This is a genomic window from Sphingopyxis indica (assembly GCF_900188185.1).
Lineage (GTDB): Bacteria > Pseudomonadota > Alphaproteobacteria > Sphingomonadales > Sphingomonadaceae > Sphingopyxis > Sphingopyxis indica.
In genome coordinates this window covers 1-55,441 of record NZ_FZPA01000013.1, presented here as the reverse complement: position 1 = coordinate 55,441, position 55,441 = coordinate 1, and the positions used below count along the sequence as shown (strand labels likewise).

The 55,441-nt window shown below is 64.8% G+C and carries 57 protein-coding genes (1 of these 57 cut by a window edge); 36 read left to right on the top strand and 21 right to left on the bottom strand.

Annotation, left to right across the window (positions count from 1 at the left end; genetic code table 11):
• The 5 genes from CHB69_RS15665 to CHB69_RS15645 all read left to right on the top strand — a co-directional run.
• Positions 1-2,339: the 3' portion of a heavy metal translocating P-type ATPase gene (locus tag CHB69_RS15665; RefSeq protein WP_089216915.1), read on the top strand. 196 nt of this gene lie to the left of the window's left edge; the window shows 2,339 of its 2,535 coding nt (coding positions 197-2,535); its start codon lies off the left edge, out of view; its stop codon occupies positions 2,337-2,339.
• Positions 2,336-2,830, top strand: coding sequence for a Cu(I)-responsive transcriptional regulator (cueR, locus tag CHB69_RS15660; RefSeq protein ID WP_058818172.1), 495 nt, complete (start codon positions 2,336-2,338; stop codon positions 2,828-2,830). The genes CHB69_RS15665 and cueR overlap by 4 nt, the downstream gene beginning before the upstream one ends.
• A gap of 269 nt (positions 2,831-3,099) precedes the next feature.
• Positions 3,100-4,266, top strand: a complete 1,167-nt coding sequence (locus CHB69_RS15655) for an efflux RND transporter periplasmic adaptor subunit (RefSeq protein WP_058818171.1) — start codon at positions 3,100-3,102, stop codon at positions 4,264-4,266.
• Positions 4,263-7,442 (top strand): efflux RND transporter permease subunit, encoded by a 3,180-nt coding sequence (locus tag CHB69_RS15650; RefSeq protein WP_058818170.1) that lies wholly within the window; start codon positions 4,263-4,265, stop codon positions 7,440-7,442. The genes CHB69_RS15655 and CHB69_RS15650 overlap by 4 nt, the downstream gene beginning before the upstream one ends.
• On the top strand, positions 7,439-8,887 hold the full coding sequence (locus tag CHB69_RS15645) for an efflux transporter outer membrane subunit (RefSeq protein ID WP_058818169.1): 1,449 nt from the start codon (positions 7,439-7,441) through the stop codon (positions 8,885-8,887). Before CHB69_RS15650 ends, CHB69_RS15645 begins: the two co-directional genes overlap by 4 nt.
• 76 nt (positions 8,888-8,963) lie before the next feature.
• On the opposite strand, the gene CHB69_RS15640 is transcribed toward CHB69_RS15645, so the two are convergent.
• Genes CHB69_RS15640 through CHB69_RS15630 form a run of 3 tightly spaced genes read right to left on the bottom strand, consistent with a single transcriptional unit; the run spans position 8,964 to position 13,196 of the window.
• Entirely contained in the window at positions 8,964-10,202 is a 1,239-nt protein-coding gene (locus CHB69_RS15640) for a hypothetical protein (protein ID WP_058818168.1), read from the bottom strand.
• Positions 10,203-10,218: 16 nt separating this feature from the next.
• The gene (locus CHB69_RS15635) at positions 10,219-12,108 is read right to left on the bottom strand and encodes an ORC-CDC6 family AAA ATPase (protein ID WP_058818167.1); all 1,890 of its coding nucleotides are present in this window, start codon (positions 12,106-12,108) and stop codon (positions 10,219-10,221) included.
• Positions 12,108-13,196, bottom strand: coding sequence for a phosphoribosyltransferase-like protein (locus tag CHB69_RS15630; RefSeq protein WP_058818166.1), 1,089 nt, complete (start codon positions 13,194-13,196; stop codon positions 12,108-12,110). Before CHB69_RS15630 ends, CHB69_RS15635 begins: the two co-directional genes overlap by 1 nt.
• A 408-nt stretch (positions 13,197-13,604) precedes the next feature.
• Between CHB69_RS15630 and CHB69_RS15625 the strand changes: the two genes are divergently transcribed.
• The 4 genes from CHB69_RS15625 (at position 13,605) to CHB69_RS15610 (ending at position 18,183) form a co-directional block, all read left to right on the top strand.
• Complete coding sequence (locus CHB69_RS15625; protein WP_231728228.1) at positions 13,605-14,231, top strand: riboflavin biosynthesis intermediates N-glycosidase; 627 nt, start codon at positions 13,605-13,607, stop codon at positions 14,229-14,231.
• Between the two features lie 39 nt (positions 14,232-14,270).
• Positions 14,271-16,154, top strand: a complete 1,884-nt coding sequence (locus CHB69_RS15620) for a hypothetical protein (RefSeq protein WP_058818164.1) — start codon at positions 14,271-14,273, stop codon at positions 16,152-16,154.
• Between the two features lie 73 nt (positions 16,155-16,227).
• Complete coding sequence (locus tag CHB69_RS15615) at positions 16,228-17,250, top strand: carbohydrate kinase family protein (protein WP_170935595.1); 1,023 nt, start codon at positions 16,228-16,230, stop codon at positions 17,248-17,250.
• Between the two features lie 309 nt (positions 17,251-17,559).
• On the top strand, positions 17,560-18,183 hold the full coding sequence (locus tag CHB69_RS15610) for a class I SAM-dependent methyltransferase (protein WP_058818162.1): 624 nt from the start codon (positions 17,560-17,562) through the stop codon (positions 18,181-18,183).
• Between the two features lie 85 nt (positions 18,184-18,268).
• On the opposite strand, the gene CHB69_RS15605 is transcribed toward CHB69_RS15610, so the two are convergent.
• From CHB69_RS15605 to CHB69_RS15585, 5 genes are read right to left on the bottom strand one after another with little or no spacing between them, the layout of a single operon-like run.
• Positions 18,269-19,606, bottom strand: a complete 1,338-nt coding sequence (locus tag CHB69_RS15605) for an MFS transporter (protein ID WP_058818161.1) — start codon at positions 19,604-19,606, stop codon at positions 18,269-18,271.
• 59 nt (positions 19,607-19,665) lie between these two features.
• A complete protein-coding gene (locus tag CHB69_RS15600; protein WP_058818160.1) occupies positions 19,666-20,283 on the bottom strand; it encodes a hypothetical protein in 618 nt (205 codons plus the stop codon).
• A gap of 17 nt (positions 20,284-20,300) precedes the next feature.
• Complete coding sequence (locus tag CHB69_RS15595; RefSeq protein ID WP_058818159.1) at positions 20,301-21,023, bottom strand: HupE/UreJ family protein; 723 nt, start codon at positions 21,021-21,023, stop codon at positions 20,301-20,303.
• 59 nt (positions 21,024-21,082) lie between these two features.
• Positions 21,083-24,328, bottom strand: coding sequence for an efflux RND transporter permease subunit (locus CHB69_RS15590; protein WP_058818158.1), 3,246 nt, complete (start codon positions 24,326-24,328; stop codon positions 21,083-21,085).
• The gene (locus CHB69_RS15585) at positions 24,318-25,565 is read right to left on the bottom strand and encodes an efflux RND transporter periplasmic adaptor subunit (RefSeq protein WP_058818157.1); all 1,248 of its coding nucleotides are present in this window, start codon (positions 25,563-25,565) and stop codon (positions 24,318-24,320) included. Before CHB69_RS15585 ends, CHB69_RS15590 begins: the two co-directional genes overlap by 11 nt.
• Positions 25,566-25,597: 32 nt before the next feature.
• Between CHB69_RS15585 and CHB69_RS20850 the strand changes: the two genes are divergently transcribed.
• Complete coding sequence (locus CHB69_RS20850) at positions 25,598-26,719, top strand: hypothetical protein (RefSeq protein WP_483881766.1); 1,122 nt, start codon at positions 25,598-25,600, stop codon at positions 26,717-26,719.
• A gap of 188 nt (positions 26,720-26,907) precedes the next feature.
• On the opposite strand, the gene CHB69_RS15575 is transcribed toward CHB69_RS20850, so the two are convergent.
• Positions 26,908-27,348: a hypothetical protein gene (locus tag CHB69_RS15575; protein WP_141134012.1), complete on the bottom strand. Its 441-nt coding sequence runs from the start codon at positions 27,346-27,348 to the stop codon at positions 26,908-26,910.
• Here CHB69_RS15575 and CHB69_RS20225 point away from each other — a divergent pair.
• Together CHB69_RS20225 and CHB69_RS15565 are read left to right on the top strand one after the other, a co-directional pair.
• A complete protein-coding gene (locus tag CHB69_RS20225; protein WP_156417109.1) occupies positions 27,341-27,784 on the top strand; it encodes a hypothetical protein in 444 nt (147 codons plus the stop codon). The two genes, CHB69_RS15575 and CHB69_RS20225, sit on opposite strands and share 8 nt — an antisense overlap.
• Before the next feature lie 292 nt (positions 27,785-28,076).
• Entirely contained in the window at positions 28,077-28,397 is a 321-nt protein-coding gene (locus tag CHB69_RS15565; RefSeq protein ID WP_058818153.1) for a DUF736 domain-containing protein, read from the top strand.
• A 76-nt stretch (positions 28,398-28,473) separates the two neighbouring features.
• Here the strand turns inward: CHB69_RS15565 and CHB69_RS15560 are convergent, their stop codons facing one another.
• Together CHB69_RS15560 and CHB69_RS15555 are read right to left on the bottom strand one after the other, a co-directional pair.
• Complete coding sequence (locus CHB69_RS15560) at positions 28,474-29,748, bottom strand: type II toxin-antitoxin system HipA family toxin (RefSeq protein ID WP_058818152.1); 1,275 nt, start codon at positions 29,746-29,748, stop codon at positions 28,474-28,476.
• Entirely contained in the window at positions 29,738-30,088 is a 351-nt protein-coding gene (locus CHB69_RS15555) for a helix-turn-helix domain-containing protein (protein ID WP_058818151.1), read from the bottom strand. The genes CHB69_RS15560 and CHB69_RS15555 overlap by 11 nt, the downstream gene beginning before the upstream one ends.
• 341 nt (positions 30,089-30,429) lie before the next feature.
• On the opposite strand from CHB69_RS15555, the gene CHB69_RS20220 reads away from it, so the two are divergent.
• The 13 genes from CHB69_RS20220 (at position 30,430) to CHB69_RS15495 (ending at position 39,723) form a co-directional block, all read left to right on the top strand.
• On the top strand, positions 30,430-30,594 hold the full coding sequence (locus tag CHB69_RS20220) for a hypothetical protein (RefSeq protein WP_170935594.1): 165 nt from the start codon (positions 30,430-30,432) through the stop codon (positions 30,592-30,594).
• Between the two features lie 123 nt (positions 30,595-30,717).
• Entirely contained in the window at positions 30,718-31,158 is a 441-nt protein-coding gene (locus CHB69_RS15550; protein ID WP_141134011.1) for a hypothetical protein, read from the top strand.
• A gap of 322 nt (positions 31,159-31,480) precedes the next feature.
• Entirely contained in the window at positions 31,481-31,795 is a 315-nt protein-coding gene (locus CHB69_RS15545; protein WP_058818212.1) for a DUF736 domain-containing protein, read from the top strand.
• A 113-nt stretch (positions 31,796-31,908) separates the two neighbouring features.
• Positions 31,909-32,214, top strand: coding sequence for a transcriptional regulator domain-containing protein (locus tag CHB69_RS20410; protein WP_058818149.1), 306 nt, complete (start codon positions 31,909-31,911; stop codon positions 32,212-32,214).
• On the top strand, positions 32,186-32,719 hold the full coding sequence (locus CHB69_RS15535; RefSeq protein ID WP_231728227.1) for a DUF2285 domain-containing protein: 534 nt from the start codon (positions 32,186-32,188) through the stop codon (positions 32,717-32,719). Before CHB69_RS20410 ends, CHB69_RS15535 begins: the two co-directional genes overlap by 29 nt.
• A 98-nt stretch (positions 32,720-32,817) precedes the next feature.
• Positions 32,818-33,069, top strand: a complete 252-nt coding sequence (locus CHB69_RS15530; RefSeq protein ID WP_053555711.1) for a helix-turn-helix transcriptional regulator — start codon at positions 32,818-32,820, stop codon at positions 33,067-33,069.
• Entirely contained in the window at positions 33,066-33,575 is a 510-nt protein-coding gene (locus CHB69_RS15525) for a DUF2840 domain-containing protein (RefSeq protein ID WP_058818148.1), read from the top strand. The genes CHB69_RS15530 and CHB69_RS15525 overlap by 4 nt, the downstream gene beginning before the upstream one ends.
• On the top strand, positions 33,572-34,141 hold the full coding sequence (locus tag CHB69_RS15520; protein WP_058818147.1) for a S26 family signal peptidase: 570 nt from the start codon (positions 33,572-33,574) through the stop codon (positions 34,139-34,141). The genes CHB69_RS15525 and CHB69_RS15520 overlap by 4 nt, the downstream gene beginning before the upstream one ends.
• 5 nt (positions 34,142-34,146) lie before the next feature.
• Complete coding sequence (locus CHB69_RS15515) at positions 34,147-34,479, top strand: DUF736 domain-containing protein (RefSeq protein ID WP_058818210.1); 333 nt, start codon at positions 34,147-34,149, stop codon at positions 34,477-34,479.
• A gap of 3 nt (positions 34,480-34,482) precedes the next feature.
• Positions 34,483-35,232: a lytic transglycosylase domain-containing protein gene (locus CHB69_RS15510; RefSeq protein WP_082660503.1), complete on the top strand. Its 750-nt coding sequence runs from the start codon at positions 34,483-34,485 to the stop codon at positions 35,230-35,232.
• 231 nt (positions 35,233-35,463) lie between these two features.
• A complete protein-coding gene (locus CHB69_RS15505; RefSeq protein ID WP_089216911.1) occupies positions 35,464-37,209 on the top strand; it encodes a relaxase/mobilization nuclease domain-containing protein in 1,746 nt (581 codons plus the stop codon).
• 28 nt (positions 37,210-37,237) lie between these two features.
• The gene (locus tag CHB69_RS15500) at positions 37,238-39,286 is read left to right on the top strand and encodes a conjugal transfer protein TraG (protein ID WP_089216910.1); all 2,049 of its coding nucleotides are present in this window, start codon (positions 37,238-37,240) and stop codon (positions 39,284-39,286) included.
• A complete protein-coding gene (locus tag CHB69_RS15495; RefSeq protein ID WP_058818144.1) occupies positions 39,283-39,723 on the top strand; it encodes a ribbon-helix-helix protein, CopG family in 441 nt (146 codons plus the stop codon). The genes CHB69_RS15500 and CHB69_RS15495 overlap by 4 nt, the downstream gene beginning before the upstream one ends.
• On the opposite strand, the gene CHB69_RS15490 is transcribed toward CHB69_RS15495, so the two are convergent.
• The 4 genes from CHB69_RS15490 to CHB69_RS15480 all read right to left on the bottom strand — a co-directional run bounded on the left by CHB69_RS15490 (position 39,699) and on the right by CHB69_RS15480 (position 42,071).
• Positions 39,699-40,505 carry a JAB domain-containing protein gene (locus CHB69_RS15490; protein ID WP_197411993.1) on the bottom strand — a complete coding sequence of 269 codons (807 nt, stop codon included), beginning with the start codon at positions 40,503-40,505 and terminating at the stop codon, positions 39,699-39,701. The genes CHB69_RS15495 and CHB69_RS15490 overlap by 25 nt on opposite strands.
• A 137-nt stretch (positions 40,506-40,642) precedes the next feature.
• Positions 40,643-41,116, bottom strand: a complete 474-nt coding sequence (locus tag CHB69_RS20570; protein WP_058818143.1) for a hypothetical protein — start codon at positions 41,114-41,116, stop codon at positions 40,643-40,645.
• Between the two features lie 41 nt (positions 41,117-41,157).
• Entirely contained in the window at positions 41,158-41,490 is a 333-nt protein-coding gene (locus CHB69_RS15485; protein ID WP_058818142.1) for a hypothetical protein, read from the bottom strand.
• A 62-nt stretch (positions 41,491-41,552) separates the two neighbouring features.
• Complete coding sequence (locus tag CHB69_RS15480; RefSeq protein ID WP_058818141.1) at positions 41,553-42,071, bottom strand: LuxR C-terminal-related transcriptional regulator; 519 nt, start codon at positions 42,069-42,071, stop codon at positions 41,553-41,555.
• 220 nt (positions 42,072-42,291) lie between these two features.
• Between CHB69_RS15480 and trbB the strand changes: the two genes are divergently transcribed.
• Genes trbB through CHB69_RS15425 form a run of 11 tightly spaced genes read left to right on the top strand, consistent with a single transcriptional unit; the run spans position 42,292 to position 51,520 of the window.
• Positions 42,292-43,272, top strand: a complete 981-nt coding sequence (trbB, locus tag CHB69_RS15475) for a P-type conjugative transfer ATPase TrbB (RefSeq protein WP_058818140.1) — start codon at positions 42,292-42,294, stop codon at positions 43,270-43,272.
• Positions 43,269-43,601: a TrbC/VirB2 family type IV secretion system protein gene (locus tag CHB69_RS15470; RefSeq protein ID WP_058818139.1), complete on the top strand. Its 333-nt coding sequence runs from the start codon at positions 43,269-43,271 to the stop codon at positions 43,599-43,601. The genes trbB and CHB69_RS15470 overlap by 4 nt, the downstream gene beginning before the upstream one ends.
• The gene (locus CHB69_RS15465) at positions 43,601-43,870 is read left to right on the top strand and encodes a VirB3 family type IV secretion system protein (protein ID WP_058818138.1); all 270 of its coding nucleotides are present in this window, start codon (positions 43,601-43,603) and stop codon (positions 43,868-43,870) included. The genes CHB69_RS15470 and CHB69_RS15465 overlap by 1 nt, the downstream gene beginning before the upstream one ends.
• Positions 43,867-46,302, top strand: coding sequence for a conjugal transfer protein TrbE (gene trbE / locus CHB69_RS15460; protein ID WP_058818137.1), 2,436 nt, complete (start codon positions 43,867-43,869; stop codon positions 46,300-46,302). Before CHB69_RS15465 ends, trbE begins: the two co-directional genes overlap by 4 nt.
• A 6-nt stretch (positions 46,303-46,308) precedes the next feature.
• Positions 46,309-47,025, top strand: coding sequence for a P-type conjugative transfer protein TrbJ (gene trbJ / locus CHB69_RS15455; protein WP_082660511.1), 717 nt, complete (start codon positions 46,309-46,311; stop codon positions 47,023-47,025).
• A complete protein-coding gene (gene trbK-alt / locus CHB69_RS20725) occupies positions 46,955-47,278 on the top strand; it encodes a putative entry exclusion protein TrbK-alt (protein ID WP_331458781.1) in 324 nt (107 codons plus the stop codon). The genes trbJ and trbK-alt overlap by 71 nt, the downstream gene beginning before the upstream one ends.
• Entirely contained in the window at positions 47,275-48,555 is a 1,281-nt protein-coding gene (trbL, locus tag CHB69_RS15445; RefSeq protein WP_058818135.1) for a P-type conjugative transfer protein TrbL, read from the top strand. The genes trbK-alt and trbL overlap by 4 nt, the downstream gene beginning before the upstream one ends.
• Before the next feature lie 4 nt (positions 48,556-48,559).
• Positions 48,560-49,243 (top strand): conjugal transfer protein TrbF, encoded by a 684-nt coding sequence (trbF, locus tag CHB69_RS15440; RefSeq protein ID WP_058818206.1) that lies wholly within the window; start codon positions 48,560-48,562, stop codon positions 49,241-49,243.
• Positions 49,244-49,260: 17 nt separating this feature from the next.
• Positions 49,261-50,076, top strand: a complete 816-nt coding sequence (trbG, locus tag CHB69_RS15435; protein WP_425442439.1) for a P-type conjugative transfer protein TrbG — start codon at positions 49,261-49,263, stop codon at positions 50,074-50,076.
• Positions 50,073-51,302 (top strand): TraB/TrbI/VirB10 family type IV secretion system protein, encoded by a 1,230-nt coding sequence (locus CHB69_RS15430; RefSeq protein WP_082660499.1) that lies wholly within the window; start codon positions 50,073-50,075, stop codon positions 51,300-51,302. Before trbG ends, CHB69_RS15430 begins: the two co-directional genes overlap by 4 nt.
• Positions 51,299-51,520, top strand: coding sequence for a DUF2274 domain-containing protein (locus CHB69_RS15425; protein WP_058818134.1), 222 nt, complete (start codon positions 51,299-51,301; stop codon positions 51,518-51,520). The genes CHB69_RS15430 and CHB69_RS15425 overlap by 4 nt, the downstream gene beginning before the upstream one ends.
• 27 nt (positions 51,521-51,547) lie before the next feature.
• Here CHB69_RS15425 and arsH read toward each other — a convergent pair whose 3' ends face one another.
• The 6 genes from arsH to CHB69_RS15395 form a co-directional block, all read right to left on the bottom strand.
• Positions 51,548-52,303 carry an arsenical resistance protein ArsH gene (gene arsH, locus CHB69_RS15420; protein ID WP_058818133.1) on the bottom strand — a complete coding sequence of 252 codons (756 nt, stop codon included), beginning with the start codon at positions 52,301-52,303 and terminating at the stop codon, positions 51,548-51,550.
• 5 nt (positions 52,304-52,308) lie between these two features.
• Complete coding sequence (gene arsB / locus CHB69_RS15415) at positions 52,309-53,373, bottom strand: ACR3 family arsenite efflux transporter (RefSeq protein ID WP_058818204.1); 1,065 nt, start codon at positions 53,371-53,373, stop codon at positions 52,309-52,311.
• A 10-nt stretch (positions 53,374-53,383) separates the two neighbouring features.
• A complete protein-coding gene (gene arsC / locus CHB69_RS15410; RefSeq protein ID WP_058818132.1) occupies positions 53,384-53,815 on the bottom strand; it encodes an arsenate reductase (glutaredoxin) in 432 nt (143 codons plus the stop codon).
• Positions 53,812-54,333 (bottom strand): arsenate reductase ArsC, encoded by a 522-nt coding sequence (locus CHB69_RS15405; protein ID WP_058818131.1) that lies wholly within the window; start codon positions 54,331-54,333, stop codon positions 53,812-53,814. The genes arsC and CHB69_RS15405 overlap by 4 nt, the downstream gene beginning before the upstream one ends.
• Positions 54,334-54,364: 31 nt before the next feature.
• Positions 54,365-54,694 carry an ArsR/SmtB family transcription factor gene (locus tag CHB69_RS15400; protein WP_058818130.1) on the bottom strand — a complete coding sequence of 110 codons (330 nt, stop codon included), beginning with the start codon at positions 54,692-54,694 and terminating at the stop codon, positions 54,365-54,367.
• A 133-nt stretch (positions 54,695-54,827) separates the two neighbouring features.
• Positions 54,828-55,441 (bottom strand): FTR1 family iron permease (locus CHB69_RS15395; protein WP_425442437.1); only part of this gene is annotated, 614 nt, incomplete at its 5' end.

The following is a 55,441-nucleotide window of genomic DNA, read 5'->3' as shown; positions in this document are numbered from 1 at the left end:
TGTCCGATCCCGGCGCCGTCGTGCAAGCGGTCGAGAGCGCCGGCTACGAGGTGCCCGAAACCGAAGCCGAAATCGGCGTTGCGGGCATGACCTGCGCGTCGTGCGTCGGGCATGTCGAGAAGGCCCTTTCGAAGGTGGCGGGAGTCACCGCCGCGACCGTCAATCTCGCGACCGAGAGGGCCAGCATCCGCTACCGCAGCGGCGCTGTCACGCTCGAGGATCTGGAAAGCGCGATCCGCGGTGCCGGCTATGAACTGCGCCGGGTCGTAGACGAAGGCAGCTCCATCGACCGGGAAGCCCTGGTGCGCGAGCAGGAACTGGACAGTCTACGCCGCTCGCTGCTTCTCGCGGCGGTGCTGGCGCTGCCGGTGTTCATCCTCGAGATGGGCTCGCACCTCGTCCCCGCCGTCCATGATTTCGTCATGACCCGCATCGGGATGCAGACGAGCTGGCTCATTCAGTTTGCACTGACCACCCTCATTCTTTTCGGCCCCGGGCTGCGCTTTTTCCAGAAGGGCATTCCCGCGATCCTGCGCGGCACCCCCGACATGAACTCGCTCGTCACGCTGGGGACGAGCGCCGCATGGGGCTATTCGCTGGTCGCAACCTTCGCCCCCCACGTCCTGCCGTCCGGCACCGCAAACGTCTATTATGAAGCCGCGGCGGTGATCGTCGCGCTGATCCTGCTCGGTCGCTATCTCGAGGCCAAGGCGAAGGGGCGAACATCGGAGGCGATCAAGCGGCTCGTCGGGCTGCAGGCGAAAACCGCGCGCGTCGTGCGCGATGGTGCGGCGCTGGAAGTTGCGCTCGCCGATGTTCGCGCCGGTGATATCGTTCAGGTGCGCCCGGGCGAACGCGTGCCGGTCGATGGCGAGGTTGTCGACGGGAGCTCCTGGGTCGATGAGTCGATGATCACCGGCGAGCCGGCTCCGGTCGCCAAGGCTGCCGGCGCGGCCGTCGTCGGCGGCACGATCAACAAGGCCGGCGCCTTCACCTTCCGCGCGACCAAAGTCGGCGGGGATACGGTGCTGGCTCAGATTATCCGCATGGTCGAGCAGGCGCAGGGATCGAAGTTGCCGATCCAGGCGATGGTCGACAAGGTCACCGCTTGGTTCGTGCCTGCGGTGATGGGAATTGCGGGGCTGACTTTCCTGATATGGCTGATCGTCGGCCCCGATCCGGCGCTGACCTTTGCGTTGGTGAATGCGGTGGCCGTGCTGATTATCGCCTGCCCATGCGCGATGGGACTCGCGACGCCAACCTCGATCATGGTCGGCACCGGACGCGCCGCCGAACTGGGCGTGCTGTTCCGCAAGGGCGAGGCGCTTCAGACGCTGCGCGACGTGACCGTCATCGCGCTCGACAAGACCGGCACACTGACCAAGGGGCGCCCCGAACTGACCGACCTTGAGCCGGCCGCAGGCTTCGGGCGCGTCGAAGTGCTGGCGCTGGTCGCCAGCGTCGAAAGCCAGTCCGAGCATCCGATCGCCGAAGCCATCGTGGCGGCCGCGAATGCGCGCGGTTTGGACGCTCCATCGCCCGCGGCGTTCGAAGCCATTCCCGGTTATGGCGTATCAGCAAAGGTCGGTGGCCGCGAGGTTCAGGTCGGCGCCGATCGGTTCATGACCAGGCTGGGCCATAATGTGTCGGCCTTTGCCGCCAAGGCGCGCGAACTTGGCACGGCAGGCAAGTCGCCGCTCTATGCTGCGATCGACGGCAAACTCGCGGCGGTGATTGCGGTCGCCGATCCGGTCAAGGACACGACGCCCGAGGCGATCCGGGCGCTCCACGCCCTCGGGCTCAAGGTCGCGATGATCACCGGCGATAATCAGGCGACCGCCGATGCCGTCGCGCGTACGCTGGGGATCGACGAGGTCGTCGGCGAAGTGCTTCCCGACGGAAAGGTCGATGCCATACACCGGCTTCGCGCGGGTGGCCGCAAGGTCGCCTTCGTCGGCGACGGCATCAACGACGCACCCGCGCTCGCCGAGGCCGACGTCGGTCTGGCGATTGGCACCGGCACCGACGTTGCGATCGAGTCCGCCGATGTCGTGCTGATGTCGGGCGACCTGCGCGGCGTGGTCAACGCGATCGCGCTGTCGAAGGCGACGATCCGGAATATCCAGCAGAATCTGTTCTGGGCGTTCGGCTATAATGCGGCGCTGATCCCCGTTGCAGCGGGGGTGCTCTACCCGCTGAACGGGACTTTGTTGTCGCCCGTGTTCGCCGCCGGTGCGATGGCGCTGTCGAGTGTCTTCGTGCTAAGCAATGCACTCAGGCTGAAGGCCTTCCGGCCGGTGATCGCCGCCGACAAGGGAAAAGAAGGAGAGGCGGCATGAACATCGGCCGCGCCGCGAAAATATCGGGCGTCTCTCCAAAGATGATCCGCTATTACGAACAGACGGGTCTCATCCCCAAGGCTGCGCGTCAGGACTCAGGTTACCGCGACTATGACGACGCCGACGTGCACCGCCTGCGCTTCATCCGGCGCGCACGCGATCTCGGCTTCACCGTGGAGCAGATCGGCGAGCTGCTGGGCCTCTGGTCCGACCGAAGCCGCGCCAGCGCCGACGTCAAGGCTTTCGCGCTCGAACATATCGCGCGCCTCAAGGAAAAAATGGCCGAGATCGAAGCCATGGTGCGGACGCTCGAGACACTGGCCAATCATTGCCACGGTGACGACAGGCCCGATTGTCCGATCATTGAGGGGCTGGCGGAAGAGGGGGGCGCGACGCCGCGCCTCCAACCGCGCGAACCCCGGCGTTTCGGTAGGTCCGGCGGACAATCCGCCCGGCGCCATGCTGCGGGTTCATCGAACCGCACGCACTAGCTTGGCCTCGGGATCATTTGGCCTTTCCGCGTGCGGAGGGGCTTTTCCCGACCTTCGCGGGACATAGCCCTGACCAACGCGGTCGCCGCACGCCGGATTACTATTGCCGCAGAGCTCCGCCTACCGATAGGCGCGGTGTCTTCTACGGATTCATGCACATTCGACGCCGACGAAGAAAACCTCTTGACCCTCCAACGATGGAAAACCGCACCCCCGAAATATGAGCTCGCCATCCATCCGGATCGGCGAGCACGGATTCGGAGGTTGAGATGCGAAAATCGAGGGTCGCCGCGGCGCTGGGCGCGATATTGGCGACGGGGCTCGTGGTGCTTTGGGCGCGCGGGCCGGAAGGCGGCGAACAGGCCGCTGCCCCAGCCCCGCCGATGGTGCTTGCCGCATCGGTCGTGGTGCAGGACCATATACCACGTTCGACCTATACCGGCCGCTTGACCGCGGTGGAGACGGTCGAGCTCAAGCCGCGCGTCTCGGGCTATATTGCCGACGTCAGCGTTCCCGAGGGGCAGATCGTCCGGCGCGGGCAGATCCTTTTTCGCCTCGATAACGCGCCCTTCGCGGCGCGGCACGCCGCGGCACGCGCGGCGACGCGCGAAGCCGAAGCGCGGCTGGGCCTCGCGCAGGCCGAGGATGCGCGCGCGCGCAAGTTGGTCGCCGAGGGGGTCGCCGCGCGCGAACGCTCGGACGTGACCACCGCGACCTTGCACGAACGCGAAGCGCAGGTCGCGTCGGCGCGCGCCGCCGAACGGCTGGCCGCGCTCGACCTTCGCTATGCCGGCGTCGAGGCGCCTATCGCCGGCCGGGTCGGCCAGATTCTCGTCACCCGCGGCAATCTGGTTGCCGGCGTCGAGGCGGCGACGCCGCTCACCACCATCGTCTCGGTCGATCCGCTCCATGTCGAATTCGATGTCGACGAGGCGACCTACCTTCGCTCGCTCGCTGATCGTCGCGGCCACGGTGCCGAGGCCAAGGTCGGCGTTCGCCTCGAAGATGGAAGCACCCGAACGGCGCGGCTGGACTTCATCGGCAACCGCCTCGACCGCGCGACGGGGACGATCCGCGCGCGCGCGATCCTGCCCAATCCGGGTGGTCGTCTGGCGCCGGGCCTGTTCGCCGAAGTCGATGTCGCGACCGACAAGGCCCGGTCCGCGATCCTCGTCAGCGACCTCGCGATCGGTGTCGAACAGGGGCGGCGCTTCGTCCTCGTGCTGGGCGCAAAGAATATGACCGAATATCGGCCGGTGACGCTCGGTCCAATCGTCGATGGCCTGCGCGTCGTCGAGACGGGCTTGCGGCCCGGCGACCGCGTCGTCGTCAAGGGGCTGGCTGGCCCCGGCATGGCGGTCAAACCCAGGATCGTCTCGATGCCGCGCGGCAACGGCGTGCAGAAAACCAGCGTCCAGCGGGAGCCGGCACGATGAACTTCCCCCGCTTCTTCATCGACCGGCCGATCTTCGCGATCGTGCTGTCGGTGCTCCTGCTGATTGCCGGGCTGCTCGCGCTGCTCCGGCTACCGCTCAGCGAATATCCGGCGGTCGCGCCGCCGACGGTGACCGTCGCCGCGGCCTATCCGGGCGCCTCGCCCGAGGTTATCGCCGAAACCGTCGCCAGCCCGATCGAACAGGCGGTCAACGGCGTCGAGGGCATGCTCTATATGTCGAGCCAGGCTGCCACCGACGGCCGGATGACGCTCACCGTCACCTTCGCGCAAGGGACCGATCCCGACATCGCGCAGGTTCAGGTCCAGAACCGCGTATCTCGCGCGCTGCCACGACTGCCCGAGACGGTGCAGCGGCTCGGCGTCACCACACAGAAGGTTGCGCCTGACGCGCTGATGGTGGTGCATCTTCTGTCGCCATCGAAGCGTTATGACCCGCTCTTCATCTCCAACTATGCGCTGCTTCAGGTCCGCGACGAAATCGCGCGCATCCCCGGCATCGCCGATGTGGTCGTGTGGGGTGCCGGTGAATATTCGATGCGCGTCTGGCTCGACCCGGCGCGGATCGCTTCGCGCGGATTGACCGCGAGCGATATCGTCGCCGCGATCCGCGCGCAGAATGTCGAAGTCGCCGCGGGCAGCGTCGGGCGCCAGCCGAACCCTGCCGCCGCGCAACAGGTCGCGCTCGAGGTGAAGGGCCGCCTCGCGACCGAGGAAGAATTTGCTGCGATTGTCGTCAAGACCGGTGCCGACGGCCAGCTCACCCGGCTCGGTGAGGTCGCCCGGATCGAAATGGGCGCTAATGATTATGCGCTGCGTTCGCTGCTCGACGGCGAGCCCGCGATCGCGCTCCAGATCTTGCAAAGCCCGGGTGCCAACGCGCTCGATACCGCGGCCGAGGTCCGGGCGACTATGAAGCGGCTCTCGGGCGAGTTTCCTGACGGGCTGGTGCATCGCATCGCTTATGATCCGACGATCTTTGTCGAGGCGTCGATCGAAAGCGTGATCGTCACGCTGATCGAGGCGACCCTGCTCGTGGTCCTCGTCGTGATCCTCTTTCTCCAGACGTGGCGTGCGTCGATCATCCCGCTCGTCGCTGTGCCCGTTTCGCTGGTCGGGACGTTGGCGGTCATGCATTTGTTCGGTTTTTCGCTGAATACCCTGTCGCTGTTCGGGCTGGTGCTCTCGATCGGTATCGTCGTCGATGACGCGATCGTCGTCGTCGAGAATGTCGAACGCCATATCGGTCTCGGAGAAGTTCCGCGCGAGGCCGCGCGCAAGGCGATGGCGGAGGTCACCGGCCCGATCATCGCGATCACCTCGGTCCTCGCCGCCGTCTTCATTCCTACTGCCTTTCTGGGCGGATTGCAGGGCGAATTTTATCGCCAGTTCGCGCTCACTGTCGCGATCTCGACCATCTTGTCGGCGGTCAATTCGCTGACCTTGTCGCCGGCGCTCGCCGCGGTGCTGCTCAAGGGCCACGACCTGCCGCGCGACCGCATCCAGCGTGCCATCGACAAGGGCTTCGGCTGGCTGTTCGGGCCCTTCAATCGGGCCTTCGATCGCGGCTCGCTGGCCTATGTCGGCGGCGTCCAGCGGGTCATCCGGCGCGGCGCAGTGGCGGGGCTGACCTATGCCGGGTTGCTCGGTCTGACCTGGTTCGCCTTTGACAAGCTGCCCGCCGGCTTCGTGCCCGCGCAGGACAAATATTATCTCGTCGGCATCGTCCAGCTGCCCAACGGGGCGTCGCTCGACCGCACGCAGGCGGTCGCCGAGCAGGTCTCGAAGATCGCGCTGGCCGAGCCCGGGGTAGAAAACGTCGTCGCTTTTCCGGGCCTGTCGATCAACGGCTTCGTCAACGTGCCCAACGCCGCTGTCATGTTCGTGATGCTCGACCCCTTTTCGGAGCGCACGTCGCCGGACATGGCGGCGGGGGCGATCGCAGGGCGGCTGCAGGGCAAATATGCGGCGGTCCCCGACGGCTTCGTCGGCGTGTTCCCGCCGCCGCCGGTTCCGGGCCTCGGTGCGACCGGCGGGTTCAAGATGCAGATCGAGGACCGCTCGGGCGCGGGTTATGAGGCACTCGCCGCGGCCAGCGCCAAGGTGATGGCGGCGGCCGCCAAGGAACCCGCGCTCGCCGGGCTGATGACCAGCTACAATGTCGCCTCGCCCGAACTTTCGGTCGATGTCGACCGGACCAAGGCGGCCGCCCAGGGGGTCGCCATGACCGATGTGTTCGAAACGATGCAGGTCTATCTCGGTTCGCTCTACGTCAACGACTTCAACCGGTTCGGGCGTACCTATCAGGTCTATGCCCAGGCCGAAGCCGACGCGCGGGCGCAGCCCGATGCGGTCGGGCGGCTTCAGGTCCGCAATGCCCAAGGCAATATGGTCCCGCTTGCCGCGCTGGTCACGACCGCCCCCGGCGCCGGTCTCGACCGTGTGATCCATTATAATGGCTTTCCGTCGGCCGATATCAGCGGCGGTCCCGCGCCGGGCTTCAGCTCGGGGCAGGCGGTGGCGGCGATGGAACGGATCGCGCGCGCCGAGTTGCCCGAGGGCATGACCTTCGAGTGGACCGACCTGACCTATCAGGAAAAGACCGCGGGCAACGCCGCACTCTACGTCTTCCCGATCGCGGTGCTTCTCGCCTTCCTGATCCTCGCAGCGCAATATAATAGCTGGACGCTGCCGCTCTCGGTCCTGCTCATCGTGCCCATGTGTCTCTTGAGCGCGCTCGTCGGGGTCTGGCTGACTGGCGGCGATATCAATATCTTCACGCAGATCGCCTTTGTGGTGCTCGTCGGGCTGGCCGCGAAAAATGCGATCCTGATCGTCGAGTTCGCCCGCGCGCGGGAACAGGAAGGGCTCGATCCGCCCGCTGCCGCGCTCGAGGCGTGCCGGTTGAGATTGCGCCCCATATTGATGACGTCGATCGCGTTCATCGCGGGAGCGGTTCCGCTGACGATCGCCGCGGGCGCGGGCGCCGAGATGCGGCAGGCGATGGGTGTCGCGGTGTTCGCCGGCATGCTCGGGGTGACGCTTTTCGGCCTCTTTCTGACCCCGCTCTTCTACGTCGTGATCCGCAACGCCGTTTTGCGGCGCGAAGCGCGGCGCCCGTCGGGCGCGGATCCCAAGCCGCAGGAATTGACCCAATGATATTGATCGCCAAGCTTTCACCCGCCATCCTTCTCGTGGGCCTCGCGGGGTGCGCCGCTGTCGGTCCCGACTATGTTCCACCGCGGATCGAGGCGCCCGGCGCTTATGCCGCGCAGCCGGCGGGCATCGGCGGGGCATCCGCCGAGGCCGCGTGGTGGCGCCAGTTCGGTGACCCGGCGCTGGACGCGCTGATCGCAGAGGCGCTTGCAGCCAATCTCGACGCGCGGCTAGCTGTCGCGCGGCTCGACGAAGCACGCGCGCTCGCCGGCGTGTCGCGCGCGGCACGGCTTCCCGGCGGCGGGGTCGCTGCCGGCTATCAGCGCCGCCGGGAAGCCGACGTCGAGCGTGCGGGCGGTCAGCCGCGCGAGGGCGATGCCCTGCGCGCCGGCGCGGAAGCGTCGTGGGAAATCGACCTGTTCGGCCGCGTCCGCCGCGGAGTCGAGGCCGCCGAAGCCGAGGTCGGCGGCGCCGAGGCGGCGCTGCGCTCGGTTCGCGCCGCGGTCACCGCCGATGTCGCCAGCCACTATTTCGAACTGCGCGGAAGCGAGGCCGCGTTTGCGATCGCGCACCGCCAGATCGAAACCCAGCGGCGTTCGCTCGACATCACGCGCAAGCTGGAACGCGCTGGCGCGGGCGCGCACTTTGACGTCGTTCGCGCAGAGGCCGCGCTGTCCGCGGTCGAAGCGACGCTGCCCGGGATCGAGCAGCGCATCGGCACCGCGCGTCACGCCCTTGCCGTGCTGCTCGGCCAGACGCCGCAGAGCTTCGCCGGTCCCGCCACGGCAACAACCAGTCTGCCGCACATCGCACAGATCGATGTCGGCGCTCCCGCCGACCTGTTGCGGCGGCGGCCCGATATCGCCGCCGCCGAACGCGCACTCGCCGCCGCCACCGCGCGGCGCGGTGTCGCCGAAGCCGACTTGTTTCCGACGGTGCGGCTGTCCGGCTTCATTGGGCTCCTCGCCGGCGGGTTTGAATCGTTGTTCACTGGCGGTGCGCTCGGCTTTGCGGGCGGCCCTAGCCTCGATTGGGGGGTGTTCAACATGTCGCGTTTACGCGCACAGGTCCGCGTCGCCGATGCTCGCACAGATGCGGCGCTGATCGATTACCACCGGACCGTTCTGATCGCCCTTCGCGATGTCGAGGACGCGCTGACGGCCTACGGCGCAATCCGGACCGGTCTTGCGATACGCGACCAGCAGGTCGGCGCCAGCCGCGAGGCAGCGCGGATGGCTTCGGTGCGATTTCGCGAGGGCGAGGGACAATATCTAGACATTCTCGATGCCGAACGCAGCCTGTACCAAGCCGAAGCGACGTTGGCCACGGCGCGAACAGACCATCTCCTGTCTGTGGTTGAAATCCACCGCGCTCTCGGCGGCGGCTGGGAGATTTGTGAAGGGGCGGGTGGTCCAAATTGTACCAGATGGCGTAAACCCGGCTTTTAAGTGCTATATGCGAATGCGGCTGGTTTGCGCCTTATCCTAACCCTTCGGACCGCGATTGGTTCGCGCCCGAAAGATGTCATTTGCGCGGTGAAGAGGCAGCAGCCGCTTCTTCCGCGCGCTCTCGTTCTGACTCCGGTTCGCGTAGTTCGACCTCCTCGGGTGCAGCCGGATTAACCGCTTCGATTGCCGTTCGGATTCTGTAGCAGTCGCCCGTTAGCCAAAGGGAAATCGGGACCATCGGCAAGTCTTCTCCGAGGTCGTTGGCTTCATAACGACGCGTCTCGATATGCGCCATTCCGACCCGCATCGAGGCGCGATCACCCTTCGCCCGCTTTTCGACTAGCGCCAATAGGCAACCTATGGATAGGCTTTTGCTAGAAAGCGGTGATATGATGAACCGCGCGCCGCCGAAGAATTTGAGGCTCTCTTCGTAGCGACCCATCGCTTCGAGAAGGCTCCTGTAGAGCTGGAAGGGATTCCACTCGGTCGCGAAGATTATGTCGCGCGGTGTAACGGCCATTCGGTCGAAAACCAGCTCTCCCATCTCGCGTATGATATTATCGCCCCGCCTCGGATCGACAGACTGCAGCGGGAGTACCGGGCAGACATCGTCCGGCGCGATCCGGGAATGTATGCGTTCGAGTTGTTCGCTGACGTCTTCCGCGAGTATTGGGAACCATATCTTGGGCCAGTCGTGTGATGCCTCTTCCTCTAGGCGGATGCCGAGGCTCGCAAGCGGAGCGAGATCGACATCGACTTCGCGCTTGGAAATGCCGCGATCTATAACCGCGCTCTCGCCGTAAACGACATGCAGATTTACCGACGATGCCAACGGCGCCTGGTCGTTCGGTCGAACGAAGGCGCCGAGCAACTGGTTCAGCAGCGTAAGATAGACGAGCCGCGGCAGGGTGCTGATATCGAGAACGATATCGGAGAAACCGGCATCGTTGCGCGCGACGTCGGCAAAGAGGTGGGCGGTAGCCCGGGAAATATCTCTAATTCCGTCGGTATCGGTTGGCGTCAGATCTCGGATTTCGATCCGGTCTTCGGCAAACAGTTGCCGTAGCCCCGCTTCATTCGTGTCGCGCATGCGGACCGCTTCGCCATCGGTGTCGAAGCAGTTGGACATTTCGATTGCGATGCAGTGCCGATCGATGTCAGGACGCTGCGCTATAATCCGGTTGAGGGACACAAGCGCCCTGGGGTCGAAGCCTCGACCGACAATGAACAAAATCTTCCGGTCTTCCTGAAGATGCCCATGCCAGAACTCGTCGAAAGCGGTCTGCCGAAACAGATTATATTCGCCCCACCACATCGATTTCCTCCTGCCTTCACAAGATTGTTGAAGGCGTTCCCTGATGCCATGCCTTGAGTCGCGCGATCGACGTCGGTCTCCACCCTCCTGTGTGGTAGACCAGGTCGAAATGAACGCAGAGCATTCTGTTCAAATAGAGAACTGTCCAGAGCTTATTGTCCTGTTTGAGTTCTCGAACCTCGAACAAGTTATACGCGATACAGGCGCTCAGTATCTTCGCCGTTTCGCAGAACGGATGCTTGTCGTTCTCTGATGCCTTGACGAGTGCGTCCCGGTCGACGATCGCCAATCCGATACCGGTGACGCCGGGCGCATAAGGGGCATTGGGCGCGAATGTCTGCTCGTGAGAAAGTTTGCCGATTGCGGCGATCAGCCTCTGCGCTTTCGCTCCCAACGGAAACGCTCGGGAAATTTCCCTGAATCGCTTCTCGGCCAGCCGGCGTAATGCTCGATCCTGCTCGCCCGGACTGACGGAGACGGGCCCATCGGTGCGTGACACTCGCGCTGCATGCAGATGCTCGTAAAGAACCGCGCATATCTGCAGAAATTCTTCTACATTATAGGAGCTTAATCGGACGACTCTGTCGATGCCGAAGAAATACGGCAATTTGAACTCGGAGCTTACGAACTTTAGCGCCGCCGAGGGCAGCTTGCTGGATTCGCGGTTTTCCCGTTCTTCGATCGGCAAGGGCTCCAGGTCGAGGACAGCTTGTATCCTGTTTCTGTCGCGCTCGATCAGAATGTTCGTCTTCGACCACTCGATGGCCAATGCCAGAAGGTCCGCCTTGGGGAAGCCCTCTGCAGCTTGAATCCAGGAAGAGTAGCGATCCGTGTCAGTTGCGCGGGCTACTGCTCGCGCGCGCAAGGTGTCCACGGCAGTCGCGAGCTGGGATCGAAATTGCAGGGGATCGAGTGATGACCCGAGGTGGTCGCCAAAACTCTCGGGGTCGTCCCGCATCTGTCGCATCCGGCGATCTGCGATGCCTGTAACGAACGTGAGAAATCGCTTGTCAGACAGCTTCTGCCAGCCCCTCTCGATCTCAACGACTTCGAAATCCCGCCGCTGAATCGCGTCACTGAAAATTTCCGACGATTCAAGCACGGCGGTGCGTTCCGCGAGCCATACAGGCGCTGCAGCACGATGATCCAGCAACTCCTTGTACAACGTCGCACGTTGGCCCGGCCGTAGTCGTTGCACGTCGTCGAACATGACAATCGGCCTGACTTCGCTCAGCACATCATCGACGAGGAACCGGGCTTGCGAAAGCCAGGTGACTGCATCGAAGACAAGGTGAACAGGCGTTTCCTCTCGCTCGGCCCCAAGTTGGTCAAGGTATCCTAGCAGCCGACTCTCGACGCTCTCCGCCCAATTGCGTAAGCTCTCCGCGTCGGCGGATCTTGGAACCGGGCCTTCGTCGAGTAGTCCACGTTCATAATCGATCCGCAGACGACCGAGATCGCGCGGATACTCGACGCCGTGCAGCATGCAGATCGCGCGCAGAGCGCGAAGAATGATCCGGGCGTTCACGAGGGCGCGAAACATCCCGCGCGCGGCTGGATCCTGTTCGGGAGCCTGCAGCTCCGAGTACCCGTTGGTGCAGGGGATGAGAATGCCCATCGCGCGGATGTTGTCCCCATCCACGGCATTCACGGCTTGAAGCTGCCGGAATATCTCCACGTAGGGTTCGCGCGTGTGGTTACGGAAAACCTGCAGCATCGGCCCCGGAGTGAAGATACGGAGAAGTGAGGTTTTGCCGCCGCCGGGCGAAGACCTGAGGACCATCGCGCTGGTCGCGAAGATGTCGCGCGGGAGTATCTCGAGGACCTCGGGAGCGAAATCCCGCGCAAACAGTTCGTCGGGCGACGACAGTTCCGACGTGCGGACGGCGAAAGCGTTGCGAACCATCAGTTGTTGCCCTTGTGACGGACAATCCGCGGGAACAGGCCGCGCGCACCGACCGCCTGATCTCCCCACAGGAGATAAAGGCTATTATTCGGGGTGTTGTGGCCCAGTACCAAGGGCAGGCCGCATCCTGCGAATCCCCGCTTCACTGTATCCGTCCTGCCCTTCTGTTCATGTGTGTCCATCGGGGTGTTTCGATAGTATCGATCCTGATCCGCCAGAGCCAGGAACGGTCGATCGCCCTCGTTCGCGTCTTCGAGCTTCGTCGATTGCGGCAATTCGTAGACGATGATGACTTCAGGGACTGGTTTGCCAATGCTTTCGCAATAGGCCGCGAGTTGGGTTCGAATGTGATGCGACGCTTCCGGGGTGGCGACGTAAATCACTACCGTCATCTGATATCCGTCCGGCGAAAATAGTTTGGCCGCGTCTCCCCCAAACTGTGTCAGTGCCTTCTTGATCTTGCCTTTCCAGCTTCCATCGGGCTCCTGCCGGATATAGCTGATCCCGCTCGCGGTGAAGTCGTCGATTAGGAATACACGCTCGAAATAGGACTCGGGGTAGATCTTGCGCAAATCCTCGATAAGGCCGGTCGTTTTCGCCTCGCTTGGCTCATAGGCCTGCCAAACCTGCTCATTGTCGAGATTTGCAGACCGGCGAAAGACGTCCATACGGGCACCGTCGCTCAGGCCGAAGAACAGGCTGGATCTGAGGGAGCGGCGAAATGCTGTACTTTCGGTAACGGCACCTAAGCTGTGTGCTGGCAAGCCGAGCGTTTCCGCAGCCGCGCGGATCAGCATCGGCTTGATATGGTCGGCGAACGCGGCTTCTACGAGATGCCGCATCTCTCCTTCGGATATGTAAACTAGCCGATTTTTGACAAAGTCGAATGCGGCCTCTCGTTCGTCAGGCTGGAATTGCTCCAGCCACAGGCCTAGCGTCTCGACGAATTTCCTGCCAGGCCCGAACTGCTGGTACTCGTCATACTTGAAACCTGCCATGCGATCGAGAAGCGGCAATTCCTCTGCGAGGCGCGCTTGGTCCCAATCCATCACCCGTTTCAGGAGGCTTTCGGCGAGCAACTTCCTCATGCGTCTTCAGTCAATTCTCGCCTGGATAGAATATTTCGGAGCAAGCAGCCGGATGGCAGCCTATTCCCCCCGGATCCTATTTAGACGTCCTGAGGTCGCGGACAAGCGTCAACAGTTTGGTAATTCGTTCCGCATCGGTCGAAGTGCCATCCCAGAGTGCCCTTGCAGCCTTCAAAAGTGGCGCCGGCAGCTGTGCCTCGATCGGTTTCTTCGGGGTCAGCTCGGGGTTTTCTACATAATGCATTAATTGCCGGAGGGTCGGCGTCCATTTCGGCGACGGGTCGTGAAGGGTCCTGTGGACAGCCGATTGAGATGCGCCGGCTTTGCGTGCAAGTCGAGCCTCACTCCATCCATTCGCGGCTATAAGCGACCTGATTGAAGCAACCGCCTCCGTCGCGCCCTCCGTCGGTGACGCTGGACGCCCGCGAGGCGATTTCGAAGTTGACCCGGCCTTCATTTCTGCATAATGTTTTTAATGAAGTTATTACAAAATTGGCAAGAGACAAAATGGGCGCAAGCGAAATCCGATTTTATCGAGCTAATGAGAAGCCTTATGGGGCCTTCAGTAATTTGTTCCGGCGGCCTGTATTCTTCGAAGACACCATCTTCCCGACGTCGGAGCATGCGTACCAAGCCGGAAAGGCTAGAAAGCCCGAAGTCCGCGCGTGGCTCTTGGCTGCGCCTTCGCCGGCTCTCGTGGCGATGGCGGCTCATGGGCTTTACACGTGGGATATCGTGCCTGACTGGGCGGCAACGAAGTTCGATCGTATGCGCCACATCGTTGCCGCGAAATTCTCGCAGCACGCAGACCTCGCTGACCTCCTGCTGTCGACGGGTGAGAGCCGGCTGGTGGAATCCGCCACTGTCGACAACGCCGTAAACCGCACTTGGGGCGAGGTGAACGGCCGCGGGCAAAATATGCTAGGGATCATGCTGATGGAGGTTCGTGACGCTTTGCGAAGTGGCGAGCTTGAGGTCCGATCAGCACCCGAGCTGTCCGACCCTGCAGACATGAAGCTATTTGCTCAGGGGTGAGGGCTTTTCTTCTGCTCCTGTTTCGGCAAGAGCGAGCTGATGAACCATTTCCGCGACCGCGTTGATTCTCTCCCACTGACCATCAAGCTTGCACTTTCTGCCGATGTTAAAGCAATTTCAGAGGCGCTGCAGGCCTCGGGCGATCTGTCCGTATTGACTATTGGGTCCGGTGGCTCATTGGTCACCGCGGGATTGCTGGCTCGGACCATCGAGGGCCTCCACGGTAACGTCGCTCGGTCTTTGACGCCGCTGGAATTTATTGCTGCGCCAACGCTTGGCAACGGAAAGCATGTCTGGCTTATAAGTGCCGAAGGGACGAATCCCGATATCTTGGCGGCTTTAGATGCCGCAGTGAAATCAGAGGCATCCAGCATCACGGTACTCTGCAACCGGGAGGCGTCCATGCTCGTGGAGGCCGCGCGTGATTATGGCTCGACGGTTCTGCTGTATGAGACCGACAGCCAAAAGGACGGCTTTCTGGCAACGCACACCTTGTTGTTGTCTGCTACTTTAATCTGCAGAGCTGCTGGGCAGATCGCTGGATCACCTGTGCCGCCACGTTGGGTTGACCCCGTCTTGCGGCTTGGCCGAAGCGCGGCAACGGACGTGTTGTCCCGATCGACAGTGATAATCGCTTTCGATCCGCTTCTCGTTGACGCTGCAAGGCTGATCGAGACGAATTTTTGGGAAGCGGCGTTGATCAATGTCGAGGCAGTCGACTTTCGAAACTTTGCTCATGGTCGTCATCTTTGGGCAGCAAAACGAGGTGGTGAACTGGGTCTGATTGCGCTGCTAACAGACCAGACGAGGGTTCTCTGGGCTGATATAGCAGGTGAGCTACCGGCTGAGGTAGCAAAGGCAGAACTCGACTTTGGCGCGCCGCGCGAGTTTCTTCCCATCGACGGACTGATGTCTGCAATGGAGTTGACGGGTCAGGCCGGCGAAATTTTGGGCGTCGACCCTGGGCGCCCGGGTGTCCCAGATTTCGGACGCAGAATCTATCACGTCCCATCGCTACTCCTGCAAAGCCAAGGGGTCCGTGGCATGTCGCCGTCGTTGCGGAAGGCTGCAGCTCGTCGCAGGCTAGTTGGAATTTCGGGGTTGGCGGAGGAGTGGGCTGACGCCGAACAGGCCTTTCGCGAGCGAGGGTCTTCCATGCGGTTCCATGGCCTCGTTCTCGACTATGACGGAACCGTTGTCCGGTCGAGCGAGCGCCGACAACCGCCTCGCGATGCCGTTCTTGCAGGGCTGATCCGCTTTCTGGACGAGGGAGGGCGGCTTGCCTTTGCAACAGGTCGAGGGGACTCGGTGGGAGCCATGCTGCGAAAGGTTTTGCCGGAGCGACACTGGCCAGAGATTCTGGTCGGCTATTACAATGGCGGCCTATGCATTCGGCTCGACGAGGCCGTCGACAAATCCAGCATCGACGAGGATGTAGGTCTTTCCCGACTTGCCGAGGTGATCGAGCAGTGCGCGCCATCATGTGGGATATCGGTTCGACGCCAACGCGTACAGCTTTGCTTGACCGCAGTCGACGGTCGGCCGCTTGGGCCGGTCCGCGATTTTGTCCTGAAGATACTTGAAGAGAATGGTTTGCGTCTCCGGACCTACGTGTCGGGCCATTCCATCGACGTCCTTGCTCCTGGGGTCGATAAGGAAAATGTTGCGCGGAGATTGGCCGATGCGGTCAATACAGCCGATGCTAAATTTCTCAGGATCGGCGATTCCGGCGGCTATCCAGGAAATGATTTCGCTTTGCTCAAGGAGGACATCGGCCTCAGCGTCGACCGGGTAAGTGACGATCCAAATGGGTGCTGGAATCTCCTTCCACCGGGGGTCAAGGGCCCCGACGGGCTGGTCGCGTATTTGGACCGGATTAACTCAGAGGACGGTAGCTTTGCGATCGACCTTATGACATTGTGAGAGATATTCACTTGTTCCCTCTTTGTTCTCTTGCTAGTTGTTTGGCACCTACCGCAAAGGAGACTCCGCGGTCGTGACCGATCCAGACATTCTTGCAACAGGGTTCGTTGCGCTCGACGTGATCTGGCGCCCCGGCAGAAAGGGCGCATCGCTCGCCGCTGGGGGTTCATGCGGTAACGTTGCAGCGACCCTCGCAAGCTTTGGGAACGACGTGGCTTTGGTCGCCAAGCTCGGAGCGGATGCTGAAGCCGCTGCGGTAATCGATGACCTCGTTCGCGCCGGAGTTCGGCCCCATCTCCTCAGGCGTGACAGCCGGACGGAGACGCCGGTCGTAATCCACGAGATACTTGAAGGGCCGCGAGATCACCGTTTCTTGTTGAATGACCCTGAAACAGGAGCACGGCTGCCGCGTTACAGCCCGCCTGATCCCTTAGACATTCACGCAGCCAAGCTGCTCGCTCCAAAGGTTTTTTACTTCGACCGTCTGTCTCCGGGGATTATCGACCTTGCCAGACAGTTGAAGGAAAACGGCGCGATCACTTTCTTCGAGCCGTCGGATATTTCGGGCGACATCTCGATGACTGACGTAGAGCCGTTCGTCGATATCCTGAAAATCTCTGCCCAACGAGCGCACGAGTTCGGGGGTCGGCTTCGCTATTCGAGCCCAATTCAGATTTTGACGGATGGCCGTCGAGGATTGGATGTCCGGCTTGGCGGAGCGGAAGATTCAGAGTTCCACCACCTTCCTGCAGTGCTGATTGAAGGGGTGGTCGACTCCGCCGGTGCCGGGGACGCCGTATCGAGCGCTCTGATTGCAGCAATCCTGGATGATTGGACAGGCGAAATTCCAACTCCGGATCTAGCATTGTACGGGTTGCGGCGAGGCCAGGTCCTTGCTGCGTTGAATTGTCGCTTCGCTGGTGCCAGGGGCGCTTTGCAGTCGCTCGGTGTGGAAGTGGTTACGACTGTTCTAGACGAGGCCATGCGGGCGAATGCGCCCTCTTATCAGCATGAGCTTTTTTGTCGCGAACCGTCTGACATTCTTGGACCTAACGCGCATCTGACTAAGCTTTCCGAGCGTTATAGCGCTCAGTAGACTGGAATTTGGCAAGTTCTTTAGACGCGGAGCAAAGCTTTGCAGGTGTCTTCTTTCCAATTTTTCGTCCCAAAGCCGACCGACAGAAATCGGCCAAATGTCGTTAATGCGCGGTCGCGTTCACCCGGTTCGGTTCGCTCTGCTTTGCCCTGTAAAGTCGTCGATCCGTTTCTTCGAAAACACCGTCCGTTACCGCGTGAGCACCCTTGCGCCGGCCGTCCCGGCAAAGATGACGGACACCGGTCGAGCTGGACGAAACGAATGAGATGCTCCAACCTCGTTACCGGTTTACCGCTGCAAGGCTAAAAAATGGGCACGGAATCGGAGCACTGGAACGGCGTCTATCGCAGCAAGGTGCCTGAGGACGTCAGCTGGCACCAATCCGAGCCCGCGATGTCGCTTGTCGCGCTCGATCGCATGGGCCTAGGTGCGGACGCCTCGATCGTCGATGTCGGCGGCGGGGCATCGCGGCTCCCCGCTGCGTTGCTGGCGCGCGGATTTCGCGACATTACCATTCTCGATATTGCGGCGTCCGCGCTGGATGCTGCTCGCGAGCGATTGGGTGAGGCGCGGGACGAAGTCGATTGGCAAGTCGCCGATGTGACGGCATGGAACCCTGCGCGCACGTTCGACATCTGGCATGACCGCGCCGTGTTTCATTTTCTTACCGAGCAGTGGCAGCGCGACGCCTATCGCAAGACATTGCTACAGGCGCTCAAGCCCGGTGGTACGCTCATCATCGCCACATTTGCGCTTGATGGCCCGGAGCGGTGCAGCGGACTTCCCGTCCGGCGCTACGATCCCGAGATGCTTGCCGCTGAATTCGGCCCCCCGTTCGAAATCGCCGGCGACTGGCAGGAAGATCATGTCACTCCTTGGGGAAGTGTGCAGCATTTTTGCTGGTGCGCCTTCCGGCGGACGGAAGCCGCCTGAGCGCACAAGTCGCCGTCGGCCTTACTCGGTCACATCATCGAACCATCGGCATTCAGCCGATCATCGGAGCCTTACGTTCCAGCCTTTATTGGCGACCCGGCCAGTTCGGGTGCAACTCATCGACAACAAAGCCATGCGTCGCGGCACCTTTGGCGTGCCCTTCGACAAGATGCGGGTGCCCGTCCGGGAGGTCGTCGTGGCTGTGCGCGATCACATCGGGATCCTCACGCGGCCAGATGCGGACCGCAACCAGCGTGCCGATAAAGGCGAGCGCAGCACTCGCTCCGAGCGCCATCTCCATGCCGGCGCGAGCGCCGACCTGTCCGGCGAGCGGATAGGCGATGAGCCAGCAGACATGGCTCAGCGCGAACTGGGCCGCGAACAGCGCGGGACGATCGTCGGCGCCCGAGGAGCGGCGCAGCAACCGCCCGCCCGGTGTGATGCTCGCCGCATAGCTCAGGCCGAGCGCGAACCAGCCGCCGAGGATGATGGGCCAATGACTGGTCTCGTCGGTGAACCGCCAAGCGATGGCGAGGGCCGCGAGCACCATGGTCATGGAGAGTGCCGCCGCAATCATGATGCTGCGGTCAGCGATGCGGTCGAGCAGGCGGGGAAGGAGGAGCGCCGCGATCATCGAGCCCCCGCCGAAAGCGGCGAGGGTGATCGCGACCTCGCTTTGCCCGAGGCCGAGCGCGCCGCGCACCAGCACCGGCGTGTTGACGATGACCATTGCGCTTGCGGCGGCGGCCGCGAGGGTGACGGCAAGAAGGCCGCGCAGGCGCGGCGTCTTCAGATATTGGCGGATGCCGCGCGTCGTCTTGTCGTAGATGCCGCGGGTCTCCGCCTTGGCTCCGGTTCGCGGCAAGGTTACCGACAGCACGAGCAGCGCCGAGGCCGCGAAACCGGCCGCGGTGCCCGAGAAGAGCCAGTGGAAGTTCATGATTCCGAGGAGCGCCGCGGCAAGCACCGGGCTCGCGAGGCTCTCCATGTCATAAGCGAGGCGTGAGAGCGACAGCGCCTTGGTATAATCCTTCTCCTCGGGGAGCACGTCGGGGATCGTCGCCTGGAAGGTCGGCGTGAACCCGGCCGACGCCGACTGAAGGATGAAAATCAGCACGTAAATCTGCCAGACCTGGTCGACAAAGGGCAGGGCGAGGGCGATCAGCCCGCGCGCGACGTCCATCGAGATCAGGAAAGCCTTGCGCGGCAGCCGGTTCGCATAGGCGCCGACGACGGGCGCGACGCCGATGTAGGCCACCATCTTGATCGCCATCGCCGTGCCGAGCACCGCGCCGGCCTTCGCACCTGCGATCTCGTAGGCGAGCAGTCCGAGCGCAACGGTCGCGAGTCCGGTCCCGACGAGCGCGATGATCTGCGCGAGGAAGAGGTGGCGATAGGTGCGGTTCGCAAGCACGTCGAGCATAGGATAGACCCTCGTTGGAACCTCCGGCCGCGCGTGCCGACCGGAGGTCCGGTGCCGCGTCAGGCGACGCGACGGATGTCTGTATAGGCGCCTTCGGTGCGCAGCGTAATCGTCACGGGCGCGCCCGAGCGGTTGCGCCAGAACCAGCCGTGCTTGCCGTCGAAGGCGGCGACAAGTTCGCCCTTTTCTCCGGTCGATTGCTTGCCCTTGCCATAGCTATGATAGTCGACGCCCGGCGCGTCGGCGTGGGTGTCGAAATTGACATGACCGCCCTCGACCGACCAGTCGAAGGCGATCTTCGCGTCCTTCGCCATCACGGCCTTGACCTCGGCGCCCTGGCCGGGCGCGAGCGTGAGCTTTGTGACGTCGGATCGCTGGACGGCGCCCGTCGTCGGCGGCGACGCTTTTTTCCCGGACCCTTCGGCGATGGCGATAACGGGGGCGGCGGCTGCGTTCGCGGCGCCGCGCGCGGCCTCTTCGGCGAGCTGCGTCTTGACTTCGCCCATCTGGGTAAGACCGAGCTGGCGGCCGACTCCGGTCGGGTCGATTGCATATTCGCTGGGGAGAACGACGGCGATGAGGATCGCGCCGGCAGCGACGATGGCAAGAGCGGTGGCGCGAAGAAGCTGGCCGGTGGTCGGCAGATCTTCGAGGCGGGGTTTCTGGCTGTTGAACATGATGGATTTCCTTTGAATCAGCTGATGGCGTAGCCGGCAAGCTGGTAGCCCACGAGCACGAAGCCCGCGGTCATCAGCAGCACATTGACGGCGAAGGCGTGGCGCATGAAGCTGGGGGTGCGGCGCCAGAAGCCCATGAGAATAAGGATGGTCCCGAGCGCGAGCAGCTGCCCGATCTCGACTCCGATATTGAAGGCGAGGAGGTTGGGGATCAGTCCTTCATTGGCGATCTCGAACTCGATGATCTTGGTGGCGAGGCCGAAGCCGTGGAAAAAGCCGAAGATCAACGTCGCGGCCTTGGTGTTCGGCTGGAAGCCGAACCAGCGCTGATAGGCGCCGAGATTGTCGAGCGCCTTATAGACGACCGACAGGCCGATGATCGCGTCGATGACATAGGCGTTGGCGCTGGTCCCGGTGAGCACGCCGAACAGCATCGTCGTCGAGTGGCCGATCGCGAACAGCGTCACGTAGAGGCCGATGTCCTTCATCCGGTAGAGGAAGAAGATGACGCCGAACAGGAAGAGCAGATGGTCGTAGCCGGAGACCATATGCTTGGCACCGAGATAGACGAAGGGCCAGAAGAGGATGCCGCTGCTTTCCTGGATATAGCCCTTGTCGCCCTCGGCGACATTGTGGGCCCAAGCGTCGGCGCCGGCGGCGAGGATAAGAAGGATCAGGCTCAGCGCAAGCAGGAGCCTCCGAGTGGTCGTCCCTGGCGGGGCGAACTGTGCTGCGAACATGCGAATATTCTCCGTGAATGGGAAGATCCCGCGCGCGCGAAGCGCGCGGGGTATCAAGGTCAGGCAGGTAGCGGTTCGGACGTGGATGCGGGCGAAGCCGCATCCCCCTTCGGCTTACGCCCATGAACCATGCGGTAGAGCGCCGGCAGCACGAGCAGGGTGAGGATCGTCGAGGAGACGATCCCGCCGATCACCACCGTCGCCAGCGGTCGCTGCACTTCGGCGCCCGCCCCGACATTGAACGCCATCGGCACGAAGCCGAGGCTCGCCACCAGCGCGGTCATCAGCACGGGGCGGAGGCGGGTGAGCGCGCCTTCGCGGATTGCGTCTTCGAGATTCGCCCCGCTTTCGCGAAGCTGGCGGATGAAGCTCAGCATCACGACGCCGTTGAGCACCGCGACGCCCGAGAGCGCGATGAAACCGACGCCCGCCGAGATCGACAACGGCATCCCGCGAATGAGGAGCGCGGCGACGCCTCCGGTGAGTGCCAGCGGCACACCCGAAAAGACGATCGCCGCGTCCTTGCCCGAGCGGAAAAGCGCGTACAGCAGTCCGACGATCAGGAGCAACGCCGCAGGCACCACGATCTGGAGGCGCTTCGCCGCCGAGATCAGCTGCTCGAAGGTGCCGCCATAGCTGATCCAGTAGCCGGGCGGCACTTCGACCTCGCCATCGACCTTGGCGCGCAGTTCCTCGATGAAGGAGCCAAGATCGCGGCCGCGCACATTGGCTGTGACCACGACCCGGCGCTTGCCATCCTCGCGGCTGATCTGGTTGGGACCGATCACGACCTCGACCTTCGCGACATCGGCGAGCGGCACGAAACCGCGCAGCCCCGCCTCGGGCGCCCCGCCCAGCGTCACGTCGGGCGAGAAGCTGTTGGCGGGGAGCGGAATGCGCAGACGGCCGATCTCGTCGACCCGCTCGCGAACGCTCTCGGGCAGCCGGACGATGATCGGGAAACGCCGGTCACCTTCGAATATCTGCCCGGCCTCGACACCGCCGATCGATACCGCAACGGTGTCCTGAATGTCGCCGACATTCAGACCAAACCGGGCGAGCGCCGCTCGATCGGGCGTGATCTGCAGCACCGGCAGCCCGGTTACCTGCTCGACGCTGACATCCGCCGCTCCGTCGATCCCTGCGACGACGCCCTCGACCTGCCGCCCGACTTCGAGCAGTGTATCGAGATCGTCGCCGAATATTTTGATCGCAACGTCGGCGCGAACTCCCGAGAGGAGCTCGTTGAACCGCATCTGGATCGGCTGGGTGAACTCGTAATTGTTGCCGGGTATCTTCGCGACCGCCGCCTGCATTTCGCGGACGAGCTCGGTCTTCGGCTTTCTCGGATCGGGCCAGTCCTTGCGATCCTTCAGGATAATGAAGGTATCGGCGACCGAGGGCGGCATCGGATCGGTCGCGACTTCCGCCGTGCCGATCTTTGCGACCACCCGGTCGACTTCCGGGAACTGCTTGATCCGCGCTTCGAGCGCAGTTTGCATCCCGACGGCCTGCGACAGGCTGGTGCCGGGGATGCGGAGGGCGTGCAGCGCGATATCGCCCTCGTCGAGGTTCGGCACGAACTCGGACCCCATGCGGCTCGCCGCAAAACCCGAGATAAGCACAAGGCCTACTGCTGCTGCGACGAAGGCGAAGCGAAGTTTCATCGCCTTGTCGAGTGCGGGAGCATAGGCGCGTCGCGCCCAGCCCATCAGCCGGCTTTCCTTCTCCTCGACCTTGCCCGTAACGAACAGCGCGATCGCCGCCGGCACGAACGTAAGCGAGAGGATGAGGGCAGCAGTCAGCGCCATCACGACGGTGATCGCCATCGGATGGAACATCTTCCCCTCGACGCCGGTCAGGGCGAAGATCGGAACATAGACGAGCGCGATGATCAGCACGCCGAACAGCGACGGGCGGATCACCTCCGACGTCGCCGAGGCGGCGAGCGTGAATCGCTCGCCCCGGTCGAGCAACCGGCCGAGCCTATGCTGTGCTTCGCCGAAGCGGCGCAGACAATTTTCGACGATGATCACCGCACCATCGACGATCAGGCCGAAATCAAGTGCACCGAGGCTCATCAGATTCCCCGACACGCCGCCGCGCACCATGCCGGTGATCGTCATCAGCATGGTGATCGGAATGACCGCGGCTGTGATCAGCGCCGCGCGAACATTGCCGAGCAGCAGGAACAGCACGACGATAACGAGCAGGGCACCTTCGAGAAGATTTTTCTCGACGGTCCAGATCGCCCGCTCGACGAGGTCGGTGCGGTCGTAGATCGGCACGGCCTTCACGCCCGCGGGGAGCGCCTTTGCCGCTACCTCCAGCCGCTCCGCCGCAGCGCGTGCGACGACACGGCTATTCTCGCCGGCCAGCATCATCACGGTTGCCAGGACGACCTCACGGCCGTTCTCGGTCGCAGCGCCGGTCCGCAGCTCTTCACCGAGACCGATGTCGGCGACATCGGCAACTCGGACCGGAATTCCGTTGCGATTGCTGACGATAATCGACTTCAGATCGTCGATCCCCGCCGCCTGCCCCGGGGTGCGGACCAGATATTGCTCGCCATAGCGCTCGACATAGCCCGCGCCGCGATTGTCGTTGTTGCGCTCCAGAGCACGAACCACATCGTCGAGTGCCAGGCCATAGGCCGAGAGCCGCGCCGGGATCGGGGTCACATGATATTGGCGTTCATAGCCGCCGATACTGTTGACCTCGGTCACCCCCGGCGTGTTGCGCAGCTGCGGCCGGATGACCCAGTCCTGCAAGGTGCGCAGATCTTCGGCCGTATAAGGGCTGCCATCTGGTTTCTTCGCGCCCGGTTCGGCCTCCAATGTGTACATGAAGATCTCGCCGAGCCCGGTCGCGATCGGCCCCATTTCGGGCGAAATGCCCGGTGGAAGCTGCTCGCGCGCGGTCTGGAGTCGTTCGTTGATGAGCTGACGTGCGAAGTAGATGCTCGTACCATCCTCGAACACGACCGTGACCTGACTGAGGCCGTAGCGCGAGATCGAGCGCGTATATTTGAGTCCGGGCAGGCCGGCGATTGCCGTCTCGACCGGGAAGGTCACGCGCTGCTCGGCTTCGAGCGGCGAGAAGCCCGGTGCCGACGTGTTGATCTGGACCTGGACGTTGGTGATGTCCGGCGTGGCGTCGATCGGCAGCCGCTGGAAGCTCCAGACGCCGATCGCGCACAGGAGGAGTACGACCGAGAGGACGGCCCAGCGGAACCGGATCGCACCGGCGATCATCCGCTCGAGCAAGGGAAGCTGGCCCGGCGGGTTGGTACTATCAGTGGTCATGGCTGGCCCCCGATTTCTCGATGTCGGCGCGGATCAGAAAGGCGCCGTCGGTAACATAGACCTCGCCGGGCGCGAGCCCGCCGAGCACTTCGGTCCATTCGGGCGTGCGGCGCCCTATTTCGAGCATCCGCACCTCATAGGTGTTGCCGACCTTGGCGAAGACCACCTCGAAATCGCGGAAGCGCTGGATCGCCTTTGTCCGCACTGCGATCGGCGCATTCGTCTGCGCGACCGCAAAGCTGCCCTCGACCCCCATGCCCGGCCGGAACTCGCGCGACGCTGCCGGAGGCAGATGGACATGCGCCATCATCGTCTGGCTCGCGACATCGGCGGTCGGAAGCACCGCCTCGACTTCGCCGGCGAACTGCCCTTCGCCCGAAAGGCTCTTGAGCGTCACCGGCTGGCCGACGCCGATGCGCTCGGCATCGCGCGGATATACGAAGAATTCGGCATGGAGCCGCGTCGGGTCGGCAATGACGAAAAGCGCGCGATCGCCAGTGGTGTCGCCGACATTGACATTCTTCTCGACGATCGTGCCGCTGATCGGCGCGGTGACCGTATAGACCTGAAGCGAATGGCTCGATTCCACCCGGGCCAGCACTTGGCCGCGTCGGACTTGCTGTCCGAGCTTGCCGCTGAGCGAGACGATCAGTCCGGGCAGACGGGCACGAACATCGGCCTTGCCCTCGGGCGTGATCTCGATCCGCCCGCCCATGTCGATCAGATCGCTCACCGTCGCGGGGCCCGCCGCCTCGGTCTTGATCCCGCCGGCTTTTGCGGCCGCGGCATCGATCACCGTGCGGCCTTCATAGGACTGGTAGGACCATTTATGGTTTCGCCCACCTTCCGCCGCAGCGACGCGGACATCGAAGCTGTGCGGCTCGGTGACAACGCCGCTGCCGCGCAGGAAATCCTCCTGCGGGGTAAAGGCGAACGTGTCGATCTTGCCCCCCAGGCGGACGAGCTGCATCGACAGCTGGACCTCGCCCGGTTTGACCGGCTTGTCGCCCCGATAGGCGTAGACGCGGAACTCGGGATCGACGCCGTCCTCGAAGATTGTAATCTCAAGGGCGAAATCGCCGTCGCGCAGCATGCGTCCACGGTGTGGGCCGCGCTCATACTCTCCGGCGGCGGCCGTCTCTTCGCCGCCCTCCTTGGTTGCTGGGCTGTCGCTGCACGAAGCGAGCAGCGCGATGGCAAGCAAGGGCAAGGCCAGTATCAAATGTTTCTTGTTCATCGCGCAGTCTCCATCGTCGCGAGAAGGGGCGCATGGCGGCCGGTGAGCCGGTCGAGCCGCACGCCCAGAAGGTGAAAGCGGCGCAGCAGCTCGACGCGGCGCGAACGCGCTTCGCTCAAGGCTGTCTGCGCCTGGCTGAATTCGAGGAACGTGAAAGCGGTGCCGCCACGGGCGAGCCCGTCCTGGATGAGGCGAACGGCGCGGCTGGCGCTTGGCAACACCTCGGCATCGATCCGTTTGATTTCCGCCGCGATCAGGCCTCGCTCGGCAACGAGCCGGTCGATCTCTCGGCCGATCTCGACGCGCGTCACCGCAATGTCCGCTTCGATCGCCCGCTGTTCGGCCTCGGCCCGGACGATATTGCCGCGATTGGCAGCCTTGGTTCCGAGCGGGATCGAGCCACCCACCATGACGGCAAAATCATTGCCTTCGCCGAAGTGACGAAACCCGACCCGGCCGCTCGGATCGGCGACATTGCCGGTCTCCGCGAGCTTCACTTTCGCTTCGGCTGCGGCCCGTTCTGCATCGAGAACGGCAACATCCGCCGAGTCTCCACCGGGCGGAACCGTCACTTCGAACGATTGGAACAGGGCTGGATCGAGTTTGAAGTCACCCGTGCCGCCCCACCAGGCTGCGAGATTCGCGCGCGCAATGCGGGCATTCTCGCGCGCCTGTTCGACGGCGATCTCGGCCTGCGCGACATTGGTCCGTGCGCGTTCGGCTGCGAACCATGGGTCGAGCGCGCCGGTGACGCGCTTCACGACATCGAGTTCGACGCGCTTGAGGTCGGCCAGCCGGGTCTCGGCGACCGGGATCGCGGCTTCGGCGGCAAGGGCCTCCACCCACGCCGCTTGGACGCGTGCGAGACGGTCGAGCAGGCGAACCCTGTTCTGGGCGCCGACGACGGCAACATCTGCCCGCGCGGCGCCGATACGCGCTTCGCGTTTTCCGCCGCGCTCCCATGTCCGCTCATACCAGCCGGTCGTCTGCGACCGGTTCAGCGGAGAATAGGGGCCGGTGCCAGCGAAATCCTCGAAATCGGCGCCGACCACGTCGCGTGGCCGAACATCGGCCTGCAAGATGGCGGCGTCCGCGGCTTCGAGGCGAGCGGCATTGGCGACGATAGCGGGATCGCTGGTTGCAACCCGCGATAGTGCGTCGTCCAGACTTAGATTTTGCGCCCAAACGGGCTGCGCGGCGGCAGCCAGCAGGACGCCCCCGCAGAGCAAGGCCCTGCGGATAGCATGCGCGCCGAAGCGCGCTCGAGATATGGAATACATGTGATAGCAGCCTCGCTGAAAGGCGTGGGAACATCCCACGCCGTGTCAGCAGGCGCGGGAACTCAGGCGTTCAGCGAGGTGGTTCTGGGCGGGCGTTCGGGTCCAATAGCTCGCAGCCCCGCGATATGCGGATCCTCGCCGATACCATGGAGACCGGCAACCGGTGCAAAGGCCGATGCGGAAGCGGTGTCGGGAACAAGGAGGTTTGGGCCGGTGTCGCCGTGATGGTGATGCCCGCCGGCGAGATGATCGCCCGGCTGATCCTCATCGTCGGGCACGCTGCCATGATGATCGGTATGATTGGCGTGATCGTCATCGCTGTTGTGCACGGCATCGACGGAAAAATTGCCCAGACCAATATGGTCGTGCGCGACCATCAGCGCCGGAGCGTGCTGGATTTGATCAGCCGCTTTGGCGGGCAGCGTTGCCACATAGAACATCAGCAATGCGACGCAGAGCGCGGCCATGAGACGGTCCAGAGCGGGGGCGATCGACTTGAGCACGGTCCCGCGTGTAATTGCGCGGCGCTCGCTTGACAAGCCGAGCACCGACGTCGCCGCTATCCATGAGGGACCAGCCCGCTTCATCACGAGTATTGCCGGGATTCATGCACCCCGATTCCCGGATTGGGCTTTATCGCCGCTGAAAATAGACACGCTCGGCCGCCATGTCGGCGATCGCATCGAAGCCCGCTTCGCGCCAAGCCCGTCGGTGGGGAGGCTCGGCCTGCTCGTCCATGCACCACCATTGCGGGTCTGCCGCAGCGCGCGGCAACAAGCCGCGGACGATGCTCTCGATCTGGGCAAAGCTCAGTTCGACACCAGGGGCGTCGTTGCGGACTTTCCACCTTCGCAAAAAGCTCCCAAGCGCATCATATTTGCCCATGGCGGCATCCTCAATCCCGGCAACAATGAGTCAGGACAAGCTCTGACCCCTTAAACGCGCCTGCCGCTTTCAAGGCGCTACCGAGCTGCAGCGGATCGTCGTGGCGGAAAGACAGGTAGCGCCCGATGCCACAAGTGCCCTTGTCCAATAGCCGATGAATGACGGCGGCAGCAAGCCTCCCCGGTCGATCGTCCATCCTCCAGGGCGCTTTTCTATGGGCCTCGGATCGCCTCCGGCCGTCAACCCCGTTCGGGGTTCCCCGTCACGATGTTCCGGTGACGGCGGCTCCCGGCCCCTCGTGCAAGCGCCATCGGGATGGTCCCGATCGAACCCAGGAGACTTAATCATGGCCACCATCGCAAATCTCACCGTCAAGGCGGACGGCAGCTTCGAAGGCACGCTCGCCACCCTCAACGTCACCGCGCCAATCGCGATCGTCTCGAATGGTCGCAAAGCCAAGGACAGCGAGCCCGATTACCGCATCGTCAGCCGCAAGAACGGCTTTGAGCTCGGTGCCGGCTGGAAGCGCTTCTCGCAGAACACCGGTGCCGAATATGTGTCGGTGTCGCTTTCGGCACCCGAGTTCGGCACCATCTACGGCAATATCGCCAATGCGCCGGGCGACGATCCGATGAAGAAGGTCATCATCTGGAACCCGCCGTCGTGACGGCCCGTGCCGGCCCCGCTTTCGAGCGGGGCCGACCTGATTTGTGCAATTGCATCGGGGTATGCTGCGACCACGATCAGCCTGGGGCGGCGGCAAAACCCTCGAAGGCGAACGGGTTGAGGAACTGCCGCCGCCACAGGAACGCGCGCTCGGCGCCGCCGAGTGCTGCTTCGTCGCACACCGCATCCCAATGGGCCTCGATCGCAGCCTGCTGACCCGCGATGATGGCGCGTGCGCGCGCATCGTCGAGGTGAAAGACGGGCGCGGCCTCGAGAGACAGCGACAATTGGCTGAACCGCCGGTTGCCGAGGATGAGCATCGCCTGCGTCGCCTCGCCGCCGGTGCGGCCTTGCGGGCAGATGTCATAGGCGGGCGTAAGCTCCAGCGTCCCGCCGTCCCAGAAGGCGGCATGGTTGCGCGCATGATCGTCGGTGTTGCCGCACAGAATGTTGAATATGATGCGCGCGTAAAGTTCGGCGAGCGTCGCTGCGGGATCGACGAACCGGTGACGGATCACGGTCGCGAGATCCTCATAGCTCGCATAACGCGCCTCGGTCTCGTCGAGGGCAAGGAGGGTGAGCGCCGACACCACGCCGCGCCGGGTCCAATCGTCCTCCTTGGGTGCGCGGTCGAAGCGCTCGACGAGCAACACATCCTTGCCGAGCGCGCGCGCAAGCTTGACCGGTGCGACATCGAGGCCCGCGCGCGCGGCGAGGCGCATCGCGACATATTCGGCTTTCACGACATTATAGATGTCGGCTGCCGCAGAAAATTTGGCGATATATTTGCGCGCGCCATCGTCGATCAGCGCCTTGGGACGCGCGCCGCCAAGCGATGTGCCATGTTGCAGCGCTTGGTCGAGCTCGGGCGTGAGCGGCACGCCCCGCTCGACGCGCTCGGCCGACTCCATCAGTTCGGCGAGCGTCGCATTCTGCCGCTGGCGCGGTACATAGTCGGTGGCCGACGCCTGGAAATCGAGCATGCCGATGCGGTCGGAGCCGGATTCGAGGAGATAGGTCAACTCGTCCAGCTCGGCTGGAGCCAGCTCGCCTTCGTCGCGCCCGCCGATCCGGTTGATGATGACGCGCCGGCCCCATGCGTCGGGCGATCCGTCGCGGATCGCGCTTGGCAGCTGCATCTTGCTCGCCGCCTCGATCAGGCCGGCGCGCAGCGGCAATTCGGGCTCGTAGATCGCGATGGCATCCGCGCGGGCCAGATAGCTTTGGCCATAGTTGAAGGTGAGCCGGCTATCGCTCGCGCGCGCGAGCCTGCCCGCGACGACCGGCTCGGTTGCCCCGGGCAGCCATATCCAGACGAAGGCTTCGCCGGCTGGCGCGACGTCAGAAGTCATCCTTCACCTCGGATCGCGGCTTGTGAACGGCCTTGGGAAGCAGGCGCAGCTTCGTTTCCTGCTCGGCGAGATGTCCAGCGAGACGGTCCCGGTCGCTGTCGAACAGCGCGACCCCGACGATCGCTGCCGCTTCGAAGACGAGGCCGATGGCGCAGCGCGGGTCGCCCTGCTCGATACGGCGCATCATGTCGCGCGACACGCCGCTGCGCGTCGCGAGGTCTTCAACGCTCAGCCGCCGTTCGATCCGCCGGGCGCGAATGAGCCCGCCCAGCAGGCGCACAGCCTCGCGGGTGTAGCGCGAATAGCTGCGTGGGATTTTTTTTGTCGTCTCGTCGGCCATCGACCATCCTTTCGTTTTCCTTGGTCGTAATCGTCGCAAAAGTCAAGTTTTGCCTTACACATAAGCCATAATCCACATTATGACGTTCTTGTAAGTCATTTGTCAATTTCCAGCATGGGTTCGGAGGTGCGGGATGGCGCCGCCCGCGGGTGCGGGCCATCCCCGCTCGAATGCCGCTGATCCCTGGGTGCGAGGCCAGACCTCCTTCAATCAACCCGTAAAGGGTCCGCTACGCTCCGCGTGCGGCCGCAGCTTCGCTCGCGGTGATTGCGGCCTGCCCCCGACCGGCGGGGCGACTGTCGAGCGGGAATGGCCCGCTCCCAACGACAGGAGCTTGACCCATGCCGCTTTCCACTGCCCAATCGCTCGGCTGGAACCTTGCCCGCACGATGATGACCATCATCGTCCTCATCGAAACCGTCAAAGGCTATTCGGTGATGCCGCTCGACGAGTTCGACGGCGATCCCGACACGATCGTGTGCGAATATGACCCCTTCGGCCGCTGATCGCGTCCATCCCGGTCCGGGGCAGCGCCGCTCGCGGCACTGTCCTGGCCCGATTGCTGTGGAGACAGGCGGGCATATCACGCCGTCGAGGTCGTGGTCGGCGCGCCCGGCGGGGCGACGCCCATGACGCTGATGATCATCCTCGGCGGTATCGCCGCGCTCTATCTGATCGGGCTGCTGTTCCGGTTGGCGTCCTTGGCCTTGCCCGTCTGCCTCGGCCTTTGCGCCTTCCACCTCCTTCGCGATCAAGGATATGGATGGGGCGCAGCACTTGCGATGGGACTGCTTACCGGCATCGGGCTCCATCTGACAGCGCGGTGGCTGTTTTCTCGAACGACCTCGGCAAATATCCGGCTCCTGATCGGATTGCTTTTCATGGCTCCGGCGGGCGCTGCGGGCCTGGGAGCGGGAACGGCGCTGGCGGGCCTTCTCGGTATCGACGGCGGTTGGCGAACTTGTCTCGCGATTCTTGTCGGGGTCGCGGCGGCCTGCGCGAGTTGGCGGTCGCTGGCGGCAGACCGGTCGTCAATCGGCGCGATGCGAGACGAGCCGACCGTTCGATAGCGCGATATCCGGACCCGCCGGTGTTTCTTCGTCGCGGACGGCCTGGCCATTCTGCGCTTCCCGGTCGCTGGCCACGCCAGCACGGCCTCCCGGAATGCGCCATCTGTCAGCAAGCCGCTGCGCTGGTCCGGAACGCCGCAACGGCCATGACCGACTTTCTTCCCCCGGCGTGCCGCCGTTCCTCGCGAGACAAGAAAGACGGCCCGTGTCCGTCCTCCGCTGCGCTGCGGGCCTGGCGGCTGCGGCACCGGCCCCTTGCTGACCATCGATGCGCATCGAGGCCGCGCTGGTGCGGCCCGAGCCCAAGGAAAGGATAAGCATCATGGCCAGGATCGGCACGTTCAAGAAGGTTTCCGGCGAGTATCGGGGACAGATCGTCACTCTCTCGGTGCAAGCGAAATTGGTTCGCATCGTTCCGGAAGACAATCCGAGCGGCAACGCCCCCAGCCACCGCGTCTTCATCGGCGAGGCCGAAGTCGGCGCCGCCTGGGAAAAGAAGTCGCAGGACAAGCGCCCCTATCTGTCGGTCAAGCTCGACGATCCGACATTTGCCGCCCCCATCTTCGCCCAGCTCTTCGCCGGCGAAGGCGAGGAACATGATCTGGTCTGGAACCGCCAGGCCCGCCGCGGCGATTGAGCCCCCCTATCCCGCCCGGCAGCAGCCGGGCGGGATACCCATTTCTGGGGATCGGCCTTCCGCGATGTTGGAATAGGCCGATATCCTCCGATCGCGATGCTGCCGTCATCCCAATGGAGGTGACGGTGGCAGGCACGGCCGGATTACAGGTGACGCAGCGGGCGCTGCTCGATTTTCCGGGCTTCGCGCAGGAATTTCTGCGCCGCAACCCTGCTTATGTCCGCGACTATGACTGCGTTATGACCGGCGGGCGCCGCGGCGATATTGCCGCGCGGGAGGCGATGGCCCGGCGTTGGGGTCTTTGCTTTCCCATGTCCGCCGTTCCGCTCGGCGCGCGAAAGTCCTGCGCTCTGGTCGGCGGCGATCTGCGGTTACACCAACATCCTCGACGTGGCGCCGCCGGGATGCCCGGCGGCTGACGCCTTTGCGGTTCCGCCGTCCCATCTTGTCGTCGCCGATCGCCGCCTGGAAGATGGCCGGCACTTCGTCTTCGCCGACGACCGGGCCTGGCACCGCCTGTGGCTCCGCACCGACAGGCCCGGCGTCCCGCTTGCGAACCTGATCCTGCGCGATTCGTTGGTCGGCCTGCGCCACGAGGCGGCTGTGCGGTTCGATCGGTGGCTCGGCGATGGGCCCGGCCCGCCGCCTGCCGGCTTCTTGCCGACCGCCTATCAGGCGCGCCGCCTCGGCATGATGCTCGCCATTCTCGATCTCCTCCAGGAACCGGGCGGCGCCGGCGTCACCTCTCATGATGTCGCGCGCCTCATCATCTATCCACGCCTGTCGGTCGGCCGCGGCGCCGAATGGAAGTCCTCGTCCGAACGAAGGCGAACGCAGCGGTTGATCGAGGAAGCACGCGGTCTGATGCAGGGCGGTTATCGGGCGCTGCTCGCCGGCCCTGCGGGGCGACAAAAATTGCCCTGAATTTTAGCCGCTCCGGCTCTCGCTCATCTTCGCGCCACCACGCTCCACGACCCGCCGCACCGGCTTTTTTCGGCCCGGCGGCTGGAAGGAGCACGCGAATGAATCCCCCCTTGCCCGCCCTTGGCCCGCGCTATCTCAGAACGCCCGATGCCGCCCTGCATCTCGGGCTGTCGGCCCGCACCCTCGAGAAGCATCGCTGCTACGGGACCGGGCCCGCCTATCGCAAGCTTGGCGGACGCGTCGTCTATGGGATCGAGGATCTCGACGCCTGGGCTGAGATCGGCCGGCGCTCTTCGACCTCCGATCCGGGCAAGGGAACCGTCCATCCGGCGCGGCCGGTGCGCCGATGATGCCGCGCGATCGCATCGCGGCGGCGAGCACGGCAGCGGCGCAGCCGCCGCTGACCGAGGTCGAACTGACCTGGATCGAAGGCCGCACCGAGCAGTGGATCCGCTTTGGCCGCGTCGCCGCCGAGCGGATCGTCAGCCGCCGCAAGCGCATCGTCATGTTTCGTCCGGGAGCGACCTTCGCCTATCTGCGCTGGTCCTCGAACGACTTCGGCACCATCCACTCGAGTATCCAGATCGTCACCGCGGTCGCTGTCGGCGAGCCTCATACGGCGCTGCCGTTCGTCCGGCCCGGCGGCGAAATTCTGCTGCACATCGAGAGCTGGCCGAAGGTTTCGCGGGTGCTCGAAGCGGTCGATGCAGTCGAGGCCGCCGGGGTCGATCCGTGCGACGCATCGCCCGATCACTGGCGTCATGTCGCCGACCGTCTCGCAGCCGGGATGCCCTTTCGTCCCTATAGCGCCGCGCGCCATGCGGCATGGCTACGCCGCCGGGCGATCGAATCATGAACCGCGGCTACCTCCATGTTGCCGCTACCGCTGTGACATTGCTCAGTCTCTCAGCCTGGTTCGCGCCGGCGCCGCGCCTGCTGTGGAATGCGAGCCAAAGCGCGCCGGTCGGTCTGTATCGCATCGATCCCGGCGCCGCGCCCATGGTCGGCGATTGGGTCGCGATCGAACCGCCAGCTGAGCTCGCCGCCTACATGGCGCGGCGCAAATACCTGCCTCGCGGCGTGCCGCTTATCAAGCGCGTTGCCGCGCTCCCCGGCGCGCGCCTCTGTCGCTCGGGCGTCTTCGTGACCGTCGATGGCCGGGCCGTCGCCCGCGCGCTGGCGCGCGACCGGGCCGGCCGGCCGCTGCCGGTCTGGCTCGGCTGCCGCATCGTCCGGCCCCGCGAAATCTTCCTGATCAATGCGGCGCCGGACAGTCTCGACGGGCGGTACTTCGGGCCGCTTCCGACCACCGGCCTGCTCGGACCGGCGCACCCGATCCTGACCCGCGACGCCTCGGGCGCGCCGCTGCGCTGGCGCCCTTCGGGCCGCGATCTTGCTTTTCCCCGTAGCGAAATGGAGTGATATCGATGCTCATCGGAACTTTCGAAATGTGCGGCGACGGCTATGCCGGCCGTCTGCGCACCCTCACCTGCGATGCCGCGATCACCATCGTTCGGGCGCAGCCGTCGGCGGCTGAACATGCCCCCGAATGGCGGCTGTTCCTCGGCGACGCTGCAAGCGGAATCGAAATCGGTGCGGGCTGGAACCGCACCGGCGAGCGTGCCGGAGCATTCATCGCGGTGCAGATCGACGACCCCGCCTTCGCGGTTCCGCTCCGCGCGAACTTGCTTCGCGCGTCGCACGACGAGGGCGAACATCATCTGCTCTGGTCGCGCCCGTCGGCGCGCGAGCGGAGCTAGACCATGGCATACGGGCCGCGATCGTCCTGCACCGCCATTGCGCTCGCGCTGCGCTGGGCGGCACTCGGCGGCGCACTCGGCGCGCCCTTCGGCGGCGCATCCGCTGCCGTCGCCGCGCCGGCGGTGCGCGCCGATGTCCATCCCTATGCGGCGTCGGTCGCCGAGGCGTCGCAGCGTTTCGGCATCCCCGAACGCTGGATCTGGCGCGTCATGCATGCCGAAAGCCGGGGCAACGCGCGCGCCGTTTCGCACGCCGGCGCGATGGGGCTCATGCAGATCATGCCCGCGACCTGGGCGATGCTGTCGGCGCGCCACGGACTGGGTAGCGACCCGTTCGATGTGCGCTCGAACATCCTTGCGGGTGCCGCTTATCTGCGCGCGATGTGGGATCGCTACCGCGATGTGCCGCTGATGCTCGCGGCCTATAATGCGGGACCGGGCCGCGCCGACGCCTATGCGTCCGGACGGCGCGGACTGCCTGCCGAGACGCGCGCCTATGTCGCGCGGATCGCGCCCGAGCTTGGCGCTTCCGGCATTGCTTCGCGCGCCGCCGCGCCGCCTTCGGCCGCGCCGGGCTGGCAGCGATCGACGCTCTTTGCCGCGCGGGGCGACAATGCCTCTGTCGTCGAAGATCGCGCGCCGGCCGTGTCGGACTCGAACAGTCTGCCCGATAGTCCGACGGCCGCCGCGCCAGCCACTGGCGCCGGGCGGCACCCGCTCTTCGTCCCGCTTTCCGGTCAGGACCGTCGATGATGGCCTCGCTCGCTCCGCCGCGTTCGTCTGCGCCTTGTGGGGTAAAGCCGGCAGCGAATGGCAGGGTTGGATGGGATGGAAGGGAAGTATGGCGAGATAAAAGGGCTGCCAGCCATTTGGTCGAAGGAGGGCACAAATCTGGGGAAAATTCATATGGCTCGCAATTGCTCGGCCATATGATCGCAAACATTACTCAGCAAATACAGCATCTTGTAATATGGCAGGCCCGCCGTGAGCGGTGACGACGGTGAGTTCAAGGTCCGGCCGGGAAGGGTGCGGGACCGCGGGGCCGGGGCGTCGCGGCGGGGGCGTAGCCTCGCCGGGCAGGTGCGTCGCTCGATGGCGCGCAAGGGTTTCGCGCGTCGGCCGCCGGGGTCCGGCGGCGGCACCGGGCGTCATGGCCGCGGCCGCCGCGCGCTCGCGCGGGCGCGCTTCCGTGCCGATGGCCGCCGCGTCGTCATCAAGGCGCGGATCGTCCGCCACAAGGGGCAGCGCTTCCGCTCGGCGCCGCTCGCGCGCCATATCCAGTATCTCGAACGCGACGGCGTCACTCGCGACGGGCGCGACGCATCGATGTTCGACGCGGAGGGGGACAGCGCCGACTGCGCCGAATTCGCATCGCGCTGCGAGGATGATCGTCATCATTTCCGCTTCATCGTCAGTCCGGAAGATGCCGGGGAGATCGGCGACCTCAGGCGTTTCACCCGCGACCTCATGGCCGACATGGCAAGGGATCTCGAGACGCGGCTCGACTGGATCGCGGTCGATCACTGGAACACCGACAATCCGCACATCCATATCCTCGTGCGCGGCGTCGCGGACGACGGGAAGGATCTTGTCGTCGATCGCGGCTATATGAGCGAAGGGCTGCGCTGGCGCGCCGAGGATCTCGCCACGCTCGAGCTCGGGCCGCGCAGCGCGCGCGACATCGCCGATGCGCTCGCGCGCGAGGTCGAGGCCGAGCGTTGGACGAGCCTCGACCGGACGCTCGAGCGGATGGCCGCCGAGGGGGCAGGCGAGATCGATCTTCGACCGGATGGGCGGGCCGATGGGCATCTTCATCGGCAGCTGCTCGGCCGGGCAGCGAAGCTCGAGGCGCTCGGTCTTGCCGAGCAGATCGAGTCCGGCATCTGGGTGATGCGCGGCGATGCCGAAGCCGTGCTACGCGACCTCTCGGTTCGCGGCGACATCATCAAGACTATGCACCGCGCATTGACCCGCGATGGCGGCCGCTTCGACCCGTCGGTGCTTGCTCTCCACGACGACGTGCCCGCCGATCCGGTCATCGGCCGCCTCGTCGATCGCGGGCTTCACGACGAACTCGCCGGCAGCGCCTATGCGATTGTCGACGGCGCCGATGGGCGCACGCATCATCTGCGGTTCGGCGACATCGAGATGATCGGCGACGCGCGGCCCGGTGCCATCGTCGAGCTTCGATCCTGGGCCGACGCGAACGGGCAGATACGGCAGTCGCTCGTGACGCGATCGGATCTGCCGCTCGATGCACAGGTGACGGCGCCCGGCGCGACCTGGCTCGACCGTCAACTCGTCGCCCGCGAGCCGGCTGCGAGCCATCAAGGCTTCGGACGCGAAATCCGCGATGCGATGGATGCGCGGTCGCGCCACCTTGCCGAGCAGGGGCTTGCGAGCCGCCAGGGGCAGCGCGTCATTCTCGCGCAGGGTCTCATCGAGACCCTGAACTCGCGCGATCTCGACGGGGCGTCCCGCTCGATCGCTGAGCGCACCGGCCTCGCGCACAGACCCTCGGGAGCGGGTGACTATGTGAGCGGCATCTACCGCGAACGCGTCACCCTTTCTTCTGGCCGTTTCGCGATGATCGACGACGGGCTCGGTTTCCAGCTCGTTCCCTGGCGCCCGGCGCTCGACAAGCATCTTGGCCAGCATGTGACCGGGACGATGACGCCCGGCGGCACCGTCGACTGGGCGCTCGGGCGCGGCAGGGGCATCGGGCTGTGAGGCCGGGCATCCATCATGGGAGGCGTGTGTGAACGACAGGATTCTCTGGGGCCAGATAACGGCTGTGTTTCTGATCGTCCTCCTGGCGGTCTGGGGCGCGACACAATGGACGGCGGCGGCGCTCGCCTTCCAGCCCGAGCTTGGCGACCCTTGGTTCCGCCTCGGCGATTATCCGGTCTATCCGCCGCCGGCCTTCTTCTGGTGGTGGTTCGCCTTCGACGCCTATGCGCCGCCGATCTTCTACAAGGGCGCGCTGATTGCGGCGTCGGGTGGGTTCGCCGCGATCATCGTCGCGATCGCCATGTCGGTATGGCGCGCCCGCGAACGGCAAAAGGCCGAGACCTATGGTTCGGCGCGATGGGCGGGCCGGCGCGAGATACGCGCTGCCGGGATGCTCGGGGGCGAAGGGGTCGTGCTCGGCCGGTTCGGCAAAGCCTATCTGCGCCACGATGGCGCCGAGCATATTCTCTGTTTCGCACCGACACGGTCGGGCAAGGGCGTGGGGCTCGTCGTACCGACTTTGCTCACCTGGCCGGGAAGCTGCATCGTCCATGACATCAAGGGCGAGAATTGGCAGCTGACCGCGGGCTTTCGCGCGCTGCACGGCCGCGTGCTGCTCTTCGATCCGACCAATGCCAAATCCTCAGCCTATAATCCCCTGCTCGAAGTGCGCCGCGGTGAATGGGAAGTGCGCGATGTCCAGAATGTCGCCGACGTGCTCGTCGACCCCGAAGGCAGCCTCGAGAAACGCAACCATTGGGAGAAGACGAGTCATGCCTTGCTCGTCGGCACGATCCTGCACGTGCTATACGCCGAGGAAGACAAGTCTCTGGCGGGCGTGGCAGCCTTTCTCTCCGATCCGCGGCGACCGATCGTCTCGACGCTGCGCCGCATGCAGACGACCCGGCATCTGGGGGACAAGGGCGTGCATCCCGTCGTCGCCGCGGCCGCGCAGGAACTGCTCAACAAATCGGACAATGAACGCTCGGGCGTGCTCTCGACCGCCATGTCCTTCCTCGGCCTCTATCGCGATCCCGTCATCGCGGCGGTGACGGGCCGGTCCGAATGGCGGATTGCCGATCTGATGGCGGGGGACCGTCCGACCTCGCTCTATCTCGTCGTGCCGCCCGGCGACATCAGCCGGACGAAGCCGCTCATCCGCCTGATCCTCAACCAGATCGGACGGCGGCTCACCGAGGATCTCAATCCCGGCGCGCGGCCGCGGCGCCTGCTCCTGATGCTCGACGAATTTCCGGCGCTGGGCCGCCTCGATTTCTTCGAAAGCGCGCTCGCCTTCATGGCGGGGTACGGCATCAAGGCTTTCCTGATCGCCCAGTCGCTCAACCAGATCGAAAAGGCCTATGGTCAGAACAATGCGATCCTCGACAATTGCCATGTCCGAGTGAGCTTCGCGACCAACGACGAGCGCACCGCCAAGCGCATTTCCGATGCGCTCGGGACTGCGACCGAAATGCGCGCGATGAAAAATTATGCCGGCCACCGTCTCTCGCCCTGGCTCGGCCATCTCATGGTCTCGCGCACCGAAACCGCCCGCGCCTTGCTCACGCCGGGCGAGGTGATGCAGCTGCCGCCCGGCGAACAGATCGTCATGGCCGCCGGCGTGCCGCCGATCCGGGCTTCGAAGGCACGCTATTATGTCGACCCCCGGTTCACGAGCCGCATTCTCGCGCCGCCACCGCCTGCCCGGGCGCCGAAACGGGCGGACGACGACTGGACGCCGCGGTCGCAGGAGCCGGCGCCCGTCCTTCTGCTTCCCGGACCCGGGCCTGCCGGACGCCGCGCATCGGCAGCGGAGGACGGCGACCCGAAAGCGGCTGCGCCAGCCGAGGCGGAAGCAACGGAGGAACAGGGGGCCAATTCGGGGATTCGGCGGGAGCCGGGCCTTGCCGATCATGAGGATGTGGCCCCCGAACCCGTGCCCGAGGTCAACGAGTTCGATTTCGACCGCGACGGCAAAGGGAGCAACGCGGCGCGCGACCGGCGCGCCATGGACCGGGCGATGCAGCGCAATGCACGCAACGCATCGCTCGACCCGGGCGATGGAATCGATCTGTGAAAAAGCCCGCGGTCAAACGGACCTTCCGCCTCGATGCCGCGCTTTGCCGCGAGCTCGACGAGCGGGCACGCAGCCGGCGCATGACGCGAACCGATATCGTCGAAGCGGCGCTCGCATCCTTGCTCACACCCGATCAGGAGGAGCGGCTCGAGGCCGTGCTTGCCCGGCGCCTCGACCGCCTGTCGCGGCAGATCGAGCGGCTCGAATGGCATATCGAGCTGTCGAACGAGACCGCCGCGCTGTTCATCCGGTCCTGGCTGACGAACAATCCGCCGCTCCCCGATGCGGCGCTGCAGGCGGCGCAGGCCACCGGCAAGAAACGGTGGGAGGCTTTCGTCGATACGCTCGCGCGCCGGATGGAACTTGGGCCGAAGTTCCAGGAGGAAGTATCGCTGGGCACACGGCCCGGCACTCATTCCTCGCCGGCCGCGAAATAGGCGGTAAGCCGGTGCGCGACTTCGGGCGCCAGCTGGATGAAGTTTCGCCGTCCGTCGGCGGGATCCGATGTGCGGACCAGGAGCTCGGCGTCGCAGAGCCGCTGGACCAGCCTCAGCGCGCTGCTCATCCCCAGCCCCGAGGCGATGCCGAGGCTGCTCGTCGACACCGGCTTCGCCTCGCCTTCATGAATGAAGAGGTCGATGAGCATGTCCCACGCCGGCTCGCCGAATAGCTCATCATTGCCCAGAAGCTGTTTGCGCAGCAACCGCCGGCGCAAGGTCCGGCGCGCATTGGCGAGTGCGAGGTCGGCAACTCCCTTCTCTGTCTCGATGCGGTCGCGGTGCCCGTCCCCGAGGGTCAACGGCGGTCCCGGTCTTCCCCTCGGCGGAGCTTTGCCGGCGGCCAGCCTATGGTGCTCGCGCTGGGTGACGATAATATGGTCGATGAGTTCGACGTCGAGCGCCCGGCCGATGCCCCGCAGGAGTTCGGTGACGCGAATATCGCTGTCGCTCGGGGTCGGGTCACCGCTTGGATGATTATGGACCAGCAGGATAGCTGCCGCATCCAGCTCGAGCGCGCGCCGGAAAATCGTGCGCGGATAAAGTGCCAGCTGCCGAACCGAGCCATGCTGCATTTGCTCGTCGGCGACGAGCCGGCGCGACGCGTCCAGAAACAGCACGCGAAGAATTTCCTCGGGCAGCGCGCCCATCGAGGTCTTGAAATATTCGATCAGTTTTGGGCTGGAGGGTTCGATCACGCGACCGAGCAATTCGGCGCGCATGGCTTCGAGGCCGGCCTCGCGCGCGGCAAGCAGAAGGCCTATGACCGGACTCTGCTTGCCGAGAATTCGCGCCAGCGCCTCGGGTGACCGCGACCAGATGCGATCGAGACTATGAAACTCGGCAAGTAGCGTTTCGGCTATCGATTGGCTGTTCTCGGGATCGATCGACGCGACGAGATGTACCAGGACGGCTCGCTGTCGCCGCGCGCCAGGCGTCGCTGGTGCCGCCAGGTTGCGAGGATGAGGATCGGCGGAACCAGCCACGAGGTCGCGACCTGCATCGTCAGATAAGCCGCCGGATGAATCTCCACATCGAGGAACCGGCTCGTGTGCGCGAGGAGCGGGAGTATATGGAGCACCGCGACGCACATGGGCCAGAAGCGATGCGCAAAAAGCGCGAGCAGGGTGGTTGCGGTCGCGCCGAACAGGTCGATCGCGAGATGGCCCGTGTCCAGCGATGCGAACTCGACCGGTACGAAAGCGTGGAGCATCTTGTCCGCTCCCACCATGGTCAGCGCGATCGCGGCCATCGCGCGTTCGGGTCCGCCCCCGCGCCAGGCGGCATAGCCAAGAGCAACCAGCAAGAAAGCGAGGAAAAATGCCATGCGCATCGCCCGAACCTTTCATGCTGATTGCTCCGGGTCAATCGGGGTCAGGCGGCCGCCGGAAGAGGCTCGGAAACCGCACCGGCGATCGCCGGGCATTCATGAAGGTCATAGCCCGCCGTCTCGCGTCCGATTTGCACGAGATCGCCATGGACGCGAAGGATGTCACCGCTCACATCGACCAGCGCCATCTGTGCCTTCGCGAGCCGCCGGATCGTTGCATGGCCGCTGGTGGCCGGCACCCCGATGGTATCGCGGCGTGCGGTCACGACACTTGTCATCAGCGAGGACACCGCGATGAGGGCATCGTCGACTCTGCCTTCCGCAGCCGGGACGTCGCGCTCGAGACGAGCTGCTGCAAAACTGGTTTCTTTGGACATGACTTCTCCTTTTCCGGAAAGCGGGGGCGATCCGGCGATTGCTTGGGCACAAGGGAAAGGGATCAGCCGGAGATCAGCGTCGTCAGCGCCTGGGCGATGGCGAGCCCCGATAAGATGAGCAGGACCAGTGCGACCAGCATGGCCGCCATGATCAGCGCTCGCCTTGTCCGGGCATGGTCATGCCTCCAGAAATCCCTGAACGGCGGGCTGGCCTCCATCGGCCCGTCCGCCGCCAGGACACTGTCGTTCAGCGCCATCGCGTCGGCCGGGCCTCCGTCCGGGAAGTGGGATGGCACGAGCGCAGGCGGCGGCGGAAGGTCGATCGGATCGCATGTGATCCGATCATAGGTCTGTTTGAGGCGGGCATAGACGATCGCGGTCTCGTCGCGGTTCGCCGTCCCCAATATGTCGCGCGCCTTGGTCAGCCGGAGATCGACGGTGGGCTTGGCGATTCCGAGCTGCCGCGCAATCTGCTTCGAGGTCTGTCGCTCGATCAGGAGATCGAGGCAGGCCCGCTGCTTGTCAGTGAGGCGCGCCCAGCGTTCGGCGTCCTCAAATGTGTGCGACCTCGAATCACTCATGTTCACACTCTTGTCAAAATCGCCTCCGGCACAAGCCCCGGGAGTGATTCGCGGAGGCGCGGCCGCTCTCCCGCGATGACGGCGCCTACGCCATAGCCTGTCTTTCAACGCCACGGTGCGACGCGCTCAAAAGCTTGTTGAATTGGGGCAATCCCTGCGTCTCTTACTCGGCCCCGTCGCACGGACACTCCGGTCCGGCGCCGCGAAACGGGGTCCTCTCATGGCTGCAGAACCGATCCGGCTCGAAGCGCTAAATCGCAGCGCGCGCATGTTGCAGACCGCATTCGGAGCGGCGATCGCCGGCTGGCTTACCGACCCGCAAGTCGTCGAGATCATGCTCAATCCCGACGGCCGCCTCTGGGTCGACCGGCTCGGCGAGGGCCTCGCGGACAGCGGTACATGGCTGAGCGCGGCCGATGGCGAACGCATCATCCGCCTCGTCGCGCATCATGTCGGCGCCGAAGTTCATGCCGGAAGTCCGCGCGTATCGGCCGAACTGCCCGGCGGCGGCGAGCGGTTCGAGGGGTTGCTGCCACCCGTGGTGACCGCCCCGGCCTTCGCCATCCGCAAGCCGGCGGCAGCCGTTTTCACGCTCGACGATTATGTGGGCGCGCGAATCATGGCGCCGGCCGCCGCCGCGGCGCTGCGGCATGCGGTCGCCGACCGGCTGAACATTCTCGTCGCCGGCGGAACGGGGACAGGCAAGACGACGCTCGCCAACGCGCTGCTCGCCGAGATCGCCGGCACCGATGACCGGATCATCCTCATCGAGGATATTCGCGAGTTGCAGTGCGCCGCGCGCAATGTCGTCGCCATGCGCACCAAGGACGGGGTCGCATCGCTCACCGACCTCGTGCGCTCGTCGCTCCGCCTCCGGCCCGATCGCATTCCGATCGGCGAGGTGCGCGGCCCCGAAGCGCTCGATCTGCTGAAGGCCTGGGGAACGGGCCATCCGGGCGGGATCGGTACGATCCACGCCGGAAGCGCGCTCGGGGCGCTCCGCCGCATGGAGCAGCTCATCCAGGAGGCGGTCGTAACCGTGCCGCGCGCGCTGCTTGCCGAAACGATCGACCTTGTTGCCGTCCTCGTCCGCGATGGGACCGGCCGGCGCCTGTCCGAACTGGCGCGGGTCGAAGGGCTCGATCCCGCCACCGGCGAATATCGCCTTGTCCCGCACACACAAGAAGGAGAAAGCTCATGATCCGTGCCGCCCGGCATGGCGCCCGCCGCGCCATCCTCACCTCGACCGCGATCTTCGTCGCGATGATCGTCGCCGTCCCGGCCCATGCGGGCGGCTCGTCGATGCCCTGGGAAGCGCCGCTCCAGTCGATCCTCGAGAGCATCGAGGGTCCGGTCGCCAAGATCGTCGCGGTGATCATCATCATCGTCACCGGCCTGAGCCTTGCCTTCGGTGATACCTCGGGCGGTTTCCGCCGGCTGGTCCAGATCGTCTTCGGGCTCTCGATCGCCTTCGCCGCCTCGAGCTTCTTCCTCTCCTTCTTCTCCTTCGGCGGCGGGGCACTCGTCTGATGGGACAGGAGGCCGACATTCCGGGCTTCTTCGCGCCGGTCCACCGTGCGCTCGCCGAGCCGATCCTGCTCGGCGGCGCGCCGCGCAGCCTCGCGATCGTCAATGGCACCCTCGCCGGTGCGATCGGGCTCGGCCTTCGGCTCTGGATCGCCGGCCTCGCTCTCTGGGCGATCGGCCATGCCCTTTCGGTCTGGGCGGCGCGGCACGACCCGCAGTTCGTCGACGTCGCCCGCCGTCACCTCAAATTTCCTGTCTGGATGCGCCCATGATGAACCTCGCCGAATATCGCACCAAATCCGCTGCCCTCGCCGACTATCTTCCCTGGGTGGCGCTCGTCGCCGAGGGCGTCGTCCTCAACAAGGATGGCTCCTTCCAACGTACCGCGCGCTTTCGCGGCCCCGACCTCGACAGCGCGACCCCGGCCGAACTCGTCTCGGTGACCGCGCGGCTGAACAATGCGCTGCGGCGGCTGGGCTCGGGCTGGGCGGTCTTCGTCGAGGCGCAGCGTGTTCCCGCGATATCCTATCCGGTCTCCGATTTTCCCGACGCCGTCTCGGCGCTGGTCGATGTCGAGCGCCGCGAACAGTTCCGCGAGGAAGGCGCGCATTTCGAAAGCTTCTATTATCTGACCCTGCTCTGGATGCCGCCCGCGGAAGAGGCCGCGCGTGCGGAAGCCTGGCTTTATGAGGGGCGCTCGGAGGCGGGCGCGGATCCGAAAGAACTGCTGAAGGGCTTTGTCGACCGCAGCGGGCGGCTCCTCCATCTGATCGAAGGCTTCGTTCCCGAGGCCGAATGGCTTGGCGACGGCGAGACACTCACCTATCTCCACAGCTGCGTCTCGACCAATCGGCAACGCGTCCGCGTTCCCGAGACACCCGTCTACCTCGACGCGCTGCTGACCGACCAGCCGCTCGTCGGCGGGCTCGCGCCGCGGCTCGGCGAGCATCATCTCCGCACGCTGACGATCACCGGCTTTCCGACCGCGACCTGGCCGGGCCTGCTCGACGAGCTCAACCGGCTCGCTTTCGCCTATCGCTGGTCGACGCGCGCGATCATGCTCGACAAGACCGACGCGACGAAGCTGCTGACCAAAATCCGGCGGCAGTGGTTCGCCAAGCGCAAATCGGTCGCCGCGATCCTCAAGGAAGTGATGACCAACGAGGCGTCGGTGCTCATGGACTCGGACGCCTCGAACAAGGCGGCCGACGCCGACATGGCATTGCAGGAACTCGGCGCCGACCATGCAGGCATCGCCTATGTGACCGCGACGCTGACCGTGTGGGATCAGGATCCCGCCATCGCGGCCGAAAAACTGCGGCTCGCCGAGAAGGTCATCCAGGGCCGCGACTTCACCTGCACGGTCGAGGGCATGAACGGGGTCGACGCCTGGCTCGGGAGCCTGCCCGGTCATGTCTATGCCAATGTCCGCCAGCCCCCCATTTCGACGCTCAATCTCGCCCACCTCATACCCTTGTCAGCGGTGTGGGCGGGGGCGGAACGGGACGAGCATTTCGGTGATGCCCCCTTGCTCTATGGCAAGACCGAAGGCTCGACGCCGTTCCGCCTAACTCTTCATGTCGGCGACGTCGGCCACAGCCTCGTCGTCGGCCCGACCGGCGCCGGAAAGTCGGTGCTTCTCGCGCTGATGACACTGCAATTCCGGCGCTATGAGCATGGCCAGATCTTCGCCTTCGATTTCGGCGGCTCGATCCGCGCCGCGACGCTCGCCATGGGCGGCGACTGGCAGGATCTGGGCGGCGCCTTGCAGGATGACGGCGGCGGCGTCGCGCTGCAGCCGCTCGCGCGCATCGACGAGGCGGGCGAACGCGCGTGGGCCGCCGAATGGCTGGCCGCGCTCCTCGCGGGCGAAGGCGTCGCGGTGGATCCGGCCGCGAAGGAGCATCTCTGGTCGGCGCTGACGTCGCTGGCCACCGCGCCGGTCGTGGAGCGGACGCTGACGGGGCTCGCGGTCCTGCTGCAATCGCAGGAACTCAAACAGGCGCTGGCGCCCTATCTGGTCGGCGGACCCTGGGGACGCCTCCTCGACGCGGAGGTCGAACGCCTCGGCGACGCGCGCGTGCAAGCGCTCGAGACCGAGGGCCTCGTTGGCGCCGCCTCCGCTCCCGCCGTGCTCGCCTATCTCTTTCACCGGATCGGTCAGCGCCTCGACGGCTCGCCGACCCTGATCATCATCGACGAGGGCTGGCTTATCCTCGATAGCCCAGCCTTCGCCGCGCAACTGCGCGAATGGCTGAAAACGCTGCGCAAGAAGAATGCGAGCGTCATCTTCGCGACGCAGAGCCTCGCCGACATCGAGAGTTCGAGCATTGCGCCCGCGATCATCGAGAGCTGCCCGACGCGCATCTTCCTTCCCAATGAGCGCGCCGCCGAGCCGCAGATCGCGCGGGTCTATGAGCGCTTCGGCCTCAACGACCGGCAGATCGAGATATTGAGCCGTGCGACCCCGAAGCGTGACTATTATTGCCAGTCGCGCCGCGGGAACCGGCTGTTCGAACTGGGCCTCGGCGAGATCGCGCTCGCCTTCGCCGCCGCGTCTTCCAAGACCGATCAGATCCGCATCGGCGAACTCGTCGCCGAACATGGGAGCGATGGCTTTGCCGCCGCCTGGCTGCGTGAGCGCCGCCTCGACTGGGCGGCCGATCTTCTCGCCAATCTCGAATTTTCCACCCTGAAGGAGTGAATGACCATGAAGACCCCGATTTTCCATTGCGCCGCCGCGCTGCTTGTCACCGGGTGCGGCATCGCGGCAGCGGCAGTGTCTGTCCCGGCCGCGGCCCAGGTGGGCGGGATCGTCCACGATCCCCGCAATTACGCCCAGAACATCCTGACCGCCGCGCGCACGCTCGAGCAGATCAACAATCAGATCAAGCAGCTGCAGAATCAGGCGACGTCGCTCGCGAACGAGGCACGCAACCTGTCGGGCCTGCCGGTCTCGACGCTCGAGGAGCTGCAAGGCCAGGTCGACCGCACCCGCGCCCTGCTCGGCGAAGCGCAGCGGGTCGCTTTTGATGTCGGCGACATCCAGAAGGCGTTCGACGCGCGCTACAAGGGCGGCGCGCTGACGGGCACGCAGGCGGAAATGGTCGCCAATGCTGAGGCGCGCTGGAGCGACAGCGTCGGCGCCTTTCAGGATGCGATGAAGGTCCAGGCGGGCGTCGTCGGCAATATGGGCGATGCGCGCCGCTCGATCACGACGCTGGTGACCGCGAGCCAGTCGGCGGCCGGCGCCCTCCAGGCGGCACAGGCGGGCAATCAGCTGCTCGCGCTCCAGTCGCAGCAACTCGGTGATCTTGCCGCCGCGATCGCCGCGCAGGGGCGTGCGCAGATGCTCGATGCCGCCCGCGCGGCGGCTGCCGAGGCCGAAGGACGCGAGCGCTTCCGCCGCTTCCTCAAGGGCAATTGAGATGGGCCGGGCGGCCAGGATCGCCGGCGCGGCAGTGCTGGGCGGAATCGCCATGACGCTCGCGCTCGTCGCCGCGACCCTGCCGCCCGCGCCCCGTGCGTCCGCCCCCCAGGTCTCCGGGGCGGACGCACACCCGGCGCCGGACGATGGGCTTCGCCGCTGCCGGACCGTCACGACGGCCGACCCCGATTGCGAAGCGGCATGGGAAGCGAAGCGTCGCCGGTTTTTCGGTGAGCGGAGGAACGAGCGATGAACGACACGGGCGTGATCGACCAATTTCTGTCGGTCTTTTCGACCTATATCGATAGCGGCTTCGGGCTGCTCGGCGGCGAAGTCGGGTTCCTGTCGACGACTCTCATCGTCATCGACGTGACGATCGCCGCGCTGTTCTGGGCGTGGGGCGCCGACGAGGATGTCCTTCAGCGCCTCGTCAAGAAGACGCTCTATATTGGCGTCTTTGCGTTCATCATCGGCAACTTCCAGAGCCTGGCGACGATCATGCTCGAAAGCTTTGCCGGTCTTGGGCTGAAGGCAAGCGGCGGCGCCATGGCGATCGGCGACTTCATGCGCCCGGGCGTCGTCGCGGCGACGGGCCTTGATGCCGCCGAGCCGCTTCTTGATGCGAGCAAGGACCTCCTGGGGCCTGTCGGGCTCTTCACGAACTTCGTGCAGATCATGGTTTTGCTGATCGCCTGGGTGATCGTCGTCCTCGCCTTCTTCATCCTCGCGGTGCAGGTCTTCGTGACGATCCTCGAGTTCAAGCTCGTCACGCTCGCGGGCTTCGTGCTCATTCCCTTCGCCTTTTTCGGCCGCACCGCCTTCATGGCCGAGCGCGTCCTTGGCCACATCGTCTCCTCGGGCATCAAGGTGCTGGTGCTCGCCGTCATCACCGGGATCGGCACGACCCTCTTCGATCGCTTCATGGGTGCCCAGATTGGCGCCGAGCCCGACATCGAGCAGGTGATGGCGATCGCGCTTGGCGCGCTCACATTGCTGGGTCTCGGTATCTTCGGTCCTTCGATCGCCAATGGCATCGTCGCGGGCGGCCCCCAGCTCGGCGCAGGCGCTGCGGCCGGCACGGCCGTCGCCGCCGGCGCCACGCTCGCCGCGGGCGCGGCGGGTGCGACGCTGGCTACCGGTGCCGCCGCCAGCTTTGCGCGCGGCGCTGCAGCCGGTGCTACCCGCACTGCGGGCAGCGCGTCGGGCTCCTACGCCGCAGGCGCGGCCGGGAAGAGCGGGGCGCAGGCGGTCGGTGCGGGTCTCGCCAATGTCGCGCGCTCGGCGGCGAGCGCTGCGGCGTCCCCGCTTCGGCGTGCCGCCGAGCGGACCCGCGAGCAATTTGCGGCCGGCCGCGCGGGTCAGGCGGCGAAGGCCGGGCCGGCACCTGCTGCCGACACGCCGCCCGCCTGGGCGACCGCGATGCGGCAGCGGCAGGCGGTCGCGCAGGGCGCGATGGTCGGCGCGCAGACCCTGAAGGGCGGCGATAGCCACGGCGCCGGCTCCGCACCCGACATCAGCGAAAGGGATTGATATGATTTTCCGCAGGCCCTCCAATCATTATGGGATCTCGCCCGTCCCGGTCACGCCGCATCAGCGCGCGGCGCAGGTCTGGGACGATCGCATCGGCTCGGCGCGCGTCCAGGCGAAGAATTGGCGGCTCGCCTTTTTCGGCGCCCTGCTTCTGTCGGGCGGCCTCGCCTCGGCGCTCGTCTGGCAGTCGGTGCGCGGCACGATCACGCCCTGGGTGGTCGAGGTCGACAAGCTCGGCGAGGCAAGGGCCGTCGCGCCCGCAGACGCCGACTGGTCGCCGACCGATCCGCAGATCGCCTTCCATCTCGCGCGCTTCATCGAGCATGTCCGGTCGATTCCGGCCGACCCGATCGTGCTGCGCAAGGATTGGCTCAGCGCCTATGATTTCACCACGGCGAGCGGTGCGCAGATACTCAATGAATATGCCCGGCTGAACGATCCTTTCGCGGAGATCGGCAAGCGACAGGTCGCGGTCGATGTGTCGAGCGTGATCCGAGCCTCCAAGGATAGCTTTCGTATCGCCTGGACCGAGCGCCGCTATCAGGACGGCAGCCTTCTCGAAACGTCGCGCTGGTCGGCGATCGTCACCGTGACGGTCCAGCCGCCCCGCACCCCCGATGCCCTGCGGCGCAACCCGCTCGGAATTTTTGTCACCGCCGTAAATTGGTCGAAGGAGCTCAGCCAGTGACGCGTTTTATCTTTCTCGTGACCGCAGCCGCGCTCGCATTTCCTGCGGTCGCCGCCCCCTCCGATGTCAAAACGCAGGTCGGCCGAGCCAATGACGCGGCGCGCGTTCAGCCGGACCGTGCCACGTTCCTCAACGCGATCCAGAAATATGCCTGGGCCGACGGCGCGCTGTTCCAGATCTATACGGCGCCGGGGCAGGTCACCGACATCGCGCTCCAGGAAGGCGAGGAGCTCGTCGGACCCGGACCGGTCGCCGCCGGCGATACGGTCCGCTGGATCATCGGTGACACGCTGAGCGGCGCCGGTACGTCGCGGCGCGTTCATATTCTCGTCAAGCCGACCCGCCCCGACATCATGACGAACCTCGTTATCAACACCAACCGCCGCACCTATCATCTCGAACTGCGCGCAACGCCTGCGACCTATATGGCTGCAGTCAGCTGGTCCTACCCGGCCGATGAGCTGATCGCATTGCGAGCGGCCGAAACCGAGCGGGAGCGCGCTGCTCCCGTTGCGAGCGGCATCGACTTTGCGGCGCTCAATTTTGGTTATCGGATCAGCGGCGACAAGGTGTCCTGGCGCCCGCTGCGCATCTTCGACGACGGCCGCCAATTGTTCGTCGAGTTTGGCGACGGTATTGCCGAGGGCGATATGCCCCCGCTCTTCGTGCTCGGCGACAAGGATGGTGCGGAGCTCGTCAATTACCGCGTGAAAGGTCGGTTCCTCATCGTCGACCGCCTGTTCGAGCGCGCCGAACTGCGGCTCGGCAGCGGGCGTGGCGCGAAAAAGATACGGATCGAGCGCGACGACAAGCGCCGTCGGGGGCGGTCATGAGCGTGCCGGAACGGGAGGAGAAGGCAGAGCTGGCCACCGAACCCGGGGCTGCGGAACGCGCCGTCGCGCCGCCCAGTCCCGACGGGTTCCGGCTCGAGGGCGAAATGCCATCCGTCATGCGCCTCTCACCGCGCACGCTCGCGATCATCGGTGGTACGGCGGGCTTGGCGATCGCGGGCGCGCTGCTCTGGGCGCTGCGGACGCCGGAACCCGGCCCCCGCGAGAATGTCTATGAGACCGATCGCCCCAACCGCTCGGAGGTCATTACTGGCGCGCCTGCGGATTATGGCGCGGTTCCGAAACTCGGGCCGCCGCTTCCCGGTGACCTCGGCCGGCCGATCGTCTCGGCGCAGAAAGAGGGCGTGATGATAACGCCGCCGCCCATGGCGGCTGTTCCACCGCCGGCCGATCCACGACAGCGGGCGGTGGATCAGGCGCGTGAGCGCCGGATCCAGGAAAGCGACGCGGCGCGTTCCAGCAATCTTTTCCTGGCGAGCGGGGGAGGCAGCGCCTCGGCCAGTACCGCGGAACAACCTGCGCCGCCCGCGGTACAGGCGATCAATCCGCCGGGCGCAGAAGCCCCGGCTCGTCCCTTTCTGCGCGGAGATGGTCCGCGCCGGACAGACAGCGGCGAACGCATTGTCCCGCTCGCTTCACCCTATGTCGTGCAAGCCGGGAATATCATTCCGGCGGCGCTGATCACCGGCATTCGGTCCGATCTTCCGGGCCAGATCACAGCGCAGGTGACGCAGAATATCTATGACAGTCCGACGGGACGCATTCTCCTGATTCCCCAAGGCGCGCGCCTGGTCGGAGAATATGACAGCGAGATCGTGTCGGGGCAGAATCGCGTGCTGCTCGCGTGGGATCGGCTGACCTTTCCCGGCGGTCGCTCGATCGCACTTGGCCGGCTCCCCGGAGCGGATGCCGGCGGAATGGCGGGGCTGGCGGATCGCACCGACTATCATTGGGGCCATATGTTCAAGGCTGCGCTCATATCGACGCTGCTCGGTGTCGGCGCCGAGCTCGGAGCGGACGACGACGATCGGCTCGTTCGTGCGATCCGGTCGGGATCGCAGGATTCGATCGGTCAGACCGGCCGGCAGATCGTCGAACGGCAACTCGCTATACCGCCGACCATCACCATCCGCCCCGGTTTCGCGTTTCGGGTCATCGTGACCCGTGACCTGGTGCTGGAGCCGCTTTTCAGTGGCGAATCCCGATGAGCAAGCTGCGGCTCGGACCCATCGCCGAGGATCGGCCGGTCAAGGTCACGGTTGAACTGTCGGGAGGCATTATGCGCGATCTTGCAGACTATGCCCGCATCCATGCCAGGGCCAATGGGCTCCCCGAGCCTTTGCCGGCGGAGCGGCTGATTGCCCCGATGATCGAGCGCTTCATGAGCGGTGACCGCGAATTCGGCAAGCTGCGGCGTCGATCCTGATCGGCACCAGTTCGCGGCCACAAGACATCACGCCCCCGGCAATTTGGCCAGCTGTGCGGGTGTCAGGATAGGGGCGTTGCGATCCCTGCGCTCCGAATAGCGATCGACAAGCTGGTCGGCGTGGCCGCGCGTCAGCACGGTGAACCGCACCAGCTCCTCGGCAACATCGACAATCCGGTCATAATAGCTCGACGCCAGCATGCGGCCTGCCTCGTCGAACTCCGCATAAGCTTTGGCAACGCTCGACTGGTTGGGGATGGTGATCATCCGCATCCAGCGGCCGAGGATGCGCAGCGTGTTGACGCTGTTGAACGACTGCGATCCCGCCGAGACCTGCATCACGGCGAGAGTGCGGCCCTGCGTGGGACGCAGACCTCTATAGGCGAGCGGCAGGTGATCGATCTGCGCTTTCATTATGCCGGTGATCTGGCCGTGGCGCTCGGGGCTGCACCAGACCTGGCCATCTGACCAGAGCGAATGCTGGCGTAGTTCCTCGACCGCGGGATGATCGTCATCGGCGATGAGGTCGGGCAGTGGCAGGTCGGAAGGATCGAAGATGCGGGTCTCGCAGCCGAAAAGCTGGAGCAGACGCGCCGTTTCCTCGACAACGAGGCGCGAGTAGGAGCGCTCGCGCAGCGATCCGTACAGAAGAAGGATGCGCGGCGCGGGATCGAGCGGCCCCAGACCAAACGCCGGCTGTGCGTGGAGATATTCGGGGCTCAATGCGGGAAAATGGTCTGCGTCGGAGAGCGCGCGCAGGCGGCTGTGGGTCTGTTCTGTCATGATACTCAGACTTGTGAAGGAACGCTCGCCGGGAACCAGCGACGTCCGAGGCGGAATGCGACGCTGACGAGGAGGATGAGGACCGGCACTTCGACAAGCGGGCCGATGACCGCCGCGAAGGCGACCGGCGAGGCGAGGCCGAAGGCGGCGATCGCGACCGCGATCGCGAGCTCGAAATTATTGCCCGCGGCGGTGAAGGCGACCGCGGTCGTGCGTGGATAATCAGCCTCGATCAGCTTGCCCATCCAGAAGCTGATGAGGAACTGCACGACGAAATAGATGGTCAGCGGGATCGCGATCCGGATGACGTCGCCGGGGATGGTGACGATCTCGCCGCCCTTGAGGCTGAACATCGCGACGATGGTGAAGAGCAGTGCGACGAGGGTGATCGGCGCGATCCTCGGCAGGAAGTGCGTCTCGTACCAGTCGTTGCCCTTGGCGCTGGCGAGCCATTTGCGGGTGAGATATCCTGCCATAAACGGGATGCCGAGATAGATGAGCACCGCCTCGGCGATCGTCCAGAAGCTGACGTCGATGACGCTGCCTTCGAGGCCGAAGAGCGGCGGCAGGACCGTGAGGAAAAACCAGGCATAGACGCTGAAGAAGAGGATCTGAAAGATCGAATTGAACGCGACGAGCGCAGCGACATATTGATTGTCGCCCTTTGCGAGCTGGTTCCACACGATCACCATTGCGATGCAGCGCGCGAGACCGATCAGGATCAGGCCAGTCATATATTCAGGCTTGTCCGCGAGGAAGACGACCGCGAGCGCGAACATCAGCACCGGCCCGATGATCCAGTTCTGGATCAGCGAGATGGCTAGGACGCGCTTGTCTTCGAACACGCGCGGCAGCTCGTCATAGCGCACGCGTGCAAGCGGCGGATACATCATCAAAATGAGCCCGATGGCGATCGGGATATTCGTCGTTCCGATCGACATCGCGTCGATCGCAGCGGGGAGGTCCTTGAAAAGCGATCCCAAGAGGACGCCGAGCGCCATTGCAAGGAAGATCCAGAGTGTCAGATAGCGATCGAGGAAGGACAGGCGTTCACGCTTTGCGGCAATCATGATGATCCCCTCAGGCATGGACGCGGTTGCCGCCGGCATCGACCACCTGTTCACCGTCTTCCTTGGCGAAGGCGCCAAGCTGGCGGGCAGGGATGATGTCGAGCACCGCTTCGGACGGGCGGCAGAGCTTCACCCCGAGCGATGTGACGACGAGCGGGCGATTGATGAGGACCGGATGCGCCATCATTGCATCAATGAGTGCGCCATCGGTGAGATCGGGGTTGCCTAGGCCGAGTTCCGCATAGGGCGTGCCTTTTTCGCGGAGGAGCTCGCGCGGCGTGATACCGGCGCGCTCGATCAGCCGCTCGAGCAGGGCTCGCGACGGCGGTGTCTTCAGATATTCGACGACATGCGGTTCGATGCCGGCGTTGCGAATGAGCGCGAGCGTGTTGCGCGACGTCCCGCACTCGGGATTGTGATAGATAATGATGTCGGCGGTCATGCGCCTGTCTCCCGCTCGCCAGTCGCGCCCTCGATGCCGCCGATTTCCTTCAACCTGCGCGCCATTGCCATCTCGTCGATGCTTTCGTGCGGGAGCGCGAGGAAGAGCGAAATCCGGTTCGAGAGATAGTGCAGCGCACGTTCGAAAGCTTCGCGCTGGCCCGGGCCTTCGACCGCGGCGGGATCTTCGATCCCCCAGTGCGCGGTCATCGGCTTGCCGGGCCAGACCGGACAGGTCTCGCCGGCGGCATTGTCGCAGACGGTGAAGATGAAATCGAGTTTGGGCGCGTCCGGGCCCGAGAATTCGTCCCAGCTTTTCGAGCGCAGACCCTCGGTCTCGAACCCGAGCTCATCGAGAAGCGCGAGCGCCTGTGCATGGACCTTGCCTTTGGGAAAGCTCCCGGCGCTATAGGCACGGAACCGCCCCTGGCCCATGCGGTTCAGCAGAGCTTCGGCTAGAATCGAGCGGGCGCTGTTGCCGGTACAAAGGAACAGCACATTATAAATCTTGTCGGTCATCGACTTCTCCCTCAAGCGCTGAATGGGCCGATCAGCAGCAGGCAAGTTCGGCGAGCAGCGGCTCACACAGTTCAGCGCGTCCTTGGCAGCAGTCTTTTGCGAGGAAGAGCATCAGGCCGCGAAGTGCGTCGATATCCGCTCGTTGGATGATCTGCCGGCCGCGCTTTTCCGGTATCACCAAGCCCGCCTTCACCAGAACCGCGAGGTGCGTCGAAAAACTACTCTGATTGAGCCCCGACGCTTCGACGAGCTGTCCCGTCGATAGCCCTTCGGGCTCATTCTGGACGATCAAGCGAAAGGCATCGAGGCGGGTGGGATGCGCCAGAGCGGCGAGGGCGGACAAGGCGGCATCAATTTGCATGCATCGGGATTATCCGATATGTTCATGTCTGTCAATTTGTATCGGGAATATGCGATGGGTCGGTTCGGCGAGGCCCACAATCGGCCTATGACGCGGATGTGGGCGGGTTGGCAACCGGTCGGGTGTCGCAATTCTACGCAGACTGATTGCCGGCTTTGGCAGGCCGCCCGGCTTCGATGGCCCGGCGATTATACCAGAAGCCAAGGATTATGATGACCAGCGCGGCGGCTTGCATGAGGATGACCTGCAGCGTCGGATAGATACCCAGGAGCGTTACTCGAGGCCAGCCGCTCACGGGCGTTACCGAGAGCATGCCTGCCTCCTGCAGCGCCGCCGTTCCCTTGCCCGCCAGTACGGCGGCGAGCACCGCCATGAGGGCAGAGCTATACGAAAAGAATTTGCCGATTGGCAGCCGCTGACTGTAGCGGAGCATCGCCCAGGCGATGACGGCCAGCAGGACAAGGCCGGTCACGAAGCCGCCGAAGACAGCCCCGCCACTGCCCTGCGATGCCAGCGCCGCATAAAACAGGATGGTCTCGAACACCTCGCGATAGACGGCCAGGAAGGCGAGCCCGAACAGGAACCAGGACGAGCGTTTCGAGAGCGCCGCGCTCAGCTTTGCGTGAATATAGCGCTGCCATTGGTCGGCCTGAGAGTCTGATTCAAAATTATCGTTCATAATTTCATAGCCTTGCGATGCGGCGAGTGAAGAGTTGTATCGAGGCGACGAAGAGCCATGCGGTTGCC

Bases quoted from the DNA above. Each gene is read 5' to 3' on its own strand.
- cueR (WP_058818172.1), top strand. From the start codon at position 2,336: ATGAACATCGGCCGCGCCGCGAAAATATCGGGCGTCTCTCCAAAGATG.
- CHB69_RS15655 (WP_058818171.1), top strand. From the start codon at position 3,100: ATGCGAAAATCGAGGGTCGCCGCGGCGCTGGGCGCGATATTGGCGACG.
- CHB69_RS15650 (WP_058818170.1), top strand. From the start codon at position 4,263: ATGAACTTCCCCCGCTTCTTCATCGACCGGCCGATCTTCGCGATCGTG.
- CHB69_RS15645 (WP_058818169.1), top strand. From the start codon at position 7,439: ATGATATTGATCGCCAAGCTTTCACCCGCCATCCTTCTCGTGGGCCTC.
- CHB69_RS15640 (WP_058818168.1), bottom strand. From the start codon at position 10,202: ATGTGGTGGGGCGAATATAATCTGTTTCGGCAGACCGCTTTCGACGAG.
- CHB69_RS15635 (WP_058818167.1), bottom strand. From the start codon at position 12,108: ATGGTTCGCAACGCTTTCGCCGTCCGCACGTCGGAACTGTCGTCGCCC.
- CHB69_RS15630 (WP_058818166.1), bottom strand. From the start codon at position 13,196: ATGAGGAAGTTGCTCGCCGAAAGCCTCCTGAAACGGGTGATGGATTGG.
- CHB69_RS15620 (WP_058818164.1), top strand. From the start codon at position 14,271: ATGAACCATTTCCGCGACCGCGTTGATTCTCTCCCACTGACCATCAAG.
- CHB69_RS15610 (WP_058818162.1), top strand. From the start codon at position 17,560: ATGGGCACGGAATCGGAGCACTGGAACGGCGTCTATCGCAGCAAGGTG.
- CHB69_RS15605 (WP_058818161.1), bottom strand. From the start codon at position 19,606: ATGCTCGACGTGCTTGCGAACCGCACCTATCGCCACCTCTTCCTCGCG.
- CHB69_RS15600 (WP_058818160.1), bottom strand. From the start codon at position 20,283: ATGTTCAACAGCCAGAAACCCCGCCTCGAAGATCTGCCGACCACCGGC.
- CHB69_RS15595 (WP_058818159.1), bottom strand. From the start codon at position 21,023: ATGTTCGCAGCACAGTTCGCCCCGCCAGGGACGACCACTCGGAGGCTC.
- CHB69_RS15590 (WP_058818158.1), bottom strand. From the start codon at position 24,328: ATGACCACTGATAGTACCAACCCGCCGGGCCAGCTTCCCTTGCTCGAG.
- CHB69_RS15585 (WP_058818157.1), bottom strand. From the start codon at position 25,565: ATGAACAAGAAACATTTGATACTGGCCTTGCCCTTGCTTGCCATCGCG.
- CHB69_RS20850 (WP_483881766.1), top strand. From the start codon at position 25,598: ATGGCGGCCGGTGAGCCGGTCGAGCCGCACGCCCAGAAGGTGAAAGCG.
- CHB69_RS15565 (WP_058818153.1), top strand. From the start codon at position 28,077: ATGGCCACCATCGCAAATCTCACCGTCAAGGCGGACGGCAGCTTCGAA.
- CHB69_RS15560 (WP_058818152.1), bottom strand. From the start codon at position 29,748: ATGACTTCTGACGTCGCGCCAGCCGGCGAAGCCTTCGTCTGGATATGG.
- CHB69_RS15555 (WP_058818151.1), bottom strand. From the start codon at position 30,088: ATGGCCGACGAGACGACAAAAAAAATCCCACGCAGCTATTCGCGCTAC.
- CHB69_RS20220 (WP_170935594.1), top strand. From the start codon at position 30,430: ATGCCGCTTTCCACTGCCCAATCGCTCGGCTGGAACCTTGCCCGCACG.
- CHB69_RS15550 (WP_141134011.1), top strand. From the start codon at position 30,718: ATGACGCTGATGATCATCCTCGGCGGTATCGCCGCGCTCTATCTGATC.
- CHB69_RS15545 (WP_058818212.1), top strand. From the start codon at position 31,481: ATGGCCAGGATCGGCACGTTCAAGAAGGTTTCCGGCGAGTATCGGGGA.
- CHB69_RS20410 (WP_058818149.1), top strand. From the start codon at position 31,909: ATGGAGGTGACGGTGGCAGGCACGGCCGGATTACAGGTGACGCAGCGG.
- CHB69_RS15530 (WP_053555711.1), top strand. From the start codon at position 32,818: ATGAATCCCCCCTTGCCCGCCCTTGGCCCGCGCTATCTCAGAACGCCC.
- CHB69_RS15525 (WP_058818148.1), top strand. From the start codon at position 33,066: ATGATGCCGCGCGATCGCATCGCGGCGGCGAGCACGGCAGCGGCGCAG.
- CHB69_RS15520 (WP_058818147.1), top strand. From the start codon at position 33,572: ATGAACCGCGGCTACCTCCATGTTGCCGCTACCGCTGTGACATTGCTC.
- CHB69_RS15515 (WP_058818210.1), top strand. From the start codon at position 34,147: ATGCTCATCGGAACTTTCGAAATGTGCGGCGACGGCTATGCCGGCCGT.
- CHB69_RS15510 (WP_082660503.1), top strand. From the start codon at position 34,483: ATGGCATACGGGCCGCGATCGTCCTGCACCGCCATTGCGCTCGCGCTG.
- CHB69_RS15490 (WP_197411993.1), bottom strand. From the start codon at position 40,505: ATGCGCGCCGAATTGCTCGGTCGCGTGATCGAACCCTCCAGCCCAAAA.
- CHB69_RS20570 (WP_058818143.1), bottom strand. From the start codon at position 41,116: ATGCGCATGGCATTTTTCCTCGCTTTCTTGCTGGTTGCTCTTGGCTAT.
- CHB69_RS15485 (WP_058818142.1), bottom strand. From the start codon at position 41,490: ATGTCCAAAGAAACCAGTTTTGCAGCAGCTCGTCTCGAGCGCGACGTC.
- CHB69_RS15480 (WP_058818141.1), bottom strand. From the start codon at position 42,071: ATGAGTGATTCGAGGTCGCACACATTTGAGGACGCCGAACGCTGGGCG.
- trbB (WP_058818140.1), top strand. From the start codon at position 42,292: ATGGCTGCAGAACCGATCCGGCTCGAAGCGCTAAATCGCAGCGCGCGC.
- CHB69_RS15470 (WP_058818139.1), top strand. From the start codon at position 43,269: ATGATCCGTGCCGCCCGGCATGGCGCCCGCCGCGCCATCCTCACCTCG.
- CHB69_RS15465 (WP_058818138.1), top strand. From the start codon at position 43,601: ATGGGACAGGAGGCCGACATTCCGGGCTTCTTCGCGCCGGTCCACCGT.
- trbE (WP_058818137.1), top strand. From the start codon at position 43,867: ATGATGAACCTCGCCGAATATCGCACCAAATCCGCTGCCCTCGCCGAC.
- trbJ (WP_082660511.1), top strand. From the start codon at position 46,309: ATGAAGACCCCGATTTTCCATTGCGCCGCCGCGCTGCTTGTCACCGGG.
- trbK-alt (WP_331458781.1), top strand. From the start codon at position 46,955: ATGCCGCCCGCGCGGCGGCTGCCGAGGCCGAAGGACGCGAGCGCTTCC.
- trbL (WP_058818135.1), top strand. From the start codon at position 47,275: ATGAACGACACGGGCGTGATCGACCAATTTCTGTCGGTCTTTTCGACC.
- CHB69_RS15430 (WP_082660499.1), top strand. From the start codon at position 50,073: ATGAGCGTGCCGGAACGGGAGGAGAAGGCAGAGCTGGCCACCGAACCC.
- CHB69_RS15425 (WP_058818134.1), top strand. From the start codon at position 51,299: ATGAGCAAGCTGCGGCTCGGACCCATCGCCGAGGATCGGCCGGTCAAG.
- arsH (WP_058818133.1), bottom strand. From the start codon at position 52,303: ATGACAGAACAGACCCACAGCCGCCTGCGCGCGCTCTCCGACGCAGAC.
- arsB (WP_058818204.1), bottom strand. From the start codon at position 53,373: ATGATTGCCGCAAAGCGTGAACGCCTGTCCTTCCTCGATCGCTATCTG.
- arsC (WP_058818132.1), bottom strand. From the start codon at position 53,815: ATGACCGCCGACATCATTATCTATCACAATCCCGAGTGCGGGACGTCG.
- CHB69_RS15405 (WP_058818131.1), bottom strand. From the start codon at position 54,333: ATGACCGACAAGATTTATAATGTGCTGTTCCTTTGTACCGGCAACAGC.
- CHB69_RS15400 (WP_058818130.1), bottom strand. From the start codon at position 54,694: ATGCAAATTGATGCCGCCTTGTCCGCCCTCGCCGCTCTGGCGCATCCC.